We start from the raw sequence: 56626 nt of genomic DNA on the forward strand, positions 1-56626 counted from the left end.
CCGCTTCGCACGCGCCGCCGCCGGCCTTGCCGGCGCGCGGCGCGCGTCGTTCGGGGCGTCGCTCCGGGCGGCCGGTTGCGGGCTTCGATGAGGGCGAACGTGCAGAAGAGCTTCAAGGGAATCCCGTGGTGGGGCTGGGCATCGGCCGGCGTGCTGTACGTGTGCGTGGCGGCCGCGGCCGTCGATTTCGCGTGGGAGCGCGCGATCGACGCGCTCGAGGAAACCGGCGCGCACCGGCTCGACCTGTATGCATCGAGCCTGAAGAGCGAACTCGGCCGCTTCGAGATCCTGCCCGGCCTGGTCGCGCGGCAGGACCGCGTGCGCGCGATGCTGAAAGCCGCGCCGCACGATGCCCCCGAGCTCGTGCACACGGTCGACACGTACCTCGAAGCCGTGAACCGCGACGCGGGCAGCGGCGCGGTCGACGTGATCGACCTGCAGGGCGACGTGATCGCCGCCAGCAACTGGAACGAAACGCTCAGCTTCGTCGGCACCAACGTGTCGTACCGGCCGTATTTCAAGGACGCGCTCGCGCGCGGCAGCGGCCGCTTCTTCGGCATCGGCACCAATACCGGCGTGCCGGGCGTCTACTTCGCGAGCGCGGTGCGCGACGACGGCGTGCCGATCGGCGTCGCCGCCGTGAAGATCAGCGTCGACCCGCTCGAATCGGCGTGGCGCGCGCCGGGCGTCGCCGCGATGGTCGTCGACGGTAACGGCGTGGTCGTGATCTCGACCGAACCCGCGTGGAAATTCACCGCGCTGCGCCCGATCACCGCGCAGCAGCAGCGCGACATCCAGGCGTCGCGACAGTACGCAGGCCGCACGGTCGACGCGCTGCCGTACCGCCGCATCGGCGACCGCAGCGCGGCCGCATGGTTCGGCACCTTCCCCGATCCGCGCCACGCCGGCCGCACCACACGCTATCTCGTAATGTCGCGCCCCGCGCCGCAGGCCGGCGATTCGCTGATGGTGCTGCTCGACATCGCGGGGGCGCGGCGCCAGCAGCAGACGGCCTTCGTGTTCGTCACCGGCGCGTTCCTGATCGCCGCGCTGCTGGCCGGTTACGCGATCCAGCGCCGCCGCGCGATCGTCGCGCGGCTGAACGCGCAGGACGCGCTGCGGCGCGCGAACGACCGGCTCGAGCTGACCGTCGCGCAGCGCACGGCCGCGCTGACGGCCGCGAACGAACGGATGCAGCGCGAGATCGTCGAGCGCGAGCGCACCGAGCAGCGGCTGCGCGCGTCGCAGCAGGAAGTCGTACATGCGGGCAAGCTCGCGGTGCTCGGGCAGATGGCCGCCGGTCTCACGCACGAGCTGAACCAGCCGCTCGTCGCGATCCGCACGCTGTGCGACAACGCACGCACGTTCTTCGAGCGCGGCCAGCCGGCGCCGGCGCTCGCCAATCTCGAACGGATCGGCAAGCTCGTCGACAGCATGGCCGTGCTCACCGGCGAGCTGAAGACCTTCGCGCGCAAGCCCGACGTCGAGCGCGTCGCGGTCTCGTTGAACGAGGCCGTCGCACATGCGCGGCTCATCTACGATGCGCGGATCCGCGACGAAGGCGTGCAACTCGACGTGCACATCGCGCCCGGCACCGCCGTGTCGGCCGAATCGAGCCAGTTGCAGCAAGTGATCGTGAACCTGCTCGGCAACGCGCTCGACGCGGTGCGCGACGCGCCCGTGCGCCGCATCGTCATCGAGGCCACCGGGCCGGACGAAGCCGGCCGTGTGCGCGTCACGGTCGCCGACAGCGGCACGGGCATCGCGCCCGAGGTGCTGCCGCACCTGTTCGAGCCGTTCGTCACGACCAAGCCGCGCGGCCAGGGCCTCGGGCTCGGCCTCGCGATCACGTCGCGCATCGTCGAGGCGTTCGGCGCGAAGATCGCGGCGACGAACCGCGACGAAGGCGGCGCGCAGTTCAGTATCGAATTCGCGGCGGCAACGCTGCAAAGGACAGAGCATGGAAGATGAGATTCGGGTGCTGGTCGTCGAGGACGATGAAAACGTCCGGATCGGCGTCGAGCAGGCGGTGGCGCTTGCCGGCTTCGCGGTCGATGCCTTCGCGTCGGCCGCCGACGCGCTTCATCACGTCGCGCCCGGCGCGCCGGTCGTGATTGTGTCGGACGTGCGGATGCCGGGCATCGACGGGCTGCAGCTGCTCGATCGCGTGATGGCCATCGACGCGCAGATTCCCGTCGTGCTGATCAGCGGCCACGCCGATATCTCGACGGCCGTCGGCGCGATGCAGGTCGGCGCGTACGACTTCATCGAGAAGCCGTTCTCGTCGGACGTGATCGCGGGGCGCGTCGCGCGCGCGGTCGAGAAGCGCCGCCTGACGCTCGAGGTGCAGGGCCTGCGCGCGGCGCTGAACAACTGGCAGGGCATCGAGGCGTTCGTGCTCGGCAAGTCGCCTGCGATGGCCGACGTGCGCAAGAAGATCCTGCGCCTCGCCGATACGTCGGTGTCGGTGCTGATCACCGGCGAAACGGGCACCGGCAAGGAACTGATCGCGCGCAGCCTGCACGACTTCGGCGGCCGGCGCGACGCGCATTTCGTCGCGCTGAACTGCGGCGGCCTGCCCGAGCAGGTCTTCGAAAGCGAACTGTTCGGCCACGAGGCCGGCGCGTTCACGGGTGCAATCAAGAAGCGCATCGGCAAGATCGAATGGGCGGACGGCGGCACGCTGTTCCTCGACGAGATCGAGACGATGCCGGTTCCGCTGCAGGTCAAGATGCTGCGCGTGCTGCAGGAGCGCGTGGTCGAGCGGCTCGGCGCGAACGAGCTGATTCCGGTGGACTGCCGCGTGGTCGCCGCGTCGAAGGCCGATCTTGCCGAATTGGCGGCCGACGGCCGCTTCCGCGCCGACCTTTTGTATCGCCTCAACGTCGCGCAGATCGAGCTGCCGCCGCTGCGCGAGCGGCGCGAAGACGTGCCGCTGCTGTTCGAGCATTTCGTGCTCGCGGCCGCACGGCGCTTCGGGCAGCCGGCACCGGTCGTCACGGCCGCGCAGGTATCCGAACTGATGACGCACGCATGGCCCGGCAACGTGCGCGAGCTGCAAAACGTGGCGGACCGCTTCGTGCTCGGACTGACCGGCGACAGCCTGCTGTCGTCCGGCGGCACGCCGGCCGCGGGCGGCACGCTCGCGGAGCAGCTCGCGTATTTCGAGCGGATGCTGATCGAGGACATGCTGCAGCGTCACAACGGCAACGTCGCGGAGGCCAGCGAAGCGCTCGGCATGCCGAAGAAGACGCTCTATCACAAGCTGCGCAACCTGCGGATTCCCGCGCGCGGCGACGCGGCGGCCGATGGCGGCGAATGACGCGAACGAGGACACGCACGACAGCATGGATCGCATCGACATCACCGAACACGGCCGCGTCGCCGGCCACCTGATCCGCGGCGTCACGCGCGCGCAGAAAACCTTCCGCCCGAGCGACTGGCCCGAGCGCCTCGCGGGCGTCATCACGCTGTTCGTCGGCGAGCGGCGGCCCGGCTATCCGTGCGCGCTGTCGCGGCTCGCGATGCCGGTGGTCGACGGCGGCGTCAAATGCCTGTTCGTGTCTGACGAATTGCGCACCGTATGCGCGGACGCCTTCGACTTCGCGATGCAGTTCGCGGCCGACAACGACCTCCCCGTCGAGCTTCAGACCGCGCCCGCGCTGGCGGTGCGCTGAAACGCGGGCCGCGTTCGCGGCGCGCGTCCTTCCCGATTCCCCGTTTTCCTGGTTGCGGTGCACGGGTGCGCAGGCCGTCGCACGCGCCTTTCCGGGCCTGTCCGGCTTCACGGCCAATCGTTAGACGATTGAAAGCATCGGCACCCATCCCCTTCCGACAAGGGTTTGCGGCCGAGCCATCAAAAAAATTGATCGTCACGATGAAAATTATGCGTTTTCCTTGCAGGTCACCGTGATGCATAGTTGCGTCGTGTTGACGCACCTTTGAGTCTTTCAGTCATGAACATGCGAATCGAGCCGTCCGTGCTCGCGAACCCCGACCTGCAATTTGCGACGCTTTCGTCAGGCATCAGCCTGCCGTATGTCGAGCGGGGCAGCGGCGCGCCGATGGTGTTCGTGCACGGCTCGCTGTGCGACTACCGCTACTGGGATCCGCAGCTCGCGTCGCTGTCGGCCCACTACCGCTGCATCGCGCCGAGCCTCAGCCATTACTGGCCGGCCGTCGAAGCGGGCATCCAGGACGAGTTCAGCTGGCAGAACCACGTCGACGAGCTCGCCGAGTTCATCGACGCGCTCGATCTCGGCCCCGTGCATCTGGTCGGCCACTCGCGCGGCGGCAGCGTCGCGTTCAACGTCGCGCGCCAGCATCCGCAACTCGTCGAATCGCTGACGCTCGCCGATCCGGGCGGCCCGCTGCAACAGCCGGGCGTGCGCGAAGCCGCGCTGCCGGCCGCCGCGATCGCGCTGCGCACGAAGGCCGTAAGCCTGATCGGGCAAGGCGACGTCGAAGCGGGCCTCGAGATGTTCGTCGATTCCGTGAGCCTGCCCGGCGCGTGGAAGAAAAGCACGTCGCGTTTCCGCACGATGGCGATCGACAACGCAAGCACGCTGCCGAAGCAGTTGCGCGACCCGCTGCCCGCGTACTCGCAGCACACGGCCGGCGACATCGCGTGCCGCACGCTGCTGATCGACGGCCAGCGCAGCCCGAAGATGTTCCGCAACAACGTCGATACGCTGACGCAGTGGATCGGCAATGCACAACGGCAGACCGTCGCCGGCGCATCGCACGGGATGAACGCGGCGAGCCCCGCCGTGTTCAACCGTTACGTGCACGAGTTCGTCGCCGCGTAACGCGAGCGGGCGGCATGCGCGCCGCCCGGCCTTCCTCTCTCTTGCAGAAGCGAAACGGCGCGGGCAATCCGCATCGTTTCGCATCCCCCTGCATCACGCAGCCGATGCCGCCTTGCGCGTCACCGCATCCGGCAACCCGAACACGCTGTCGAACGCCCAGTTGTACGTGAACGTGAAGATCGGGAAGAACACGATCAGCACCGCGTCGTACAGGAACGCCTGCCATAACGACACGTCGAGCCACCACGCGATCAACGGAATCAGGAACGTCACGAGCGCGACCTGAAACCCGATCGCATGCACGACACGTCGCCCGACGGTGCGCGTCGTTTCGGTGCGCCGCCGCTCCCACGCCTCGAACCCAAGGTTGTACAGAAAATTGACGGTGACGCCCGTCGTCGAGATCATCACGCCGAGCAGGCCGCTCGTCGCCGCGCTCGCGCCGCTCAGCATGCCGAGCACCGACGACGCAACGAGGATGCCGAGCACCTCGAACATCACGACGTAGACTATGCGTCTCTTCCATCCTTGCATGACCGACCACCTTCGTTTCGAACAAGGTGGCGAGACTACAGCGGACACTTCGTCCGTAAAAGTCAGGTCCTTTCAATTTTTCTGACAGGAGGCGGCCGACCATGCTGACCAGCGATCACATCGACATGCTGCTGACCGTCATCGACGAAGGCTCGTTCTCGGCGGCCGCGCGTGCGCTCGGCCGCACGCCGTCGGCGGTCAGCATGGCGATCGCGAACCTCGAGGCCGAACTCGACCTCGTGCTGTTCGACCGCGGCACGCGCGAGCCGACGCCGACCGCCGCGATGGCCGCGCTGCTGCCCGACGCGCGCGCGATCGCCGAACGGCTGCATGCGCTGCGTGCGCATGCGCAGCACTTGTCGGAGGGTGTCGAGAACACGCTGCGACTCGGGCTCGCGGCCGAAATCGACGGCGCGCCGATTGCGCGCGCGCTGGCCGCCGTCGCCGCGAAATATCCGGCGCTCGCGGTCAGCGTCGTCACCGCACCGCAGGATGCGATCGTCGACGCGCTGCATCGCGGGGCCGTCGATCTTTGCGTCGCGTACGGCGGGCTCGATCTTCATCCGCAGGAACAGATTCACGCGCTGTGGACCGAGACGCTGATCGCGGTCGCCGCGCCCGGCCATCCGGCGATTGCCGAAGCCGCGCATCCGGAGGCGATCGAGCGCTTGTCGGGGTTTCGGCAGATCGTGATCGCCGATCCGGAGCGGCCGCTCACCGACGTGCGGCCGCTTATCGGCAACCGCACGTGGAAGGTGACCGACATGGCGACCGCGATCGCGCTCGTGAAGGCTGGTCATGGCTGGGCGAACTTGCCGGAATCGATCATCGACCGGTATGTGGCGGACGGCGAACTCGCACCGCTCGTGTTCGCAAACATTCGCAACGGGCTGCCGCTGCCTGTGTATTTGCGGCGGCCGAAACATACGGGGCTCGGCAAGGCCGCCGGGGAACTCTTGCGGGCACTGCGGGCTGAAGACGGTCCGCATTGAGCGGTGCGGCGATGGCGTCGCCACACCATCCGTCAACGCCGGACGACTTGACCGTTAGTTGCAGTCACTGGACCACCGCCGCGCGCGTTCGGCGCCGGAAACGCGTTCCCGGTCGGTCATCGCTCGACCTGCCCGACCATGCCGGCCGTGAGGCGGGTCATACGACCGTGATGGCGAGCTCCTCCGCATACGCCTCCAATCGGTCGCCTACCCGCAACTTAAGGACATCGATGAACCGTTTGATCTTCGCGTCGACGAACTGACGGGACGAATACACCGCATAGACGTTGCGCTGGGCGGTGTGGAATTCAGGCAGCACGCGAACGAGCGATCCTTTACGCAAATCGTCGATTGCCGAGAAGGCGGCGATCAGCCCGATCCCCGCGCCCTCGCGCAGTACCGTGGACATCGCATCCATGTCGTTGACGCTGAAGTGCGATCCCGCCGGACGATACACCGCCTCGCCGGCCCTGCCTTGCAGACGCCATTCGTCGGGCGCGTAATCGACCGTGCTCAGGAGCACACATGTGTGGTCGACGAGGTCTTCCACGCACGCGGGAGCCGGACGATGCGCCAGATACTCGGGCGACGCCGCCAGAATGCAATGGCTGACGCCGATCTTCTGGCTCACATACGCCGAGTCCGGCAGCGTGCGCGCAATCACGATCGCCACGTCGAGTTGCTCTTCGAGCAGGTTCGGCATCCGCTGCGACAGCATGAGATCGACCGATACCTCCGGGTATGCATTCCGATAGGCAAGCACGGCTTGCGAAACGAGTTGACGGCCTAATCCCGGCACCGCATGCACGCGCAACACGCCGCGCGGCTCCAGCAGCGCATCGCGCGCTTCCGCTTCTGCCCGTTCGATGTCCGAGAGGATCGCAACGCTGCGCTCGTAAAAACGTCGCCCCGCATCGGTGACGACGAGCCGTCGCGTCGAGCGCTGCAGCAACCGCGTGTTGAGATTGTCCTCGAGTACCGAGACCGCTCGGGAAATGTTGCCGACCGTCGTATCGAGGTGGTTTGCGACAGCCGTGAAACTGCCCATCTCGACCACCTTCGCAAACACCGACATGGTGTGAACCTTGTCCATTACGCACCCTGGTTTTGAATTGATCGCCGAATCGCTGCGTTTCGGCCCGCGCGAGCCTGTTGATCATAGGGCCCGCGCCTGCTTCGTGCAGTCAGCGCGCAATCCCCTGTCGTTTTCGCGCATCCTTTCAATTCGCCTTCATTCTGGCAGGGGATTTTCCCTCCCGAGACAAGATTCATTCTTTCCGGCCCCTCTAAGTTGCCGCCCGCTTCACGCCTAGACTGGGTCCCGAAGTCAGGCAATCAGAACGCGGAAGTATCGAACCCGAGCTCGGCCCGCCACGGCGAATCGTCCAGACACGGCGTGGCGCAGGTTCCCCTGTCCGGCTCGTAGCGAACACACATCGAATCGCAATCCTAACCATAGAGGCTAATACCATGGACATCAGTTACGACGCGCTTCATCTTTTCATCAACGGCGAATGGATCGGTGCGAGCGAACGCGAAACGGCGCCGGTGATCAACCCCGCCACGCAAATCGAGATCGGGCGCGTCCCGCTGGCGACGGCAGCCGATCTGGATCGCGCCCTGCAGGCCACCGCACCGGCTTTTGACGTCTGGCGCAACACCGTGCCTGCCGAACGCGCGCGCATTCTGAAGCGTGCGGCGGAACTGATGCGCGAGCGCGCCGAGCACATCGCGACCGTCATGACGCTCGAGGAAGGCAAACCACTGGCAGAAAGCCGCGACGAAGTCCTGCGTGCCGCCGACTATTTCGAATGGTTCGCCGAAGAGGCTCGCCGCATCGACGGCCGCGTGGTGCCATCCAACCGCCCGGGCGTGCAACAGCTCGTGAAAAAACAGGCAATCGGGCCCGTCGCCGCATTCACGCCATGGAATTTTCCCGCGATCACCCCGGCGCGCAAGCTCTCCGCCGCACTCGCCGCCGGATGCAGCGTCATCATCAAACCCGGCGAGGAAAGCCCCGCAACGGCGCTCGCGCTGGCACGTGCACTGGACGACGCCGGTTTGCCGAAGGGCGTGCTTCAAGTCGTATTCGGCGTGCCCGACCAGGTGTCGAAGCATCTGATCGCTTCCCCGGTCATCCGGAAGGTGACGTTCACGGGCTCGGTACCGATCGGCCGCCTGCTGTCGGCGCGTGCCGCCGAAGGCGTCAAACCCATCACGCTGGAGCTGGGCGGCCACGGGCCCGTCCTCGTATTCGACGACGCGGATGTCGAGAAGGCCGCGGTCGACGGTGCGGCGAACCGCTTTCGCGGTACGGGCCAGGTCTGCATCTCGTCGACGCGCTTCCTGATCCAGCGCGACGTCTACGACGCGTTCGTCGGGCACTTCGTGCGCGCCACCCAGGCCCTCAAGGTCGGGAATGGCATGGATGCCGGCACGCAGGTCGGGCCGCTGGCCAATCCGCGCCAGCTTGCCAAGATGGAAGAACTCATCGCCGATGCGGTGGAACGTGGCGCAAGGGTCCTCGCCGGCGGAAAGCGCATCGAGGGCGAAGGATATTTCTTCGAACCCACGGTCCTCGCCGACGTACCGAAGGACGCGCGCGTGATGCATGAAGAACCGTTCGGCCCGATCGCCGTGCTGATGCGCTTCGATGCCCTCGCCGACGGGCTCGCCGAAGCGAACCGGTTGCCGTACGGGCTCTCCGCCTATGCGTTCACGCGCAGCGCGCGCACGGCCATTGATGTCGCGGACGGTCTCGAAGCCGGGATGATCGGCATCAACCAGTACCGCATCGTGTCGACCGAACTGCCGTTCGGCGGCATGAAGGAAAGCGGCCACGGCTCGGAAGGCGGCACCGAGGGCATCGAGTACTACCTCACGCACAAGTTCATCAGCCAGGCTTGAAGGAGTATCGCCATGTCTCATACGCATTTCGACAGTCCTCGCGAGGCCGCGCGGGCCTTCACGCCGACGCTCTCGGCATTCGTCGACGACACGCTCTATCCGCGCATCTGGAGCGATCCGTCGCTCGCGCCGCGCGACCGCAGCCTCGTGACCGTCGCCGCCCTGATCGCGGGGGGCCATCTCGACGAGTTGCCGGCGCACCTGCGGCGCGCGTTGACGAACGGCGTCACCCGCGAAGAGCTCTCCGCGGCAATCACTCACCTCGCGTTCTACGCCGGGTTTCCCGCAGCGATTTCCGCTTCTGCCGTGGCGCAGGCAACGCTGGGCGCACAACCTCGGTCCGACGATCTCGCCGGCAATTCAGCTCCCGCACAGGAAGGTGTGAAATGAAAGCCATCACGTTCAAGGAATTCGGCGAGGCCGAGGTTCTCCAATTGGCCGAAGTCCCGGCACCCGAGGTTCGCCCCGACGATCTACTGGTACGCGTTCATGCCGCGGGCGTGAATCGCGCGGATCTGACACATCGGCGAGGCGGATACGGCCGGCCCAATTTCGGCGACTCCACCCTCATGGGGCTCGAAATCGCCGGCGAGGTGATCGAGACGGGCAGCGCCGTGCAGGGCTACAAGGTGGGTGATCGTGTAATGGGCGTCGTGGGCGGCGGGGCCTATGCGGAACTGGCGCGCATCGACTGGAGAATGGCGATGCCCATTCCGGCAACGATCGACTACGTGCACGCGGCTGCCATACCGGAAGTTTTCGTCACTGCGCACGAAGCGTTGTTGCATCTGGGCCGCTTGCAACGCGGCGATTCGGTGCTGATTCACGCAGCGGCGGGCGGGGTGGGTTCCGCGGCGGTCCAGCTCGCCTACGCAACCGGCGCGACGATATTCGCGACCGCCGAAGCGTCGAAACTGGAACGGATCGTTCAACTCGGCGTGGACCATGCGATCGACTACAAGGCGCACGATTTTTCGGAAGTCGTCGCAAGCAGGACAGGCAAACGCGGTGTCGACGTCGTCATCGACTTCGTGGGTGCGCCGTATTTTTCGCGGAATGTCGCGTCATTGGCAAACGGCGGCCGGCTGGTGCAGGTCGGCATACTCGGCGGCGGCGGTGACGTGAGCGTTGCGCTCGATCAGATCCTGTACCGTCATCTGCAAATCATCGGCACGGTGATGAAGTCGCGCGACCCGCGCGAGAAACACGCGATGGTTCGGCGATTTCGCGAACATTGGCTGGACCGCTTTGCGGGAGGCGCGGGTCTCGAACCGGTCGTCGACAGCGTGTTTCCTCTCGCCGATGCCGCGGCGGCTCATCGACGGATGGAGTTGGCCGCGAACGTAGGCAAGATCATCCTGACGATGAGCGAAAATGCCTGACGCCATAAAAAACCCCGGCATGCAGACCTGAGCCTGCATGCCGGGTTTCTTCGCTTCACTGCCGGCGAGCGACGAATCGCCCGCCGTTCGCGCTCAACGCGCGGCGACTTCCGCCTTGACGGACGCCGCATCGCCGACCGCCGTCGGCGCGGGCCCCCATCCGCCGCCGAGCGCGCGGATCAGGTTGACGGTCGACACGGCCTGCGCGCCGGTGAGCTGGTTCGCCTGCAGTTGCGACTGCAGCACCGAGCGCTCGCTGTCGATGACGTCGAGATAGGCGACTTCACCTTCCTGATACTGCGTGCGCGACAACGTCGCCGCGCGCCGCGACGCATTGACGGCTGCATCCTGCGCGCGGATCTGGTCGTCGAGCAGGCGCAGGTCGGCGAGATTGTCCTCGACCTCGCGGAACGCGACGAGCACCTGCTGCCGGTAGTTCGCGACCTGCTCGTCGTACTGCGCGCGCGCCTGCTGCACGCCTGCCGCACGGCGTCCGCCGTCGAACAGCGGCAGCGTCAGCGCGGTGCCCGCGAACGGCCCGAGCAGGAACGTGCGGCTCGACCACAGGAACAGGTTGCCGAGCGTCGACGCCTCATAGCCGAACGCCCCCGTGATGTCGAGCTTCGGGAAATACGCCGACTTCGCGAGGCCGATCCGCGCGTTCGCGGCCGCCATCGCGCGCTCGGCCGCCGACACGTCCGGACGGCGTTCGAGCAGCGCGGACGGCAGGCCCGGCGGCACCTTCAACGCGACCGGCACGATCGGCGTTTCCTTGAACGCGAAATCCGCGGGCGCCTTGCCGAGCAGGATCGCGAGCGCATGCTCGGATGCCGCGCGCCGGCGCGCGACACCGACCGCATCGGCCTGCGCGCTGGCCAGCTCGTTCTTCGCGCGCGACACGTCGAGCTCGCTGATGTCGCCTTCGTTGAAGCGGCGCTGCACGAGTTGCAGTGCCTGCTCGCGCAACTCCACCGTGCGGCGGTACAGGTCCTGGTCGGAATCGAGCTGGCGCAGTTCGAAGTAGTTCTGCGCGACGTCCGCCTGCAGCGCGAGCTGCACCGAACGGAACAGCGCTTCGCTCTGCGCCTGGTCGGCACGCGACGCCTCGACGTTGCGGCCGACACGGCCGAACAGGTCGGCTTCGTAGGACACCGTACCCTGCGCGCGCCACAGCGTCGCATTGGTCGGGCCCGTGCCCTGCGGCTGGAACTGCGACGCCGACGACAGCCCTTCGCGTGTCGGCCCGAACCCGGCGCCGACCTGCGGGAACCATTGCGAGCGCGCCGAACGCGTCGCCGCGCGCGCTTCCTCGACCCGCGCCGCCGCGGCTTTCAGGTTCTGGTTCGCGGCGAGCGCCTGGGTCTCGAGCGAGTCGAGCACCGGATCGCCGAACACCTTCCACCATTCGCCGCGATGTTCGCCGTCCGCCGGCTCGGCCGTCTTCCAGGTGCCGGCCTGCTCGCCGGCGGCGAGCGCCGGCGCTTCCTTGAACGCGGCGGGCGCCGCCGCATCCGGGCGCTTGTAGTCGGGGCCCACCGCACACGCGGCGAGCAGCGTCGCGAGCAGGGTGCTCGCGGCCGCCACCTTCGCGAAGCGCATCAGGCCGTTCGTGTTGTGCATGTTGTCCATCTTTTTATCCTCAAGCATCCGAAGCCGGTACGCCCTGGGCCGGCACGCCGTAGCCGGACGAGTCCTTGCCGGCGACGTGGATCTTGCCGCCTGCCAGCGTACGCAACACGACGTAGAACACCGGTGTCAGCATCAGCCCGAACAGCGTCACGCCCAGCATCCCGAAGAACACCGCGACACCCATTGCATGGCGCATTTCCGAACCGGCCCCCGTCGACGTGACGAGCGGCACGACGCCCATGATGAACGCGATCGACGTCATCAGAATCGGGCGCAGCCGCAGCCGGCTCGCCTCGATCGCGGCCTCGAGCGGCGTCCTGCCGTCGTGTTCGAGCTCGCGTGCGAATTCGACGATCAGGATCGCGTTCTTCGCCGACAGCCCCACCAGCACCATCAAGCCGATCTGCGTGAAGATGTTGTTGTCGCCCTGCGTGAGCCACACGCCCGTCAACGCCGACAGAATGCTCATCGGCACGATCAGGATCACCGCGAGCGGCAGCGTCAGGCTTTCATACAGCGCGGCGAGCACGAGGAACACGAGCAGCACGCTGATCGGGAACACATACATCGCCGAATCGCCGGCAAGGATCTGCTGGTACGTGAGGTCGGTCCACTCGAACCGCACGCCGCGCGGCAGTGTTTCATGCGCGATGCGCTCGATCGCGGCCTGCGCCTGACCCGACGAGAAGCCCGGCGCCGGGCCGCCGTTGATGTCGGCCGCCGTGTAGCCGTTGTAGCGCACGACCATTTCGGGGCCGAACGTCGGCGTCACCGTGACGAGCGACGACAGCGGCACCATCTCGCCCTTGTCGTTGCGCGTCTTCAACTGCAGGATGTCGTCCGCACGCTGGCGGAACGGCGCATCGGCCTGCACGCGCACCTGGTACACGCGCCCGAAGCGGTTGAAGTCGTTCACGTACAGCGAGCCGAGATACACCTGCATCGTGTTGAACACGTCGGTCACCGGCACGCCGAGCTGCTTCGCCTTCACGCGGTCGAGATCGACGTTGAGCTGCGGCACGTTGATCTGGTAGCTCGTGAACAACGGGCCGAGTTCCGGCGCCTGCTGCGCGCGCTTGATGAAGTCGTTGGTCGCATCCGCGAGCCGCGCATAGCCGACCGCGCCGCGATCCTCGATCTGCATCTTGAACCCGCCGAGCGTGCCGAGGCCGAGCACCGGCGGCGGCGGGAACACCGCGACGAACGAGTCCTTCATCGCGCTGTACTGCTGGTTCAGCGCACCCGCGATCGCGCCCGCCGACAGCGCCTTGCCATGCCGTTCCGAGAACGGCTTCAGCGTGACGAACACGATGCCCGCGCTCGAGCTGTTCGTGAAGCCGTTCACCGACAGACCCGGGAACGCGACCGCACTCTCGACGCCCGGCTGCTTCAGCGCGATCGAGCCCATGTCGCGGATCACCTTCTCGGTGCGATCCAGCGATGCACCGTTCGGCAATTGCGCGAACGCGATCAGGTATTCCTTGTCCTGCGCGGGCACGAAGCCGCCCGGCACGACCTTCGACACCAGCACGGTCGCGCCCACCAGCACGAGGTACACGCCGAGCATCAGCGTCTTGCGCGACAGCACGCCGCGCACGCCGCGGCCGTAGTTCTCCGCGCTGCGATGGAACACCTTGTTGAAGCCGCGGAAGAAGCCGCCGAGCACGCGATTCATCACGCGCGTCAGCCAGTCTTCCTTGTCGCCATGCCCCTTCAGCAGGATCGCGGACAGCGCCGGCGACAGCGTCAGCGAGTTGAACGCCGAGATCACCGTCGAGATCGCGATGGTCATCGCGAACTGCTTGTAGAACTGGCCGGTCAGGCCCGACATGAACGCGAGCGGCACGAACACGGCGACGAGCGTCAGCGCGATCGCGATGATCGGCCCGCTCACTTCCTGCATCGCCTTGTAGGTCGCCTGCCGCGCGTTCATCCCGCTTTCGATGTTGCGCTCGACGTTCTCGACCACCACGATCGCATCGTCGACCACGATCCCGATCGCGAGCACCATCCCGAACAATGACAGCGCATTGATCGAATATCCGAATGCGAGCAGCAGCGAGAACGTGCCGATGATCGACACCGGCACCGCGATCAGCGGAATCAGCGACGCGCGCCAGGTCTGCAGGAACACGATCACGACGATCACGACCAGCGCGATTGCTTCGAGCAGCGTATGCACGACGGCCTTGATCGACGAACGCACGAACTGCGTCGGGTCATAGACGATCTTGTAGTCGACGCCCGCCGGCATGTCCTGCTTCAGCTCGGCCATCGTCTTGCGCACTTCATCCGAGATCTGCAGCGAGTTCGCGCCCGGCGACTGGTTGATCGCCATCGCGACGGCCGGCTTGTTGTCGAGCAGCGAGCGCAGCCCGTATTCGGATGCGTCGAGCTCGATCCGCGCGATGTCGCGCAGGTGCGTGACGCCGCCGTCCGGCGTGGTCTTCACGACGATGTCGCCGAACTCGTCTTCCGTCTGCAGACGGCCGCGCGCGTTCACCGACAACTGCAGCGGCGTGCCGGGCAGTGACGGCGACGCGCCGATCACGCCGGCCGCGACCTGCACGTTCTGCTCGCGGATCGCCTGCACGACGTCCTCGGCCGACAGCCCGCGCTGCGCGACCTTCTGCGGATCGAGCCACACGCGCATCGCGTAGTCGCCCGAACCCCACAGCTGCACCTGGCCGACGCCCTGGATCCGCGACAGGCGATCCTTCACGTTGATCAGCGCGTAGTTGCGCAGGTAGGTCATGTCGTAGCGGTTGTCCGGCGAGATCAGGTGGACCACCATCGTCAGCGTCGGCGAGCTCTTCACCGTCGTGATGCCGAGCCGCTGCACGTCTTCCGGCAGGCGCGGCAGCGCCTGGTTCACGCGGTTCTGCACGAGCTGCGTGGCCTTGTCCGGATCGGTACCCAGCTTGAACGTGACGGTGATCGTCATGTTGCCGTCGCTGTTCGCCTGCGACTGCATGTAGAGCATGTCCTCGACGCCGTTGATCTGTTCTTCAAGCGGCGACGCGACCGTCTCGGCGATCACTTTCGGGTTCGCGCCCGGATACTGCGCCTTCACGATCACGGAAGGCGGCACGACTTCCGGATATTCCGAGATCGGCAGCAGGAACATCGCGATCACCCCGCCGAGCAGGATGATCACCGATAGGACTCCTGCGAAGATCGGCCGGTCGATAAAGAATTTTGAAATGTTCATGTGTGGCTCTGTCTGGTTGAACGCGGATGCGAAGCGGCGGGCCGCTTACGAATCCGCCTTCGCCGGGGCGGCCGGCTTCGCGTTGTCCGCCAGCGGCGCGGACGGCGCGTCACCGCCCGTCATCGGGACCATGTGCGGCTTCACCTGTTCGCCGGGGCGCACGCGCTGCGTGCCGTTCACGACCACGCGATCGCCTGCCGCGAGGCCGCTCACGATCACGCGCCGGTTGCCGTGCTGCAGCCCCTGCTGCACTTCGCGGTACGACACGCGGCCCTGCTGGTCGACGACGAACACGAACTTCTTGTCCTGGTCGGTGTTGATCGCCGCGTCGTCGACGAGCAATGCCTCGTGCGGCGCGCTGCCGCCCACCTTCACGCGTGCGTACAGGCCCGGGACGAGCGCACCGTCCGCATTGTCGAAGCGTGCGCGCACGCGGATCGTGCCCGACGACGTGTCGAGCCGGTTGTCGACCGAGTCGATCTCGCCGCTGCGCGAGTAGCCGGTTTCGTTCGCGAGGCCGAGCTCGACCGGCACCTTGCGGCCGTTGCGCGCGCCGTTGATGTATTGCAGGTAGGTCTGTTCGTCTGCGTCGAACGATGCGTAGATCGGCGACACCGACACCAGCGTGGTGAGCGGCGCGGCCGACGCACCGGCCGACACGACGTTGCCGAGCGTGATTTCCGCGCGCGACACGCGGCCCGACACCGGCGCGGTGATCCGCGTATAGCCGAGGTTGATGCGCGCCGTTTCGAGCGCGGCTTCGGCGGCCTTCAGGTTCGCGGCCGCTTCGCGCGCCGCGTTCTGCTTCTCGTCGTAATCGCGCTTCGCGATCGCGTTGTCGCCGATCAGCCGCTGTGCGCGCTGCCAGTCGGTCTGCGCGTAACCGTTGCGCGCTTGCGCGGCCGCGAGCTGCGCGGCCGCGCGATCGGTTTCGGCCTGGTACGGGCGCGGGTCGATCACGAACAGCACGTCGCCCTTCTTCACGAGCGCGCCGTCCTTGAAGTTCACCGCGACGATCGTGCCCGACACCTGCGGGCGCACGTCGACTTTCTCGACCGCCTCGAGGCGGCCCGAATAACTCTGCCAGTCGGTGACGGTCTGCGGCACGACGGTCGCGACGTCGACTTCGGGCAGCGGTGCAGCCGCTTTCTCGGGTGCGTTCGCGTTCACGCGCATCGCGCCGAACGTTCCGAGGCCGACGACGGCAAGCGTCACGATCGCCGCTGTCGCGATTCGGGAACGGGAGGTGCGTAGGATGGCCATGTGGATCTCCAGGTAAACGTGGATTGGTTCTGGTTATTCGGAACGGTTGGGCTGGCGCGCCTGGAAGCGGCACTGGAAGAAGCGCACGGCTTCCTCGAAGGCGGCTTCGTGCGTCGCGAGCGCGGCGTGCGTGATGTCCGGATAGCGGATCACCTGCGTGAGCACGCCCGACGAGATCAGACAGCCCGCATATTTCTCCGCCTCGACGTGCAGCACGTCGTTCTGCGCGGTGACGACGAGCGTCGGCGGCAGGCCCGCGAGGCGCACCGATTCGAGCGGCGCCGCATACGGGTGCATGCGTTGCGCGGCCTGCGGCAGATACGCGCGATAACAGGCCGCGCATTCGCGCGCGGTGATGTCGGACGCGAGGCGCTCGGCGTCGCCGATGCGCGTCATGCTCGGGTCGAGCATCGGCCCGAACAGCGCCTGCGCGACGATCGACACTTCGCCGCGATCGCGCGCGATGAACGCGAGGCAGTTCGCGAGCTGGCCGCCCGCGTCGTGACCCGCGACACCGATCTTCTTCGGGTTGCCGCCGAACGCGCGGGCGCGCGTCGCGGCCCACACGGCGGCGCGATACGCATCCTCCGGCGCGGCCGGAAAGGGAAAGGCCGGCGCGAGCGAATAGTCGACCGACACTACGAGAGCTGGTAAGCGTTCTGCTAAAAAACGCGCAGCGAAATCGGCGTCTTCGAGCGAACCGCGGACGAAGCCGCCGCCGTGGAAGTAAAGCACTACTGGCAACCCGGTCTTGTCCGGGCGCCGGTACAGGCGCAGCACGATGTCCTGCGCGTAGCCGGGAATTTCCACTTCGGCGACCGTCAGCGCCGCGCCCGCCGTGGCTTGCGCGGGCAACGCGGCCTTCAGGAATTTGCTGAATTCAGAAGCGTCCATGACGATGCAGCATCCATTTCGAGATGGAACGAATTCTGGGTCCGGCAGACATTGGGATAAATGCCTATAATCCGGCAACACAATTCAACGCCCCCGAACAATCCGAGGCTGCGTTTACCCACGAGGTAGCGCAGCCTTCTTGTTCCGGCGGCAAATTAGATTGCGGAGGTTGTGATGGACCGGCTTCAGGCCATGCAGGTGTTTACTCGCGTCGTCGATACAAGCAGCTTCACCAAGGCAGCAGAAACGCTCAGCTTGCCGCGGGCGTCCGTCACGACGATCATCCAGAATCTCGAAGCATTCCTCGGTGTGCGGCTGATGCACCGGACCACGCGTCGGCTGTCGCTCACGCCGGACGGCGCCGCCTACTACGAACGATGCGTGCGGATCCTCGCGGACGTCGAGGAAACCGAGGCGAGCTTCCAGGCGAACAACCGGAAGCCGCACGGAAAGTTGCGTATCGACATGCCGGGCTCGATCGGGCGGCTGCTCGTGATTCCGTCGCTGTGCGAATTTCATACGCGCTACCCGGACATCGACCTGCAGCTCGGCCTGTCCGACCGGCCGGTCGACCTGCTGCAGGAAGGGGTCGATTGCGTGATCCGCGTTGGTGCATTGCAGGACTCGTCGCTCGTCGCGCGCCGGGTCGGCCTGTTCGAATGCGTGACGGTCGCGTCGCCCGACTATCTCGAACGTCACGGCGAGCCGAAGACGATCGACGACCTGAGCCAGCACAAGGCCGTCAACTACTTCTCGAGCCGCACCGGCCGCACGATCGACTGGACGTTTCTGACCGACGGCCAGGAAGTCGAGATGAAGATGGAGGGTATCGTGTCGGTGAACGATGCCGATGCGTACGTGACCTGCGGGATCGAAGGCTTCGGGCTGATCCAGCCGCCGCTCTTCATGGTGTTGCCGCATCTGCGCGAAGGCCGGCTCAAGGAAGTGCTGCCCGGCGTCAAGCCGCTGCCGATGCCGATCTCCGTCGTGTATCCGCACAGCCGCCATCTGTCGCCGAAAGTGCGCGTATTCGTCGACTGGATCGCCGAGGTGTTCGACCGTTGCCCGCTGCTGAGCGGCAAGGGTAGCCTCGACGCGACGTGCAGCAAGCGTACGTTCGAGGAAGCCGAACGCGCGCCGGTGCTCGACACGCCGGTCATCAACGAATGGGTCGCGTAGGCGCGACGCTCCCGCGCACGCCTGTCACTTCGTTCGCCACGTGCGCATGAACTCCGCGGCCCCCGTGCCTGGCGCGCAACTGCCCGGCCGCCTTGCGCGCGCCATCGCCCGCGCGAGTTCCGCACGCTGCGCGCTTACATGCCGAGCGCAATAGCGGTCGATCACGCCGAGTTGGCCTTTCAGGAACGCGATGGTCTGCTCGATGCCGCCGCGCACGCTCGCGTGCGATCGCGCGAGCACTTGATATTCGGCCATCATCGTGCGCGCGAGCTGCCGGCGGCGCTGCACCAACGCCTGAACATACTGCAGCGGCGGATCCGACAACGGTTCGGCGAGCCGCGCGCACATCGGATACCGGTCGAACTCGCGGGCCAATGACGAGAGCAGACGGGCACGCGCGCCCTTGCCTTCGGGCGGCATCCCGGCCGCCCCCGCGATGAAATCGCGAGCCTGATGCGCGTGGGCGACGGCCACCGGCAGTCGCGCCGCCTGCAACGCGCATGCCGCGTGGGACTCGGCACCGCCGGACGACTCCAGCACGATGCGCGCCGGCGCCCATTCGGCAATCGCATCGGTCAGCGATTCGATGCCGTACGTCTCGTTCCGGTAACCGAGAATCACTCGCAACGACGAGACGTCGACCTCGAGGATCTCGCGCGTCACGCTAATGCCGACGAATACGCGCTCCGGCGTCAGTTCGTCGCCGTGCTGTCGCGCTGCCGCCTCATTGTTCATACGAATCTGCCCGTCGGGCTCGTCTTGCGATCCGGTCGAAGACAAGAAAAATGGGGCGTTATTGTTCGCCACTAGAACTGTCATAATCTAAATGTAATATTCACGGACAGAACCGGTTCCATTCGCGGCGCGGCTCAACCCGAGCCATCGCGGTCGGCCCTCGACGTGTTCCATGCCGACGGTACCCGGCCCTCGCATCGACACCCCCGATACCCGCATGACACGACAACGCCCTTTCATCCGCTCACTAATCAGGAATCCTGACCCTGCGACTGCTCGAACGACGACCTGTCGATCAGAAACCGGTCGCGATCCTGACCACGCAGCCATGCCGGCTCGCGGCCCACGCCGCACCACGTCTGCCCCGTCCGCGGGTCGAAATACTTTGCCCTGCGCTTCCGGGCGCCGGCCGCACCTGCCGGGAATACATCCTTGTACGTGAACCCGAATTCCTCGATGCAGCGCCGGACTTCGAGCAGCACCGTCTCCGATATGGCGAGACGCTCGCGTTCGAGCTGCTCTTCGAGCAGCGCCTTTTTCTCCATGAACGACTTGTATATCAGCATGCGATTTTCCCCTCAATTCGGCTCTTTACAGGACTTCACCGAGACGTTGCCGGCACATCCAAGCGTAATCACGCTGCCGCTTCGTATTGACAACGTTTGTCAACAACAATCGTTGAAAACAGATGATTCATACGTCGTTAAAGGCTGTTTTTGCCTATGATTAGCATGTTTTATGCGTTCAAAATTGTTGACAATTACGAACATGAAACGATGCGAACATGCGCGGCAAACCACCGGCCGCCCGCCCTCGCACCGTTCGTCAGAATCCTCCGACCCACGCTCGATGCAGCACGATCGACCTGCTCGCTAACAAAGGAGTGCGAATCATGAACGTTTTATATCTCGAGGACGACAACGCATATGTCGAAATGATCACTTCAATACTCGAGAAATCCGGACACCGCGTGCATGCGGTCGGCAACGGCTGTCACGCGATCCGTCACCTGGAGAACGCGGTCGTCGACCTGCTGATTCTCGACTGGCAAGTGCCGGGGCTGTCGGGGTTCGAGGTACTGAAATGGACGCGCGAGCGCATCGGCGGACGCTTGCCGATCCTGTTCCTGACGAGTCGCGTTCGGGACGACGAGATTTTCTCCGCGATCAACGCCGGCGCCGACGATTACATGGTCAAGCCGATCAACCAATTCGAACTGCTGGCCCGCGCCAACGCGCTGCTGCGGCGCGCGTATCACAGCGGCGGCGCGCCGCAGGACGCCCTCGATATCGGCGGCTACCGGATCGACACGAAGGCGCGGACCGTGCTGCTCCATGGCGAGCATGTCCGGCTGACGCCGCGCGAATTCGATCTCGCCGTGCTGCTGTTTCGCAACCTCGGCCGCATCATGCCGCGCGACGCGCTGATCCTTTCATTGTGGGGTCGCGACATGACCGGCGTATCGCGTAGCCTCGACACGCACATCTATCGGCTCCGGATGAAGATGGCGCTCCAGCCGTCGAACGGCGTGCGACTCAGCGCGGTCTATACGCTCGGCTATCGGCTCGAAGCGATCTGACGCTCGACGGCGGCCACGCCCGTTCCGCCCTCGGACGGCATCGCCGGGCTGCCGCGTTCGTCGGCCGCCGCATGCAACGGCGCGTCGCGGCGTGAGGCATTGCACCACCGCGTGCAGAAGACTATTGCGTCATTCGGATTGATCGCCGCGCGACGCCCCGCCCGATCGGTCGAATTCCGCTGCCGCCCCCGGCCAGCAAGGCGTCCCGTATCCCCCACTACCTGTGCGGCTTTCGATTGTTCCGCCATCGCGACAATTCAATTCGCGTCTGCCGCATTTATCGCGACGGAACAGATACCTAGAGTAAACCCTGTCGCGCACCTCGTTGCGCATCGAACAGATCCCGCTTGATGGGACCGGGGCAAGCGCTCAAGCGCCAGCTCCGACAGTGCAAAGCATGGGATCTGGGTAAGCGCTGAAACGCTAACTCATATCGACCGCAAAGCATGGGATCTGAGTAAGCGCTGAAGCGCTAACTCATATCGACACAGGAGCTACACCATGAACCGCCGCCACCTTCTCTCCGCCCTGGCCCTCACGCTCGCCGTGTCCGCCCCGGCCTTCGCCGATTCGGGTACGCCGCATGCCGGCGACTACAGCAATACGTCGTGGTACTCGCAGCACTACGGCCCGCGCACGCGCGCCGAAGTCAGCGCGGAAGTCGAGCAGGCCCGCAAGGACGGCACGCTCGCGTACCTGCGCAAGGCAAATTCGTACCCGCAAGGGCTCGAACTCGCGCAAGGCCCGTATCGCTCGATGCCGGAAAGCAACCAGCTCGCCGGCGGGGGCCGGTAAACGTGCAACGCCGCGCAGCGGGGTGCCCCGTGCGCGGCGTCGCGACACACCTATCGACGACTCGCTGAGTCAGTCAGTTGCAGGAGCACATGATGAACGACCAACTCCCTTCGCCGCTCGATCACTGGGACGACACCACGCCGGTCTGGACGCCTTTCCGTTCGGCCCCGCACTCGCATTGACCGCCGACTGAGCCGTCGCCTGGCCCTCAACGGCGCGGCACCCCGTCGCGCCACTCGCCCCAGTGCGTCACGATGTCCTGCACGAGCGGGTTGCCCGCGCGATACAGGTTTTCGGTCGCCGGAGCGAAGCCGCCCTGGTCCGCGTAGTTCAGCAGGTTGTCGGCACTCGTCTGCCCCGCATACGGCCGGTCGAAATCGGACCCGGTACGCAGCACCGCGACGCGCGACAGGTCGACCCGCTTCACGCTCGCCGCACGCTTGAGCGCTTCATACGTCGCGTTGTCTTCCTGTGCGGTCATGCAGTAGGTGCCCTTGCCGTCGGTCAGGATCTTCGTCCACTGGCGCGCGCGCTCGCCGATCAACGTGCCCGAGAACCACGTGTTGCCCGATGACGTATCGCACTGGATCACCGTCGGCGGCCGGTTCGCCGGCGCATACGTGAACTTCGCGCGCGCGGCCTGCGCCTGCGCGCTGTCGGCGAGCACGACGTTGCGCGACAGCGCGACCGCGGCGTCGGTCAACTGCGGATTGAGCTGAAACACCTCGGTGCGATAGTCGAGCGGCGGCTTGTCGTTCGGGCTCTTCGTGTTGATGCCGAGAAAGCCGGTATTCCAGCCGGCCGGAATCTCGCGTGCATCGAGCTCCCACTGCAGGCTGAAATCGACGAGGTACTTCGACCACGCGGCCGAGCCGACCGTGCCTTGCGCGGGGTCGACGCCCGCGATGCCGGAGATCAGGAAATACGTGCGACGCAGATCGAAGCGCTGCGAGAACGTGAGCGCCATGATCGTCGCCGACGCGTTCGCATAGCCCATGCCGGTCGTGACCACGCACACGTCCTGCTTGTTGCAATGAACGTTCGGGTAGTCGGGCGACAGGCCCGGCACGGCGATGTCGCGCCACGGGCCGAGCCGGTCGAGCCATGCCTGGCCTTCCGGACCGAACATCGTGATGATCATGACCTTGACCGGGCGGCCCTGTGCACCGGTCTCGGCGAATGCATTGTTGCCCGCGTTGTTGCCCTGGTTGTCCTGCGCGATCGACGGCGCGGTTGCACAGGCTGCGAGCGAGAATGCAGCGGCGGAAAGAATGGAGCGAGTCAGCATCGGCGTTCCTTGTTTCGATGATGTTGGGTGAGAACGGCTCTCGTAGACTGCGCGACGGAGTATAGAACGGGCGTGCGCGTTGCGGAACCCGACTACGAAACGACGGCCGGTGCGTCGGTTCGGGTGCGGCGCACGCGGGAAGCACAACGGAAATTCGCTCCGTACGTCGACATACCGTCAGGAATACTATCCGGTTGATCGCCACCGACACGTCGATCGCACTTGCGTGCCCGTCGCCCGGCAAACCGCTACAGCCGTGCCAGTCCTGCCACCCCATACCCCAGCACGACAAGCGCCGCGACCACGTGGCTCGCCGCGAGCAGCCCCGGCGACTTCACGATCCGGCCGATCACGCTGCCGCCGAATGCGAACACCAGCTGCCCCGCGAGGCTGCCGGCAAACACGCACGCAGCACCGAGCAGCCAGTGCCGCTGCGCGCCGGCGGCGGCCGTTGCATAGCCGTAGAACAACAGGATCGTCAGCGGGTTCGCCAGCGTGACGAAGAACATCGATGCAAACGGGCGGCTGCCCGGCGGCCGCGCATCGCCGTCGAGCGTGCGGCGGCGATCCCGCAACGCCTGCCACAGCATCCGCGCGCCCATCGCGAGCAGCACGAGCGCCCCCACCAGACGAAACAGCGACAGATGCGCCGCGAGCGTGCTCGCCAGCATCGCGCCGAGCGTGAACGCGACGACCGCGTAGCAGCCGTCGGCCGTCGCGACACCCACCGCCGCGCGCACGCCGCTTGCGGTGCCGGCGCGCATCCCGTAGTTCGCGATCATCAGCGCAACGGGCCCGACCGACAGCGCGATCATCAGCCCGAACAGGAAATCGTTCATCGGTCGTCGATGCCTTCGATCGAAGGCATCGATTCTAGCGAACGCAAAAATCTCCGGTGCGGCGATTCGGCATCACGCGACATCGACGCGCGCAGGCCCGTCCACCATCTCGCCGATCACGCCCGCGCGGTCGAAGCCGTCGGCACGGAAGCACGCGAGCACGTCGTCGACGGCCTCGGGCGCGCACGCGACCAGCAGGCCGCCCGACGTCTGCGGATCGGTCAGCAGCGCCTGCGCGACGGGCGGCAGCGTGTCGGCCAGTTGAACGTCCGCGCCGTACGCGGCCCAGTTGCGGCCCGATGCGCCGGTGAACACGCCGTCGGCCACGAACGCCTCGACGCCCGCGAGCCACGGCAGCGACGCGTAGTGCACGCGCGCGGTGAGGTGCGCGCCACGTGCGAGTTCGAGCGTATGACCGAGCAGCCCGAAGCCCGTGACGTCGGTCAGCGCATGCACGCCCGGCAGCGCAGCGAGGTCGGCGCCCGGACGGTTCAGCTTGGTGGTCGTCGCGACCATCTGCGCGTAACCCGCGGCATCGAGCTGGTTCTTTTTCAGCGCGGCCGACAGCACGCCGACGCCGAGCGGCTTGCCGAGCACGAGCACGTCGCCCGCACGCGCGGCCGCATTGCGCTTCACGCGCGACGGATGCACGACGCCGATCGCCGCGAGCCCGTAGATCGGCTCGACCGAATCGATCGAATGGCCGCCCGCCACCGGAATGCCGGCGTCCGCGCACACCGATTCGCCGCCGCGCAGCACGGCCGCGATCGTCTCGTGCGGCAGCACGTTGATCGGCATCCCGACCAGCGCGAGCGCGAGGATCGGCTTGCCGCCCATCGCGTAGACGTCGGACAGCGCGTTGGTCGCGGCGATGCGGCCGAAGTCGAACGGATCGTCGACGATCGGCATGAAGAAGTCGGTGGTCGCGACGATCGCCTGCTCGTCGTTGAGACGGTAGACGGCCGCGTCGTCGGACGTCTCGGTACCGACCAGCAGATCCGGGAACAGCGCGGGCGGCGTCGCGCGCTTCAGCAGCTCGGACAGCACGCCCGGCGCAATCTTGCAGCCGCAGCCGCCGCCGTGCGACAGGCTCGTGAGGCGCGGAACGGCAGGCTGGGCTTGGGTGGCTTCGGTCATCGTCGGCATCCGGTGAATAACAACACGACATTATCGACAATTCCGTGCGAGTGCGCCCGATGCCCACATAATGGCGGCGCACTCCCCGATCCCGCTGCCGCCCGCACCTTCCGTCCATGGATCACCTCTTCATCGGCCTCGTGCTGTGCTCCGCGTTGCTGCACGCCATCTGGAATGCCTTCCTCCACGTCAGCGAAGACCGGCTCGTACAGCTCGGCACGATGTCACTGCCCTATTTCGGGTTCGGCGTCGCCGGCGCCGCGCTGCTGCCCGCGCCGGCACCCGCCGCGTGGCCGTATATCGCCGCGTCGGCCGCGCTCGAGGTCGCGTACTGCTTCACGCTGGCGCGCGCCTACCGCAGCGGCGAGTTCGGGCAGATCTATCCGATCGCGCGCGGGATCTCGCCGCTGCTCGTGTCGGTGCTCGCGCTCGCTTTCCTCCACGAACAGCCGACCCCGTTCGGCTTCGCGGGCATCGCGCTCGTGTCGTTCGGCATCATGTCGCTCGCCCTGCGGCGCGGCTTCCGGTTCTCCGGTGAAGGCGTGCCGTTTGCGCTGCTCACGGGCGTGTTCATCGCCGCGTATTCGATCTGCGACGGCATCGGCTCGCGGGTGTCCGGCAGTGCGCTCGGCTACATCGCGTGGGTGTACGTGCTGTGGAGCGTGCCGCAGTTCGTGCTGGTCTGCGCGGTACGTGGCGGCCCGCGCGCGGTGCTCGCCTCGCGCACGGCGCTCACGCAGGGCGCGATCGCCGGCACGATCTCCCTCGCCGCTTACGGGATCGTGATCCTCGCGTACCGGTACCTGCCGGTCGGGACGGTGTCAGCGCTGCGCGAAACGAGTTCGATCTTCGCGGTCGCGATCGGCTGGCTCGTGATGCGCGAGCGGCCCGGCGCACAGCGGCTTGCCGCGTGCGCGCTGGTGGTCGTGGGCGCGGCGCTGATCCGCCTGTAGGCGGCGCGCGCGACACGCGTTCGTCTGCAGGTCGTGCCGACCTGCCAGGCGTCAGACCGCGACCGCCGCCCCGCCGAATGCCCGCTCGTCGATCGCCTCGGCGAGCGTCGCGAACGCCGTCGCGATCTCGTCCTCCGGCACGCACGCATAACCGAGCAGCAACCCCGGCGCCGCGCGTTCGCGGTCCGCGTAATAACCCGACAACGGTCGCACGACGATATTGCGTTCGAGCGCGGCCTGCGCGACCGCACGATCGTCGACGCCTTCCGGCAACTGCGTGACCAGATGCAGCCCGGCATCGCTGCCGAGCGCGTGCAGCGTGTCGCCATAGCGTTGCGCGACCGCGTCGAGCAGCACCTCGCGGCGCTGTCCGTACAGCGTGCGCATCTTGCGGATATGCGACACGAAGTGCCCTTCCGCGATGAATTCGGCAAGCACCGCCTGCTGCAGCAACTGCCCTTCGCGGTACAACTCGGCGCTCGCGGTCGCGAAACTTTCCGCGAGCGGCTCGGGCGCGACCAGGTAGCCGACCCGCAGCCCCGGGAACAGCGTCTTGCCGAAACTGCCGACGTAGATCACCTGCCCGGCCGTGTCGAGCCCCTGCAGCGACGCAAGCGGGCGGCTGCCGTAGCGGAATTCGCTGTCGTAGTCGTCCTCGATGATCCAGCAACCGTGCTGGCGTGCGTATTCGAGCAGCATCCGCCGCCGCGCGAGGCTCATCACCATCCCGAGCGGATACTGGTGCGACGGCGTGACGAGCATCAGCTTCGGCGGTTCGGCGAGATCGGCCGCCGACGGGGCGATGCCTTCCTCGTCGACCGGGATCGGCCGCGTCGTCAGCCCCGACACGTTCAGCACGCTGCGCACGCCCCAGTAGCACGGGTCCTCGGTCCAGATCGCGTCGCCCGGGTCGGTCAGCAGCCGTACCGCGAGGTCGATCGACTGGTGGATGCCGGTCGTAATCACGATCTGCTCGGGCGTGCAGCGCACCGAGCGCGACGTGCGCAGGTAATCGGCCAGCGCCTCGCGCAGCAGCGCGAGCCCGCCGCCCGGCGCGTAGGTCAGCAGGTCGGGGCGCAGCCGCCGCCAGTATTTGTTGTGCAGCCGCGTCCACACGCGAGCGGGAAAGCGCGACACATCGGGCACGCCCGGCATGAACGCGCCGCCCTGCCGTTTCGACACGCCGGCCCCTTCGACGAGCCGCGTACCGCGCGCCGACAGCCGCCGCGCGGACGGCTGCACGAGCGCCGGGTGGGTGGCGGTCGCGTCGGGCGGCGCGCCGACGATCTCGTCGGGCGCGCTGTCGGCCACGAACGTGCCGCGGCCGGTCGCCGAGTTCACGTAGCCTTCGAGTGAAAGCTGTTCGTAAACCTGCGTGACCGTGTTGCGCGCGATTCCGAGTTCGGCCGCGAGGAGCCGCGACGACGGCACGCGCGTGCCGGCCGGCAGTTCACGCGACAGGATCGCCTGTTGCAGCAGCCGGTGAAGCTGCCGGTAGATCGGCTGTTCGCCGCCTCGCACGAGGCGCTGCGCCAGCCAGTCCGACAACACGCTCGCGCGCATGATTGGCTCCTGAATATTTATTGAAATGGCTCTGATTGTCAGAGCCAAATGTGATTATAGTCGCCTCCATGGGCTGTCGAAGCGCCCGATTTTCACCTCACCGGAAAGAACATCAAGGAGATGACCGTGAAGAATGCCGACCTGCAGGCCCGCAAGAACGCCGCCACCCCGCGCGGCGTCGGCGTGATGTGCGATTTCTACGCAGCCCGCGCCGAGAACGCGGAACTGTGGGATGTCGAAGGCCGCCGCTTCATCGATTTCGCCGCCGGCATCGCGGTGCTGAACACCGGCCACCGCCACCCGAAGATCGTCAAGGCGATCGCGGATCAACTGAACAACTTCACGCACACCGCTTACCAGATCGTCCCGTACGCGTCGTACGTCGAGCTGGCCGAGAAGATCAACGCACGCGCGCCGGGCGATTTCCCGAAGAAGACCGCGTTCTTCACGACCGGCGCGGAAGCCGTCGAGAACGCGATCAAGATCGCACGCGCGGCCACCGGCCGTCCGGGCGTCATCGCCTTCTCGGGCGGTTTCCACGGCCGCACGATGATGGGCATGGCGCTGACCGGCAAGGTCGCCCCGTACAAGCTGAACTTCGGCCCGTTCCCGGGCGACGTGTTCCACGCGCCGTACCCGAACGCCGTGCACGGCGTGACGACGGCCGACTCGATCAAGGCGATCGAGATGCTGTTCAAGGCCGACATCGATCCGAAGCGCGTTGCCGCGATCATCTTCGAACCGGTCCAGGGCGAAGGCGGCTTCAACCCGGCGCCTGCCGAATTCGTGCGTGCGCTGCGCAAGATCTGTAACGAACACGGCATCCTGCTGATCGCCGACGAAGTGCAGACCGGCTTCGCGCGTACCGGCAAGCTGTTCGCGATGCAGCACTACGACGTGCTGGCCGACCTGATCACGATGGCGAAGAGCCTCGCGGGCGGCATGCCGCTGTCGGGCGTCGTCGGCCGTGCCGACCTGATGGACGCGGCAGCGCCCGGCGGCCTCGGCGGCACGTATGCGGGCAACCCGCTGGCAGTGGCATCGGCGCACGCCGTGCTCGAGATCATCGACGAAGAGAAGCTGTGCGAGCGCGCGACGCAACTCGGCGACGTGCTGAAGGCGAAGCTGAACGCGCTGCAGGCCGACGTGCCGCAGATCGCCGACGTGCGCGGCCCGGGCGCGATGATCGCGGTCGAGTTCCTGAAGCCGGGTTCGGGCGAGCCGGATGCCGAGTTCACGAAGCGCGTGCAGACGCGTGCGCTCGAGCGCGGCCTGCTGCTGCTCGTATGCGGCGTGTACTCGAACGTCGTGCGCTTCCTGTTCCCGCTGACGATCACGCAGGCCGTGTTCGACGAAGCGCTCGTGATCCTCGAGGAAGTGCTGAAGGAAACGGTCGGCGTGCCGGCCTGAGTTCCTGCCTTCCGAATGCGCCGCCGCCGTCGTCACGACGGCGGCGGCCTTTTTATCCGTCATCTTCAAAGCAGGCGATTCATATGAGCACTGTTCAGGAAACCCTGGCACTGAAAGATCCGTCGCTGTTCCGCCAGCAGGCGTACGTCAACGGCGAATGGCAAGGCGCGACGAACGGCGAGACGTTCGAAGTCCGCAACCCGGCGACGGGCGGCCTGCTCGGCACCGTGCCGGCGATGGGCACGGCCGAGACGCGTCACGCGATCGAAGCCGCGAACGCCGCATGGCCGGCATGGCGCAAGAAGACCGCGAAGGAACGCGCGGTCGTCCTGCGCAAGTGGCACGACCTGATGATGGAAAACGCCGACGACCTCGCGCTGATCCTGACGACCGAGCAGGGCAAGTCGCTGGCTGAAGCGAAGGGCGAGATCGGCTATGCCGCATCGTTCCTCGAATGGTTCGCGGAAGAAGGCAAGCGCGTATACGGCGACACGATCCCGACGCCGGCGAGCGACAAGCGCATCGTCGTGACGAAGGAAGCGATCGGCGTGTGCGCGGCGATCACGCCGTGGAACTTCCCGGCGGCGATGATCACGCGCAAGGTCGGCCCGGCGCTCGCCGCGGGCTGCCCGATCGTCGTGAAGCCGGCCGAGGCGACGCCGTTCTCCGCGCTCGCGATGGCCGTGCTGGCCGAGCGTGCGGGCGTGCCGGCCGGCGTGTTCAGCGTCGTCACGGGCGACCCGAAGGCGATCGGCGGCGAGCTGACGTCGAACCCGATCGTGCGCAAGCTGTCATTCACCGGCTCGACGCCGGTCGGCCGCCTGCTGATGTCGCAATGCGCGGCGACGGTCAAGAAGGTGTCGCTGGAGCTCGGCGGCAACGCGCCGTTCATCGTGTTCGACGACGCCGATCTCGACGCGGCCGTGCAGGGCGCGATCGCATCGAAGTACCGCAACAGCGGCCAGACCTGCGTGTGCACGAACCGCTTCTACGTGCATGAAGCCGTGTACGACCAGTTCGCGCAGAAGCTCGCGGCAGCCGTCGGCCAGTTGAAGGTGGGCCGCGGCACCGAGCCGGGCGTCACGCAAGGCCCGCTGATCAACGAAGCAGCGGTGCTGAAGGTCGAGGCGCACATCGAGGACGCGCTCGCGAAGGGCGCGACCGTCGTGACGGGCGGCAAGCGCCACGCGCTGGGCCACGGCTTCTTCGAGCCGACCGTGCTGACGGGCGTCACGCCGGCGATGAAGGTCGCGAAGGAAGAGACGTTCGGGCCGCTCGCGCCGCTGTTCAAGTTCGGCAGCGACGATGAAGTGATCCGCCTCGCGAACGACACCGAATTCGGCCTCGCCGCTTACTTCTACAGCCGCGACATCGGCCGCGTGTGGAAGGTCGCCGAAGCGCTCGAATACGGGATGGTCGGCGTGAACACGGGCCTGATCTCGAACGAAGTCGCACCGTTCGGTGGCGTGAAGCAATCGGGCCTCGGCCGCGAAGGCTCGCACTACGGCATCGACGACTACGTCGTGATCAAGTACCTCTGCCTCGCCGTCTGACGGTTCAGGGCCTGGCACCGCTTCGGTGACAGGCCCTGACCGCCCGGCCGGAACCGGGCGGTCCGACGCGGGCCGGCGTCCCTCTCCGTCGTGCCCGCGTCGTCTCGTTACGCACGAAGTCGCCCCGCTCTGCGTACCCTGTTTCGATCGCTGTATCCGCCGATACGTCGTATCGCGCGCGAATCTCGTTCCAGTCTCATTTCTCACTTCGCTGCACGCCGCCAGATTGAGCGCTCCGCCTCGATCCGGTTTGCACGCGCATGAACACTTCATCCTACGGCCCCCCAGTGTGCAGAGTCAGTGCACGCAGGAACCGCTGCAGCGGGTGGTGCCGTGACATACGTTAATAGTCTCCGACTTGACGGACGGGCAGTTATAACGCTCGGCCGCGTTCTGCTCGATACCCCTTCGCGTCGACCTCGATGATCGCTTTTGATCATCAATCTCCGTCGGACTCCAAAATAAGAATCGTACTCGTTCTATAGACAGAGAAAGTCTTACCGGCCACTGTCTATGGCTCGTCCATACACAAGGTATCCGAGTCCATGGAAGAAGAACATGCCGCCTACCCGTACTTTATTCGCTCATCGATCCGGCTTTACGCGATGGTGCAGCAGCGACACACCTCGCAGGCCGATGCGGAAACAGAAGCACTCGCGCGCACGCCTACGACCATTGCCTTCGCAAAATTTCACGATCGACCAATACGCGATTTATGACCCGGAGTCAGCCGATTGGGTCTTTACCAACTTCGATTGAGGACATAGCCATGAGCCGACGAGCGATCAGGAACGGCGACGCAACGACGACAGGTGGAATCGTTATCGCAGGCACTGCAAGCATATTCGTGGACGACAAGCACATTGCCTTGGATGGCGACAAAGCGACGTGTGGAAATTGCGAGGGAAGGTTCCCGATAGCGGGAAGCGCGGTATCCGTCGTCGGTGACGGACGTGCCGTAGCCGTCGAGGGCGACGCGGTACTTTGTCCATGCGGTCAAAACTTTTTAGTCGCGAGCAATGACTGCATGTTTTTCATTGAAGACAGCGGCGGCCATGGCTCGGCTACCCCCTTCATCGGATATTCGGCATTCCCACCCACGCGGTACGCGCCGGCATCGGACATTTACAGCGGTCAATTTGTGATCCGCGACGTGAGGACGAAGCAACCGTTAAGCAACGTGCGCTACTGGATCAAGGATCGATCCGGAAACGTGCATGCATCCGGCGTGAGTGATCGGCACGGCTGTACCGTGCGCGTACGAACCGAACATGCGGAAGCATTGAAGCTTGTAATCGAGGACTGAAACGATGGGAAACCAAACTACCGTCGCCGAGACAACAACAAACACCACCGCAGAATCGCAGACATTTGCCGATGTTGACTTGCGACCGATCTGCGAAAACATGACCAATTCGGAATTCCGCAAGGTTTTTTCCGTAGCGCAAGGACGAGCGATTGACCGGTTGACGATCCGCATTGCTGATTTACAAAAGTGGTCGAAGGTCGATAAGGGCCGGGTATTCAAATGGTTCGGTCGAAACGACGAGCGCACGCGTATGCACCTACTCACCGGCCTGACGAAAGTGCTTGCCGTGGTTCGAGCATTCAACGAGAACAATGTGGTTCGAAGCGGCAGCGCTGGCGATCTTGCGACGGGTTGCACGCCTCACCCACGAGGAACGACAAACGAGGCCGCCCACGTATGCGCGCCGGACACGGCAACACACACGATCGCCATCAGTGGGCGATTCTGCACGATGCGCCCGTGGACAGCGAACGCTGATTCGCACGTGTCAACTATCATTCACGAAGCCACCCATTTCCAAGACACCATGTCGTCGACCGATGACCAATACACGATTACGCCCTTGCTCCCCGGTTGGGGACGGTCAAACCCAGACTTGGCAATCAACAATGCCGACAGCATCGCGGGGTACGTTGTTGACATTGAATAAGGTCGTCACTGCCGCCGCGCTCGTGTTGAGCTGCGCACATACGGCGTTCGCATGCGATGGTCCGTCGAACATGCCCGGTTGGGATTTTGATGTTCGATTCGACAACAATTCAAGCGACCTATCTACCTCCGAACTGGCGAAGCTCTCCGTATGGTCGAACAACATGCGCAATCGCTTCCCCATCGTCGATGTGGTGTCGGTTGTCGGATTGGCCGAGCCGACGGAACGAAGCGCGCAAGAGCTTGCGCACCGACGCGCAGCGAACGTCAAAAGCGCGCTAGATCAATTCTTGATTCGGGGCGAACGAAATTCGATGATCGCGCGAATCTACAAGCTGCCGTTTCCTGCGAGCGAGTTTGATGACAACGGGCGGCGCGTCGAGATCACATTCGGCCCGGGATGCCCTAACCACTGCTGCCCGAACCTGAATCCCACACCCAGGGCGCAATGAGGTAACACGACGCACCCACGCCGGCCCGCGCGATGCGGGCTGTCTTCCTCCTGCCTCGCAGGTTCCCGCGATTAGCGGAACAGGTTGAGCGCCTCCACCAGCCGCGTCGCCTGCTGCTTCAGACTCTCCGACAACAGGAATCCAATTGTGCAAGCCTGCCGGACAGCGGCCAAAATCACGCCGTCGTATGCGAACCCAGCCCGCACAAGCGAGGCATTGCCGGCTATTCGAAATTCTGCAGTGACTCGTTCGGCTAGCAGTATCACGAATCAAAGATAAAGGTAGCTGCGCATGGATGTGCGACGACCCACGAGTAGCGCCACACAGCAAACTCATCAATCGCTGACCATGGAACGCATCCCGGATGCGGGTGTCCTCATTCAAAAATGCCAACAGCGCTGCGGGTACGATATCAATGGCGACTAAACTCCTGACCGCCGCCGCGCTCGCGTTGAGTTGCGCACAGGCAGCGTTCGCCTGTGACGGTGCGTCGAACATGCCCGCCCATTACATCGATATTGTTTTCGATGCGGATTCGAGTGCGATTTCTCCGACCGAACTCTCGAGGTTGTCGGCATGGTCGAGCGACATGCACAAGCGCTTTCCGATCATTGATACGGTATGGCTTATCGGACTGGCCGAACGAACCGAGAACAACGCGCAACAGCTCGCAACGCAACGAGCGGAAAACGTGATGGCTGTTCTGGATCGGCATTCGATCCGTGGCGAGAAAAGCGCCCTGGCGGGGAAGATTTTCAAGCCGGACGAATTCGGTCAATCCGGGCGACGCGTTGAAGTGAACGTCAGTCCGGGATGCCCCAACCACTGCTGCCCGAACCTGAATCCCATACCCAGGGCGCAATGACGTAGCAGGACACGCCCAAACCGGCCCGCACAACGCGGGCCGCCTTCCTCCTGCTTCACGCGTTCCCGCCATCACCGAAACACGTTCACCGCCTCCACCAGCCGCGTCGCCTGCTGCTTCAGGCTCTCCGATGCCGCCGTGCTCTGCTCGACCAGTGCCGCGTTCTGCTGCGTGATGTTGTCCAGGTGCACCACCGCCTGGTCGACCTGCGCGACGCCCGTGCTCTGCTCGGCCGTCGACGAGCTGATCTCCGCGATCAGATCCGACACGCGCTTCACCTGCGTGACGATGTCCTCCATCGTCTTGCCCGCGCCGTCGACGATCCGCGCACCCGATTCGACGCGCTCGACGCTCGCGCCGATCAGCGTCTTGATCTCCTTCGCCGCATTCGCGCTGCGCTGCGCGAGTGCCCGCACCTCACCGGCCACCACCGCGAAACCGCGCCCCTGATCTCCGGCCCGCGCCGCTTCAACGGCCGCATTCAGCGCAAGAATGTTGGTCTGGAACGCGATGCCGTCGATCACGCCGATGATGTCCGAGATCTTTCGCGAGCTGGCGGTGATGTCGTTCATCGTCGCCACCACCTCGCTCACCGCCTGCCCGCCGCGCCCGGCGGCTTCGCTCGCCGACACCGACAACTGGTTCGCCTGCAGCGCCGTCTCCGCATTGCTCGACACGGTCGCCGTCATCTCGGCCATCGATGCGGCCGTCTGCTGCACGCTTGTCGAAGCCTGCTCGGTGCGCGCGCTCAGGTCGTTGTTGCCCTGCGCGATCTCGTTGCTCGCGCGCTGCACGTTCAGCACCTGTTCGCTGACATCGTCAACCAGCCAGCGGAACATCAGCCCGAGCTGGTTGATCGTGCGCAGCGTCATGCCGATCTCGTCGACACGGTTCATCCGCACGCCGCTGCGGCTCTCGCCGGTCGCGACGCGCAGCGCCTCGTCGCGCAACTGCACGAGCGGGCGCGCAATCTGCGCATCGAGCCACAGGCCGGCCGCCGCCGCCACGCCGGCCGTCACCGCCGCGAACGCGGCGAGCCCGCCACCGGCCAGCCCGCACGCCCAGCCGCCGGCCACCACGACCGGCGCAAACACGCACAGCGCCGCATGGAGCCGCGCCCGCACCGACATCGTCTGGAACAGCGACATGAAACCGGCCACGCCCTTGCGGACGATCAGCCCCTTGTGAAAATGCCGGTTGCCGGCCCGCCCTTCGCGGAAGTCCTTGTAGAGCGCCTCCGCCGCCGCGATCTCGTCGCGCGTCGCCTTCGTGCGCACCGACATGTAGCCCTTCGGCTCGCCGTTGCGCATCACGGGTATCGCGTTCGCACGCACCCAGTAGTGATCGCCGTTCTTGCGGCGGTTCTTCACGAGCGCGGTCCACGGCTCGCCGCCCTTGAGCGTCGCCCACATGTCGGCGAACGCCTCCTTCGGCATGTCCGGATGCCGCACGACGTTGTGCGGCTGGCCCTCGATCTCTTCGGGAGAAAATCCGCTGACCTGGATGAATGCCGCGTTCGCGTAGGTAATGTAGCTGTTCGCGTCGGTGGTCGACATCAGCGTCGCGTCGTCGGGAAAATCGAATTCGCGTTGCGTGACGGGCTGGTTGTTGCGCATGGTGTGGAGCTCCGGGTAACGGATCTTGCGTCCGCTTGTCGATTGATTCGCGACCCTGCACATTGCGGTCAATCCGCATGCGCATTGGTCATGCTCCTGCACTTTCGGCAATTTTTACGAAAACATTATGCCTTGCCCGGGTAAATATGCATTAAAAATGCATCACCTTGCCTTTACCGAACAATCCGTTTACTGATGAAACTAAACACCAGGCCAGGCAACGGTTTGACGGATATTCGTCTGATTAATCCGCGTAATTCGCCCGATTCGATTCAATGCATAAGTGCAAAATCCTGAATACGAATATTTCTCGTTTCGCGTATTTTGATTGAATCGGAAAACCTGAACGCGCATTACGCGCGTCAATCACGATGTCACGATGCATCGATCGGGCGCGCACATGGCGTGCGCGCCCCGACGATCACCGGAACACGTTCACCGCATCCACGAGACGCGTTGCCTGTTGCTTCAGGCTCTCCGACGCCGCCGTGCTCTGCTCGACCAGTGCCGCGTTCTGTTGCGTGATGTTGTCCAGGTGCACCACCGCCTGGTCGACCTGCGACACCCCGGTGCTCTGCTCGGCCGTCGACGAGCTGATCTCCGCGATCAGATCCGACACGCGCTTCACCTGCGCGACGATGTCCTCCATCGTCTTGCCGGCCTCGTCCACGCGCCGCGCGCCCGACTCGACGCGCTCGACGCTCGCGCCGATCAGCGTCTTGATCTCCTTCGCCGCGTTCGCGCTGCGCTGCGCGAGCGCCCGTACCTCGCCGGCGACCACCGCGAAGCCGCGCCCCTGTTCGCCGGCGCGGGCCGCTTCCACGGCCGCGTTCAACGCAAGGATGTTGGTCTGGAACGCGATGCCGTCGATCACGCCGATGATGTCCGAGATCTTTCGCGAGCTGGCGGTGATGTCGCTCATCGTCGCGACGACCTCGCCCACCGCCTGCCCGCCGCGGCCGGCCACTTCGCTCGCCGACATCGCGAGCCGGTTCGCCTGCAGTGCGGTCTCCGCGTTGCTGTCGACGGTCGCCGTCATCTCGGCCATCGACGCAGCCGTCTCCTGCACGCTCGACGCCGCCTGCTCGGTACGCGCGCTCAGGTCGTTGTTACCCTGCGCGATCTCGTTGCTCGCGCGCTGCACGTTGTGCACCTGCTCGCTGACGTCGTCGACGAGCCAGCGGAACATCAGCCCGAGCTGATTGATCGTGCGCAGCGTCATGCCGATCTCGTCGACGCGGTTCATCCGCACGCCGCGCCGGCTTTCGCCGGTCGCGACGTTCAGCGCCTGGTCGTGCAGCCGCTTCAGCGGACGCACGATCTGCGCATCGAGCCACAGGCCGGCCGCCGCCGCCACGCCGACCGTCACGCCGGCAAATGCCGCGAGGCCGCCACCGGCGAGCCCACACGCCCAGCCCGCGCCGACGACCGCCGGCGCAAGCACGCACAGCGCCGAATGCACGCGCGCGCGCACCGACATCGTCTGCGACAGCGACGCGATACGCAGCAGCCCCGTGCGGATCACCAGCCCCTTGTGGAACCGGCGCTGGCCGGCCTTGCCGTCGCGGAACGCGCGATACAGCGCGTCGGCGGCCGCGCTCTCGTCGTGCGGCGCCCTCGTGCGCACCGACATGTAGCCCTGCGGCTCGCCGTTGCGCATCACGGGTATCGCGTTCGCACGCACCCAGTAGTGATCGCCGTTCTTGCGGCGGTTCTTCACGAGCGCGGTCCACGGCTCGCCACGCTGGAGCGTCGCCCACATGTCGGCAAACGCCTCGCGCGGCATGTCCGGGTGGCGCACCACGTTGTGCGGCTGGCCGACGAGTTCCTCGTTCGTGAAGCCGCTCACCTGCGCGAACGTCGTGTTGGCGTAGGTGATGATGCTGTCTGCATCGGTCGTCGACATCAGCGTGACGTCGTCGGGAAAATCGAATTCCTGTTGGGTAACGGGCTGGTTATTGCGCATGCAAGGCTCCGAAAGGCGGATCTGTCGTCCGCGCCGCGCTGAAATCACGCTCAGTAGCCGAAAAACGGTTTATCGCTTAACGACGGTCTTCATCTTACTGTCGGCATATTGGGGAAAAACCTTACCCTTTCATCGAATAAAATATCCAATTCGTCCGCCGCCATGATTTCGATCAAATAATCCGGCAATAATCGCCGCGAGCGTTCATCCCAATGTCACGCCACGCTGCGCAACGACGTCGCGCGGCAGACCCACGCCATCGACCGTTGCGCGCGGCGAAACGATTCCGTTTATCCTGCTCCATTCAACCGGCATTCGAATTCGATGAAAAAGGCATTACACGAACTGAATCGGCTGTCCTGGAATACCGCGACAGTCGCGCATAACAGCCACAAAGGCGATCAGGCCGCGTTTTTCCGCGCGGGCGGCTCGACGCTCTATCCGGAAGAACGCGAACTGCTCGGCGACGTCGGCGGGCTGCGGCTCCTGCACCTGCAGTGCAACGCGGGGCAGGACACGCTGAGCCTCGTGCGCGAGGGCGCGGATGCGACGGGCGTCGACATCTCCGACGAAGCAATCGCCTTCGCACGGCGACTGTCGGCCGACGCGGGCCTGCCCGCGCGTTTCGAGCGCGCCGACGTGCTCGACTGGATGCCCGAGGCCGCCGCGCGCGGCGAGCGCTTCGATCGCGTGTTCACGTCGTATGGCGCGATCTGCTGGCTGTCCGACCTGAACGCGTGGGCGCGCGGGATCGCCGCGCTGCTCGCGCCGGGCGGCCGTTTCGCGATGGTCGAGTTCCATCCGTTCGCGATGTATTTCGACGAACAGTGGAAGCCGCACTACGACTATTTCAAAAGCGACGCGACCGAGGAGCCGACAGGCGTCGGCGATTACGTCGCCGTATCCGGCACGGGGCTCGGCGCGCAGCACGACCATCCTGGCGTCGTCGATTTCGCGAACCCGCATCCGAGCTACGAGTTCATGTGGGGCATCGGCGAGGTCGTGAACGCACTCGTGTCGGCGGGGCTCGCGATCGACCGCCTGACCGAATATCCGTATTCGAACGGCTGGAAGGGCTTCGACGGCATGCGCGAGCTGGACGGCCGCCGGATGGTGCCGCCCGGTCACATGCCGAGCCTGCCGCTGATGTATGCGATCGCCGCGCATCGGGAGGCCGCATGACGCGCCGCACCGCCGCCGAACGCGACGCGCTTTGCGCACGCCCGCTCACGCGCGACGAAGTGCCGCTCGTGTGGACCATCGACCGGCGCGAGATCATCGAGCACCTGTACGTGCTGCGCGACGGCGCGCTGCATCTCGTTCCGGAGTTCTACGACGTCGGCGGCTGGCCGGAAGGTGAAGCCGACCACTACACGCCGATCCTGATCGACTGCCACGATCGCGGCGGCTGGTGCCTCGGCATGTTCGACGGCGAACGGCTCGTCGCGGCGGTCGTCGTCGACAGCCGGCCGCTCGGCCCGCATCGCGACATGCTGCAATTGAAGTTCCTGCACGTGAGCCGCGACTGGCGCGGCTGCGGGCTCGGCGAGCAGCTCTACCGCGCGGCCCGCGAGCAGGCGCGCGCGATGGGCGCCGCACGCCTGTATGTGTCCGCGACGCCGTCGCAGCGCACGATCGACTTCTACCTGCGGCTCGGCTTCACGGTCAGCGCAGCGCCCGACCCGGCGCTTTACGCGCTCGAGCCGGACGACATTCATCTTGAAGGGCCGGCGGCCTGACGCGCCGGCACGCGTATGAAGCGCGGGATGTCCCGCCTGACCTCGGCTGCCATCGGCCATCGCGCAATCACGGAGAGCAAAATTGCAGGACGAAGCACAGTCGCCAACCATGCCGAAGATCCTCGTCAGCATGTGCGTGGTCGGCCATCCGGTGCGTTACAACGGCTCGGCCAAGACCGCCGCGCACGCGGCACTCGAACGGTGGCAGCGCGAAGGGCGTCTCGTGCCCGTCTGCCCCGAACTGGCCGGCGGCTTCAGCGTGCCGCGCCCGCCCGCCGAAATCGCCGGCGGCGCATCGGGTCAGCAGGTGCTGTCGGGCGCCGCGCGCATCGTCGACGTGAACGGCACCGACGTGACAGCGCCGTTCGTCTCCGGCGCGCAAACCGCGCTGGCCCTCGCGCGCACGCACGGTTGCCGCTTCGCTATCCTGGCCGACGGCAGTCCGTCGTGCGGCAGCACGTTCATATATGACGGGAGTTTCGGGAACCGGCGGCACGCGGGCGCCGGTGTCACGGCGGCGTTGCTGCGCGAGCACGGGATCGAGGTGTTCGCGGACACCGAGATCGACGCGCTCGAGGCGCGTCTCAGGGAGCTGTCGCAGGCCAGTTAACGACGATGCGCGGCACGAGCATCCTCGTGCCGCGCATCGTTTCCAAAGCGGCGAAGCGGTCGAGCGGCAAAGCGGCTCATGGCCGCCGCTTCGCCGCGAGACATGAGACGCGGGTCAGACGCGTTCGATCGCGATCGCGATGCCCTGACCGACGCCGATGCACATCGTGCACAGTGCGAAGCGGCCGTTCGTGCGATGCAGCTGGTACATCGCGGTCGTCACGAGACGCGCGCCCGATGCGCCGAGCGGATGGCCCAGTGCGATCGCGCCGCCGTTCGGGTTCACGCGCGGATCGTCATCGGCGACGCCGAGCATGCGCAGCACCGCGAGACCTTGCGATGCGAACGCCTCGTTCAGCTCGATCACGTCGAACTGGTCGATCGTCATCCCGAGCCGGGCGAGCAGCTTCTGCGTGGCCGGTGCGGGCCCGATGCCCATCACGCGCGGCGCGACGCCGGCCGTCGCGATGCCCAGCACGCGGGCGCGCGGCGTCAGGCCGAAGCGCTTTGCGGTTTCCTCGTTCGCGAGCAGCAGCGCGGCGGCACCGTCGTTGACGCCCGACGCGTTACCGGCCGTCACCGAGCCGTCCGGACGCACGACGCCCTTCAGCTTCGCAAGCGTTTCGAGCGACGTCTCACGCGGATGCTCGTCGCGCGACACGACCACCGGATCGCCCTTTTTCTGCGGAATCGTGACCGACACGATTTCCTCGGCGAGCGTGCCGTCCTGCTGCGCACGCGCAGCCTTCTGCTGGCTGCGCAGCGCGAACAGGTCCTGGTCGGCGCGGCTGACGTGGTAGTCGACCGCGACGTTCTCGGCCGTCTCCGGCATCGAATCGACGCCGTACAGCTGTTTCATCAACGGATTGACGAAGCGCCAGCCGATCGTCGTGTCGTAGATGTCGGCCTGGCGCGCGAATGCGCTCGCGGCCTTGCCCATCACGAACGGCGCGCGCGTCATGCTCTCGACGCCGCCCGCGACCATCAGCGCGGCCTCGCCGGACTTGATCGCACGGGCGGCCACGCCGACCGCGTCCATCCCGGAGCCGCACAGGCGGTTGATCGTCGAACCCGGCACGCCCTGCGGCAGCCCCGCGAGCAGCGCGGACATGCGCGCGACGTTGCGGTTGTCCTCGCCGGCCTGGTTCGCGCAGCCGTAGATCACGTCGTCGATCGCCGTCCAGTCGACGTCGCGGTTGCGCTCCACGAGCGCCTTGAGCGGCACGGCGCCCAGATCGTCGGCGCGCACGCCGGACAGTGCACCGCCGTAACGCCCGATCGGCGTACGGATCGCATCACACAGAAAAGCTTCGGTCATCAGTCTCTCCGCTCCCAGGACAGGCTGGGGAATGAACAGGGCGCGCCCCTTGCATTGCCCGCCGGGATGCGCTTAAATGTTCTATATACGAACATAAGATCGTGTATCGAACGTTCAACGCATCATAGGGAGTGCGGGGACGACCTGTCAAGCGCCCGGTCCGCCGTGCGGTTGGCGTGTCGGGCCCCGTGCGCTATCTTCTCGGCTGCACGATATTCCAGGCGCTCATGACAACCGAAGACACTCAGACGAAACCCGGCGACTCCTACGTACAGTCGTTCGCACGCGGCCTCGCGGTGATCCGCGCGTTCGACGCGGCCCGTCCGGAGCAGACGCTCACCGAGGTCGCCTCGGCCACCGGGCTCACGCGCGCGGGCGCGCGCCGGATCCTGCTCACGCTGCAGACGCTCGGCTACGTCGAGGCCGATGGCCGGCTGTTCCGGCTCACGCCGAAAATCCTCGAGCTCGGCTTCGCGTACCTCACGTCGATGCCGTTCTGGAATCTCGCCGATCCCGTGATGGAGCAACTGTCCGAGCAGATCCACGAAAGCTGCTCGGCCGCCGTGCTCGACCGCACCGAGATCGTCTACGTGCTGCGCGTGCCGACCCGCAAGATCATGACGATCAACCTGTCGATCGGCAGTCGTCTGCCCGCGTACTGCACGTCGATGGGCCGCGTGCTGCTGTCCGCGCTCGACGACGCCGCGCTCGACGAAACGCTCGCGCAAAGCGGCATCCGCGCGCATACGGCGCGCACGATCACCGACCTCGGCGAACTGAAGGCGGCGATCGCACAGGTGCGCCAGCAGGGCTGGGCCGTGGTCGACCAGGAGCTCGAAGTGGGCCTGATGTCGCTGTCCGCGCCAATTCGCAACCGGCGCGGGCAGATCATCGCGGCGATGAACATCAGCGGCAACGCGCAGCGGCATACCGCGAAGCAGATGGTGAAGGAGTTTCTCGAGCCGTTGCAGCAGGCCGCGCAGACTGTGTCGGAGCTGGTGGCGCGGCGCGGGTGAGCGCCGATCCGCGCGCGGGTACGGATACAAGCACGCCGCGCGGCGTGAAACGACGCGCGGCGCCCTGTGTCGGCCGGCGCGACGGCGTTGTCCAGGACAGCCGCCCGCTCGCAGGCGTACCGGCGCGCCGGTGGCGGGCCGTGCTTCAGCCGTTGCCGGCGAATGCGTCGCCCATCGGCTTCGTCCGGATGCCCGGGGCCAGCCGGGTCCAGGGCAACTCGGCCGGATCGGCCGTCATCGGGCCCGGCGCCGTGGCAACGAGCACCGCCTCGGCGATCCCCTGGAAGTCGGCGCGAAAATGCACCGAGCTCTTGTTGACGAGGATGCGCATCGCTTCCGGCTCGACGCCGCCCACGCGATAGAGATTGCGGTCGAGCATCTGCGCCTTGCCGCTGCTCACCACGATCAGCACACCATCGATCCGCAGGCAGGCGACGGGGCCGATATCCGCGCGCATGCCGTTCATCATCGGGCCGTCGTACCGGCATACGCCGTCCGACAACTTCACGACCTCGAAACGCGCGTGGACCGGCTCGTCGCCGGGCACGCCGGAAACGCCGCCGAGCGCCAGCTCGACGAACGCCCCGACCCCGGCGCGATGAGCCGCCGCGGCGGCAGCCGGGTCCCAGATCAGGCCGATCGCCGCCTCTCTCGCGCCATTGCGCAGCAACGCCCGCAGCATGCCCGTCGTATTCGAGTCGCCGCCCGCGCCGGGGTTGTCCTGCGTATCGGCGATGACGACCGGCTTGCCGGCCCCGTCGGCAAGCCGCATCGCTTCGCGCACGGCGGCATCGGGCGACAGGAACGGCACCTGCCACGCGGCCTCGTCCGCCAGCATCCTGTCGTAGAGCGCCTGCACGGCGGCCTCGGCCGACGCGGCGTCATCGCCGTAACCCCAGATGACCGGGCCGCATTCGGGAAAATCGGCCGCCGGAAAACCCGGCGCGAACGACAGCGATACCACGGCCCCGGTTTCCAGCGCCGCGAGCTGCGCATACATGCCGCGCGAAGGCTCGAGCAGCGTGCACATGCCGTTGATCGGGATCAGGAATGGCAGCCGCCGTGCCGCGCGATGCAGCGGGCGGCCACCCGCCGCCCGCGAGACGAGCAGGCGCTCGAGCAGCACGGCCGCGCGTTCGCCGGTCTCGGCCATGTCGACATGCGGATAGGTGCGGAAGGCGACCAGCGCGTCGGCCTCGTGCAGCATCTTCGCGGTGACGTTGGCATGCAGGTCGAGCGACGCGACCACCGGCACGGCCGGGCCGACCGCGGCGCGCACGCGCTCCAGCAACGTGCCTTCGCCGTCGTCGGTATGCTCGGCGACCATCGCGCCGTGCAGGTCGAGGTACACCGCGTCGTAGCCTCCGCTGCGAACCGCCGCGAGAATTTCGCCGGCAATGCGCTCGAACGCATCCTCGGTCACGTGGGCCGACGGGCTCGCGCCCGCCCAGATGACCGGCAGCAGGGTCCAGCCGCGTCGCTCCGCCGCGACGATGAATCCGCCCGCGGGAATGTTGACGTCGCGCAGCGCAAGCACGTCGTCGCCCCGCACCATGGCCGGGAAGCCCTCGCCGCGCTCGAAGTTCGCGTAAGCGGCTTTCGACGGCGCAAACGTATTGGTTTCATGCTGAAAGCCGGCAATCAAGATCCGCGTGTTCAAAAACGTGTCTCCGGAAATAGGTAGTCAAGGCACGGGCCGTGCTGCGCCGCGACGGAGGTCGCGAGCGCTTGCGCGCCCGCGATATCACGCCGTCGCCAATGCGTCCTGCGGCGCGGGCAGCCGGTTCGCCACGAGCACCGCGGCGCCCGCGACCAGCAGCGCGACCATGACCAGCAGGCCGGCTGCCATGCTGCCCGTCGCCGAGTGGATCGCACCGATGATGGTCGGGCTCAGGAAGCCGCCGATCAGGCCGATCGTATTGATCAGCGCGATGCCGCCCGCAGCCGCGTCGCCCTTCAGGTATTGCGACGGAATCGCCCAGAACACCGTGTACGCGGCCCAGATCATCGACGTGGCGATCGTCATGCCGACCAGTGAAATGACGAGATTGCCGTTGGCCGTCGTCGCCACGGCCAGCGCGATCGCGCCGATCAGGGCCGGCACGGCGCTGTGGAAACGGCGTTCGCCGCGGCGGTCCGACCGGCGTCCGATGACGATCATCGCGATCGCGGCGCAGACGTACGGGATCATCGAGTACAGCCCGATCTGCATCGTGTCGGTCACGCCGTCGGCCTTGAGGATCGACGGCAGCCAGAAACTCACCGCGTAGATCCCGCAGATGATCGTGAAGTACGCGAACGCCAGCAGGTACACGCGCGGGTCGCGCAACACCTGTCCGAACGAGTGATGACCGGCGCCGGGTGCGTGCAGCTCGGCGGCGAGCAACCGCTTCTCGTCGTCGGTCAGCCAGGCTGCGTCGGCCGGCCGGTCGGACAGGACCTTGAGTGCGAGCGCGCCGAGCAGCACGCACGGCAGGCCTTCGACGATGAACATCCACTGCCAGCCGGCCAGGCCGTGGACACCGGACAGCCCGGTCATCAGCCACGCCGACAGCGGCGAGCCGAAGGCGCCGCCGATCGGGCCCGCGAGCATCACGACCGCCATCACGCCGGCCATGCGGCGCTGGCCATACCAGTAGGTCAGGTAAAAGATCATCCCCGGCGCGAAGCCGGCCTCGAACACGCCGAGCAGGAAACGCATCCCGTAGAAGGTGGTCTCGTTGTGGACGAACATCATGCCCGCCGAGGTCAGGCCCCACAGCACCATGATCCGGCTGATGGTCTTGCGTGCGCCGATCCGCGGCAGCAGCAGGTTGCTCGGGATCTCGAACAGCACGTAGCCGAGAAAGAAGATGCCCGCGCCCAGCCCGTACACCGCATCGGAGATGCCCAGGTCGCTCTGCATCGAGAGCTTGGCGAACCCGATATTCACGCGATCGAGATAGGCGAACGTGTAGCAGAGCAGCAGAAAAGGCAGCAGGCGCCAGTTCAGCTTGCGATACAGGGCCTGATGCGCCGGGCTGTCGGGCGCGACCGGGTCTTGAGGGGATGGAATGGCGGACATGCGCTCTCCTTTAGGGCGTATTGCTTCGAATCCCGCATCGATGATCGACTCCGTTCGAATCGTCGAGGAGCCGAAAAAGCAGCGCAATAGCAACCTAAGCGAGTTATCGTTGCTCAACGAGCAACACTTCAACGGCAAACGGACCGACACCATGCGCGAACTGAACCAGCGCCGCCTGCGCTATTTCCATGAAGTCCTGACGCACGGCTCGATCCGCGGCGCGGCCGACAGCATCAACACGTCGCCGTCCGTCATCACGCGGCAGATCCGGCTGCTCGAGGAAGAAATCGGGGCGCCGCTGTTCGAGCGCCAGCCGCGCGGCGTCCGGCCGACCGAAGCCGCGGCGCACCTGCTCGAATACTGGCGCGGCTGCCGCTCCCAGCAGGAACTGTTCGAAGACCGTCTGCAGGCGCTGCACGGCCTGCAACACGGCCAGATTCGCCTCGCCACCAGCGAAGGCTATATCGACTGCCTGATGGACGAGGTGCTCACCGATTTTTGCGCGCGCTATCCGAAGCTCGACGTCACCGTCGATATCCTTCCGGTCAGCACATTGCTGCAGGAAGTCGCCGAGAGCCGCGCGCATATCGGCCTCGCCTACAATCCCCCGGCGCATCCGGATATCGAGTACGTCGCCACCGCGCCGCAGCCGGTGGTGGCGCTCGTGCATCCCGGGCACCCGCTCGCCGTGCGGGGCCGGCCCGTCGCGGTACACGAACTCGCCGGGTATCCGCTCGCGCTGATGCCGCCGGCGTTCGGTCTCGGGCAGGCCGTGCAGATGCTCGCCTATGCGGAGAACATCCAGCTCCACCCGACGCTGACCACCAACTCGCTGGCCGTGCTGCGCCACTTCGTCAGGCGCAACGACGGCGTCACGCTGCTCGCGGCGTTCGCGGCCTATCAGGAACTGGAGGCGGGAGAACTCGTCGCCGTTCCCGTCGCCCATCCGCTGCTCGAGGCAGCCAACGCGCGGCTGCTGGTCAAGGCCGGACGCACGCTCGGGGTGGCAGCCGATACGCTGCTGCGCGGCATCCTTCGGGACATGAAGATGTTTTCGGACGCGGACGGCCGCAACGGCGGGACGACGGCGCGCGGCAAGCGTGCTGCCGTGCGTCGCGGCGGGCCATGAACGTCCCTGCTGACGATGCAGCCTGCGTCCGCCGGCCGTCTCCAGGCGGCCGACCCGGTGCAAGCCGGGGTCGAGCGGCGAGCGATTATCTGAGGAAACCGAAATTTCTCGACGATTTCGTAAAGGTCGGGTTCGTTGGACGCGACGCGCGCCGCTCGTCACGCGCCGAGCAACATCCCCTTGCGCACCGGCACTGCGCCCGTCACGCGGCCGAGCGGCGCGCCGGCCGTGACGAAACGGATCGCGCGGCGCATGTAGAACACGCCGTCGGTCCCGCTCGAGATCGTCGTGATCGCATCGGTCAGCGGATCGACGATGTCGAACAGCGGATCGCCGGCGCGGATCGTCGCGCCGATCGCCGCGCGGTGCACGAGGATCCCGCTCACCGGTGCGTAGAACTGCTCGCTGCCCGCGAGCGGCGTGGCCGGCGCGGCGAGCGGCGGCAGCGGCACGCGTTCGCCGCGTATCGCGCCGCGCCACACGAGATAGGCGACGAGCGCATCGGCATCGCGCTCCGCATGGTCGTACGTGACGTCGCGCTGCCCCCGGCACTCGACCGTCACGGCCACGGCGCCGGCCGCCATCGGCGTGCCGGCCGGCAAGTGCTGCCGCAACTGCGACCACAGCAGATGATGCGCATCGTCGAACGCGTGCCCGCCCGAATCCTCCGCGAGCAGCGACACCTGCGCGCCGAGATAGCGCGCAAGCGGCTCGACTTGCGGCCACGCGGTATCGCTCGTGTACACGTGCATCACCGCTTCGAGCGAGCAATGCAGGTCGATCACGACCTCGGCGTCGAACGACAGCTTCAGCAGCGCCAGCTGAAGCGCATCGAATTCCGTACGCGGTGCGATATCGTCGAGCGCCGCACCGACACATTCGCGCACGATCGCGCGATTGCGTTCGCCGTCGTCGCCGAGCCGGTCGCGCGCACGCGCGGCGATGTCCGCGAGCGGCAGGAAGCCGCGATTGAAGTTGCGGCCGCTCGCAAGGTCGAAACGGCCGATGAACTGCCCGAGCAGATGATGATTGAGGCCGACCGGGTTCGCGACCGGCACGAGCACGATCTCGGCCGCGAGCCGGCCTTCGGCCTCGAGCTGCGCGAGACGCTGCTTCAGCACGAACGCCGCGAGCATCGCGGGCGTCTCGTCCGCGTGCAGCGCGGCCTGCAGGTAGATCTTGCGGCCGGTGCCGGCCGGCCCGAAATGAAAGCTCGTCAGCGTGCGCTGCGTGCCGATCGACGGCGACAGGAGTGGCGTGGTGCGAATCTGCATCGAGGGTCTCGAACGGATGAAAACGGGGCCGCGGGTACAACGGCGCGGTGGCTCGGCGCTCAGTCGCCGTACGGGTTGAAGTCGAAATACTTCTTCGCGATCCGGTCGTACATGCCGTCCTTCAGCATCGACGCGATCGCGCCGTCGATCGACGCCTTGAGCGCCGTATCCGACTGCCGCATGCCGATGCCGACGCCGCGATCGCCCATGTCGAGCGGCGCGCCGACGAACGCGAAACCGTTGCCCTTCGGCGTGCGCAGGAAGCCGTAGTCGGCTTCCACGGTGCCGAGCAGCGCCGCGTCGAGGCGGCCGTTGACGAGATCGGCGAACACGTCGTCCTGGCTCTTGTACGGCACCACGCTCACGCCGGCGGTCGCCCAGTGCGCGAGCGCCCACGATTCGAACTGCGTGCCCGACTGCACGCCGACACGCTTGCCGGCCAGCGACGCGGTCGTGCTGCCGAGGCCGCTCCCGGGCCGCGCGACGAGCCGCGACTTGAAGCGGAACAGCTTCGACGAGAACAGGATCTGCTTCTCGCGCTTGTCGGTGATCGCCATCGACGACAGGATCGCGTCGATCTTGCGCGCCTGCAGCGCGGGAATCATCCCGGAGAATTCGAGCTCGACCCACTGGCAGCGCAACTGCGCGCGGCGGCAGATCTCGTTGCCGAGATCGACGTCGAAGCCCTTCAGGCTGCCGTCCGGCGCTTTCGAATCCATCGGCGGATAGGTCGGATCGATGCCGAGGCGCACGACGTGCGCGTCGAGTGCAAACGCGGACGTGGCAGCCCAGCCAAGGCACAGGGAAACGAGCGGGACGAGGATACGTTTCATGGTCGACGGAGGACAGGAAGGAAGGCAAACGGCATCAGCCGGACTGCCTGCGATCGTAGGCGGCACGGGCCGCCGCCGGAACCATCGACTGCCTTATCATGATCGGTATTTCCGATCACCGGCCCCGCGCGTGCCCATGGCGTTCACGCTCTCCCAGCTCCGCATCTTCCAGGCCGTCGTCGAGCACGGCAGCCTGCGCGCCGCCGCACGCGCGCTCGATCTCGCGCAGAGCGGCGTCACGCAGCAGCTGCAGAGCCTCGAGGCGACGCTCGGCGCGACGCTGTTCACACGCACCAATCGCGGGATCGTGCCGACGGCCGTCGGCCAGCGGCTGCTCGCGCGCTCCGGTTCGATCCTCGGCGAATGCGAGCAGGTCGAGCGGGAGATCCGGCAGTTGAGCGGCGCGTACGAAGGCACCGTCGCGCTCGGCCTCGTGGCCGAACCGCTGATCGACGCGTTCGCGCCCGTGCTGGGCGCGTTCCGCGCGCGCTTCGACAAGGTCGACGTGCACCTGCGCACCGGCACGTCGCGGATGATGATCGGCTGGCTGCGCGAAAGCGCGGTGGATTTCGCGATCGCACTCGTCGCGAAGCAGACCGACACGACCGATCTCGCGGTCACGCCGTTGCGTGCGTCAGCGCCGGTGGTCGTGTGCCGCAACGGGCATCCGGCGATGCACGCAAAATCGCTCGCCGAACTGGCCGGCTACGCGTGGGTGTCGACGCGCTCGCCGAACCTGAGCGCCGACCCGGTCGTGAACCGGCTGCTCGCGTACTTCGACGCGCACGGCCAGCCGCCGCCGAGGATTCTCGCGACCGTCGAAGGGATGTTCGAGACGCTGCAGATCGTCACGCAAACCGATTCCCTCGCGCTCGAAACCGAAGCCATCACGCGGCACGGGCCGTTCGCCGGCGCGCTCGCGAAGGTGCCCGTGCGCGAACAGGCCGAATCGCAGGACATCTGCCTGCTGCAGCGCGCGGCCGTGCCGCTGACGCCTGTCGCGCAGGAACTCGCGACGATGCTCGCGTCGTACCTGCGGATGGTGCGCGGGCGGTAAGCGCGTACTGCAGCCCGCCGCCCGCCGTGCTGTGCCGCGCGTCAGTCGATCGACTCCCGCGCCGTCTCGCGCAGCATCGCGACCGCGATCAGCGACAGCACCACGCACGCGGCCACGTAGCCGGCCGGCGCGAGCTTGCTGCCGGTCGTCTTCACGAGCCAGGTCGCGATCAGCTGCGCGGTGCCGCCGAAGATCGTCACCGCGAGCGCATACGCGATCGAGATGCCGGTCGCCCGCACGTGGCGCGGCAGCGACTCGCACATCAGCGCCATTTCCGACGCCGAGCCGAGCGAATAGAACAGCAGCATCAGCGCGGTCAGCGGCAGGATCACCGACAGCGTCGGGTGATGGTTCATCAGCCAGAATGCCGGGAACAGCAACAGGACCAGCACGCCGCGGCCGACGAAGATCGGCAGGCGGCGGCTGCCGAGCCGGTCCGACAGCCACCCGAACAGCGGGCACGTGACCAGCATCACGCAGCCCGACGCGACGCCGACGAACATCGACAGCTTCATCGGCAGGCCGAGCGTGTGGATCGCGTAGGTCGGCATGTAGAACGTCAGGATGTAGGTCGACACCGTGCCGCCCATCACCGTGAGCATCAGCAGCAGCACCGTGCGCGTGTGCTTCGAGAACAGCTCGTGCAGCACGCCGCGTTCGATCCCGTGATGGCTGTCGCCGGGCGCATCGTCCGCGAGCCGGCGGCGCAGGTACATGCCGACCGGCGCGATCAGCACGCCGACGAGGAACGGCAGCCGCCAGCCCCAGCTTTCGAGCGCGTCCTTCGTCATCGTGTTCGACAGCAGCGCCGCGAAACCCGAGCCCATCAGCGCGGCGCCGCCCTGCGTCGCGAGCTGCCAGCTCGCGCGGAACGCGCGACGCGACGTGCCGCCCTGCTCGAGCAGCGTCGACGTCGCCGCGCCGAATTCGCCGCCCTGCGAGAAGCCCTGCATCAGCCGCGCGAACACGACGAGCAGCGGCGCGGCCACGCCGACCTGCGCATACGTCGGCGCGATCGCGATCAGGCCCGTGCCGAGCGCCATCAGCATGATCGTCAGGTTCAGCGCGGCCTTACGCCCCTTGCGGTCCGCGTAGACGCCGAGCACGACGCTGCCGAGCGGCCGCGTGAAGAAGCCGGCGGCGAACGTCGCGACCGACAGCAGCAGCGACGTGGTCGGGTCGCTCGACGGGAAGAACAGCTTGCCGATCAGCACCGCGAAGAAGCCGTACACGGTGAAATCGAAGAATTCCAGCCAGTTGCCGATCACGGCCGCCGCGATCGCACCGCGCCGCGTGACGGCCGGTGCGCGCGGCGCGCCGACTTCGGCACCCCCCGTCGACGCGGGGTGCAGCGCGAGATGGTCTTTCTGCATCGTTGTCCTCTCCTCTCAATGCGGCCGGAAGCGCCGGCCGCGCGCCCCGCCGCCGGAATCACCGCCCGAGGTAACGCTCCACGAGACGCGTCCAGAACGCCGCACCGATCGGCAGGTTGCGATCGTTGAAGTCGTATTTCGGGTTGTGCACCATGCAGCCGTCCTCGCCTTCGCCGTTGCCGAGCCGCACGAACGAGCCCGGCCGCTGTTGCAGCATGAACGCGAAATCCTCGCTGCCCATCAGCAGGTCGGTCTGCTCGACCACGTGCGCGTCGCCGACCAGTTCGCGCGCGACCTGTGCGGCGAAATCCGTTTCGGCATCCGTATTGACGACGACCGGATAACCTTCGATGTACTCGACGCTGGCCGTCGCGCCGTAGCTCGCGGCCTGCGATTCGGCCAGCTCGGTGATGCGGCGCTTGAGCAGCGCGCGCACGTCGGGGCTGAACGAGCGCACGCTGAGTTCGAGGCGCGCGCCGTTCGGGATCACGTTGTTCGCGGTGCCCGCGTGCATCGAGCCGACCGTGACGACCGCCGGCTGCGCGGGGTCGACGTTGCGCGCGACGATCGTCTGCAGCGCCATCACGATGCTGGCCGCGACGACGACCGGGTCGACCGTCAGATGCGGCCGTGCCGCGTGGCCGCCGACGCCTTCGATCGTGATGATCGCCTTGTCGCCGGCCGACATGAACGGGCCGCGCCGCGTGAGGAACACGCCCGGTGCCGCGCCCGGATGGTTGTGCATGCCGAACACGGCGTCGCACGGGAAGCGTTCGAACAGGCCGTCGTCGATCATCTTCTTCGCGCCGCTGTCGACACCGTGCTCTTCCGCCGGCTGGAAATACAGGTGCACGGTGCCGGAGAAATTGCGTGTCTTCGCGAGCTGCTGCGCGGCGCCGAGCAGCATCGTCGTGTGGCCGTCGTGGCCGCAGGCGTGCATCTTGCCGTGCGTGCCGCTCGCATAGGGCAGCCCCGTCGCCTCGACGATCGGCAACGCGTCCATGTCGGCGCGAATGCCGATGCTGCGCGTGCCGTCGCCCACCCGCAGCGTGCCGACCACGCCCGTCCTGCCGACCCCGCGCGTCACCTGCCAGCCCCACTGTTCGAGCTTCTCGGCGACGAGCGCGGCCGTGTCGTGCTCTTCGTAGGCAAGCTCGGGATGGTGGTGGATGTGGTGACGGATCTCGCGCAACCCGCCGGCGGCGGGCATCAGATCCTCGATTTCGGTGAATCGGGTATCGGTGGTCATGAAGAGGCTCCTGCTGTTTGTCTGCACACGCAACCGGTGCGTGCGGGAAAGCGAGCCACTATATCGAGCCGATATCGGTTCAATAAGATGCGGAATTTTTCACCGCGATAAGGTTTGTTAATCAGGGTTAATACGGTCGTTGCTCGCCGTCCGTGCCTCATCGGATGCGATCGACACGCGCCCGTTGATTTTTGAGACAAACGGTCTATTATTCGCGCATGGACGTTCGAACTGATCCGCCTCGCCGTCGCGGCAGGCCACCGAAGCAGCATGAAGACCTCGTCGCCACGCGGGACATGCTGTTGCGCACCGGGCTGGAAGTGCTCACCGAGAAGGGGTTTTCGGCCACCGGGCTCGACGAGATCCTCGGGCGCGCCGGGGTGCCCAAGGGCTCCTTCTATCACTACTTCGACAGCAAGGAAGCGTTCGGCCTCGAACTGATCGACCGTTATGCCGACTTCTTCGCGCGCAAGCTGGACCGCCATTTCAGCGACGCGGCGCGCTCGCCGTTGCAGCGCGTGCGCGCGTTCGTCGACGATGCCCGGGACGGCATGGCCCGCTACGAATACAGCCGGGGCTGCCTGATCGGCAACCTCGGGCAGGAAATGGGCGCGCTGCCCGAAAGTTTCCGCGCGCGCCTGCGCACCACCTTCGAGGACTGGCAACGCCGCCTCGCCGATTGCCTGGCCGCCGCGCAGCAAGCCGGCGAACTGGCCGGCTCGGCCGACCCTGCCGAACTCGCCGCATTCTTCTGGATCGGCTGGGAAGGCGCCGTGCTGCGCGCGAAGCTGGAGCGCAGCGATACGCCGCTGGCCCTGTTCGCGCAGTTCTTCTTCAACGGGCTGCCCCGCCGCTGAATTTTTTTGCCATTAACTAGACGATCGGTCTAGAAAGGAGGACACATGTTTCAAGGCATCGTGATCGACAGGCATGAAACCGGCCAGCAAGCGCGGCTCGAGACGCTGGACGACGCGCAGTTGCCGGCCGGCAACGTGACGGTACGCGTGGGCTATTCGACGCTGAACTACAAGGACGGGCTGGCGATCACCGGCAAGAGCCCGGTGGTCCGCAAGTTCCCGATGGTGCCCGGCATCGATCTGGTCGGGGAAGTCGAGGACAGCACGCACCCGGACTATCGCCCCGGCGATCAGGTCGTGCTCAACGGCTGGGGCGTCGGCGAAACGCACTGGGGCGGCCTGGCGCAGAAAGCCCGCGTCGATGGCGACTGGCTGGTGCCGCTGCCGTCCGCCTTTTCGCCGCAACAGGCGATGGCCATCGGCACGGCGGGCTACACCGCGATGCTGTGCGTGATGGCACTGGAGCGGCATGGCGTGCGCCCGGACGACGGCGAGATCGTGGTGACCGGCGCGGCAGGCGGGGTAGGCAGCGTCGCCACGGCCCTCCTCGCGCGGCTGGGATACCGCGTCGTCGCCGTCACCGGCCGCCCCGCCGATGCCGACTACCTGCGGCAGCTCGGCGCGGCGGAGATCCTGGAGCGGGCGCAATTCAGCGAGCCCGGCAAGCCGCTGGGCAAGGAACGATGGGCGGGCGCGGTCGACGTGGCGGGCAGCCATGTGCTCGCCAACGTGTGCGCGACCACGCGGTACCGCGGCGTCGTGACGGCCTGCGGCCTGGCCGCCGGCATGGATTTCCCCGCGACCGTCATGCCGTTCATCCTGCGCGGCGTCACGCTCGTCGGGATCGACAGCGTCATGTGCCCGCGCGCCGACCGCCTGGAGGCGTGGCGCCGGCTCGCGTCCGATCTCGACGTCGGGAAGCTGGGCGCGATCAGCCACCAGGTCGGCCTGGGCGACGTCATCCCGCTTGCCGGGGAGTTGATCGCCGGCAAGGTTCGCGGCCGTATCGTCGTCGACGTCAACGCGTAACGTCGCCGCCGGCCACCGGCGCTTCGTTTTTCGGACGGCCGCGCCCGCGCATCGAGCGCGCCCGTGCCGTCTTATCCAGGAGACCTCATGACCGCCGCAAGCACCGCCCCCATCAGCCGCTTTCCCGTGCCCGCGCTCGAAGACCTGCCCGAGGACATTCGCGAACGCATCGCGGCCGTCCAGGAGAAGTCGGGCTTCATCCCGAACGTCTTCCTGACCCTCGCGCATCGCCCGGACGAGTTTCGCGCGTTCATGGCTTACCACGACGCGCTGATGGACAAGCCGGGCAACCTGAGCAAGGCCGAACGGGAAATGATCGTCGTGGCCACCAGCAGCGTGAACCAGTGCCAGTACTGCGTGATCGCGCACGGTGCGATCCTGCGCATTCGCGCGAAGGATCCGCTGATTGCCGACCAGGTCGCCACCAACTATCGCAAGGCCGACATCACCGCCCGGCAGAAGGCGATGCTCGACTTCGCGATGAAGGTGTCGCAGGCCGCGCACCAGGTCGGCGAAGCGGATTTCGACACGCTCAAGTCGCAGGGCTTCGTCGAAGAAGACATCTGGGACATCGCGGCGATCTCGGCTTTCTTCGGCATGTCCAATCGCATCGCGAACGTGACGAACATGCGGCCGAACGCGGAGTTTTACGCGCTGGGGCGCTGAGCGCTCGGCGGGCAGTCGTGCGCTCACGCGGGCGGGACGGCCACCGGGCTGCCGAGCTTCGCAGCGTTCTTTCATGTGCCGAGCCTGACGCTCACGCGGCATGACCCGATTCCGGCCGACGGTTTCGCGATCGTCTGTGCGCTCGCGATCCAGGCCGTGTCGCTGTACCGGATGCGTATGCCGGGCACCGTACCGATCGAGTGAGGCGACGCGGCTCGCAGGCCGGCGGCGCCACACCCTGCCGGCGAGCCGCCCCCTGATGGCCGTCCATGCCGCTCGCCCGCTCCGGCAGCGGCCCGGCTCCTTCAGCGCCCGCACCGCCTGCAACCCGCCTGCGATCCATCCGCCAGCTGCGCGACAGGAAACGGACACACACGCGATCCATCAAATGCGTGCACTATTAGGGTTTTGCCGTACCGGCGCCCGGCGCCTTCGACGTTCGTTCCACGCTCACCGTTTCAGACGCGAACCTCCCATGACGAATCAGCCTACCCAGACCGCGGCCGACCGGCCCGTTGACATGATCATCTTCGGCGGCGGCGGCGACCTGGCCGCCCGCAAGCTGTTGCCCGCGCTGTACATGGCGCACCTGCACTGCAACCTGCCGCCCGAGACGCGCATCATCGCGGTCGGCCGCCGCGACTGGGGCATCGACGGCTATCGCAAGTTCATGGACGAGCAGTCGCGCCCGTTCATCGACGAAAAGGCGTTCGATCCCGCCGCCTGGAGCCGTTTCCTCGACCTGTTCAAGTACGTGCTGATCGACGTGAACGCGCCGGACGACTACCTGCGGCTCGCGGAAGCGGCGCGCGGCGACGCGATCCGCGTGTTCTACCTGTCGACGTCGCCGGAGCTGTTCACGACGATCTGCGACAACCTGTCGGCCGCGCATCTCGTCGACAGGCACTCGCGCGTCGTCCTCGAAAAGCCGCTCGGTCACGACCTCGCGTCCGCGAAGGCGATCAACAATGCGGTCGGCAAGCACTTCGAGGAATCGCAGATCTACCGGATCGACCACTATCTCGGCAAGGAAACCGTGCAGAACCTGATGGTGCTGCGCTTCGGCAACCCGATCTTCGGGCCGCTGTGGCAGGCGCCGAGCATCCGCAGCGTGCAGATCACGGTGGCGGAGACGGTGGGTGTCGGCAGCCGCGCGGGCTTCTACGACCATACCGGCGCGCTGCGCGACATGGTGCAGAACCACCTGCTGCAGCTGCTGTGCATCGTCGCGATGGAGCCGCCGGTGTCGCTCGACCCGGACGCGGTGCGCGACGAGAAGCTGAAGGTGCTGCGCTCGCTGCGGCCGATGGCGCTCTCCGACGTCGCGCGCGACACGGTGCGCGGCCAGTACACGGCCGGTGCGGTCGACGGCCAGCCGGTGAAGGGCTACCTCGAGGAAGACAACGTGCCGGCCGACAGCCGCGCGGAAACCTTCGTCGCGCTACGCGCACACATCAACAACTGGCGCTGGGCGAACGTGCCGTTCTTCCTGCGCACCGGCAAGCGGCTGCAGCGCCGCCAGTCGGAAATCGTGATCGAGTTCGCGGACATGCCGTTCTCGATCATCCCGACCGGCCCGCGCCACTATAGCAACCGCCTCGTGATCCAGCTTCAGCCGGAAGAGTCGATCCAGCTGCAGATGCTCGCGAAGGAACCGGGCAGCGGGATGAACATGGTGCCCGTGAGCCTGAACCTCGACCTGCAGCAGGCGATTCCGGAGCGGCGCGCGGAAGCATACGAACGGCTGCTGATCGACGTGATCCGCGGCCGCCTCACGCACTTCATGCGGCGCGACGAGCTCGAAGCCGCCTGGTCGTGGGTCGAGCCGATCCTCGACGGCTGGAAGCAGCTCGGCGACCGGCCGCGCCTGTACACGGCCGGCACGTTCGGGCCCGCGGCTTCGTCG

The 56626-nt window shown here is 66.5% G+C and carries 51 protein-coding genes (1 of these 51 cut by a window edge); 30 read left to right on the forward strand and 21 right to left on the reverse strand.

Features of this window, described 5'->3' with window-relative positions; translation table 11 throughout:
- The first annotated feature begins 87 nt into the window (after nt 1-87).
- From DPV74_RS07405 to DPV74_RS07420, 4 genes are all read left to right on the forward strand, one after another.
- The gene (locus DPV74_RS07405) at nt 88-1971 is read left to right on the forward strand and encodes an ATP-binding protein (RefSeq protein WP_059695381.1); all 1884 of its coding nucleotides are present in this window, start codon (nt 88-90) and stop codon (nt 1969-1971) included.
- Nucleotides 1961-3322 (forward strand): sigma-54 dependent transcriptional regulator, encoded by a 1362-nt coding sequence (locus DPV74_RS07410; protein ID WP_027790480.1) that lies wholly within the window; start codon nt 1961-1963, stop codon nt 3320-3322. Before DPV74_RS07405 ends, DPV74_RS07410 begins: the two co-directional genes overlap by 11 nt.
- Nucleotides 3323-3347: 25 nt before the next feature.
- Nucleotides 3348-3677 (forward strand): DUF3579 domain-containing protein, encoded by a 330-nt coding sequence (locus DPV74_RS07415; RefSeq protein WP_060194183.1) that lies wholly within the window; start codon nt 3348-3350, stop codon nt 3675-3677.
- Between the two features lie 279 nt (nt 3678-3956).
- Complete coding sequence (locus DPV74_RS07420; protein WP_027790478.1) at nt 3957-4808, forward strand: alpha/beta fold hydrolase; 852 nt, start codon at nt 3957-3959, stop codon at nt 4806-4808.
- Between the two features lie 93 nt (nt 4809-4901).
- Here the strand turns inward: DPV74_RS07420 and DPV74_RS07425 are convergent, their stop codons facing one another.
- Nucleotides 4902-5342, reverse strand: a complete 441-nt coding sequence (locus DPV74_RS07425; RefSeq protein WP_027790477.1) for a PACE efflux transporter — start codon at nt 5340-5342, stop codon at nt 4902-4904.
- A gap of 101 nt (nt 5343-5443) precedes the next feature.
- On the opposite strand from DPV74_RS07425, the gene DPV74_RS07430 reads away from it, so the two are divergent.
- Nucleotides 5444-6334, forward strand: a complete 891-nt coding sequence (locus tag DPV74_RS07430) for a LysR family transcriptional regulator (protein ID WP_119336888.1) — start codon at nt 5444-5446, stop codon at nt 6332-6334.
- 157 nt (nt 6335-6491) lie between these two features.
- On the opposite strand, the gene DPV74_RS07435 is transcribed toward DPV74_RS07430, so the two are convergent.
- Nucleotides 6492-7427 (reverse strand): LysR family transcriptional regulator, encoded by a 936-nt coding sequence (locus tag DPV74_RS07435; protein WP_119336889.1) that lies wholly within the window; start codon nt 7425-7427, stop codon nt 6492-6494.
- A gap of 377 nt (nt 7428-7804) precedes the next feature.
- Here DPV74_RS07435 and DPV74_RS07440 point away from each other — a divergent pair, with 377 nt between their 5' ends.
- The 3 genes from DPV74_RS07440 to DPV74_RS07450 are packed head-to-tail and all read left to right on the forward strand — an operon-like array spanning nt 7805 to nt 10623.
- Nucleotides 7805-9241 carry an NAD-dependent succinate-semialdehyde dehydrogenase gene (locus DPV74_RS07440; protein ID WP_119336890.1) on the forward strand — a complete coding sequence of 479 codons (1437 nt, stop codon included), beginning with the start codon at nt 7805-7807 and terminating at the stop codon, nt 9239-9241.
- Between the two features lie 12 nt (nt 9242-9253).
- Nucleotides 9254-9631 (forward strand): carboxymuconolactone decarboxylase family protein, encoded by a 378-nt coding sequence (locus tag DPV74_RS07445; protein WP_060315603.1) that lies wholly within the window; start codon nt 9254-9256, stop codon nt 9629-9631.
- Nucleotides 9628-10623 (forward strand): NAD(P)H-quinone oxidoreductase, encoded by a 996-nt coding sequence (locus tag DPV74_RS07450; RefSeq protein ID WP_119336891.1) that lies wholly within the window; start codon nt 9628-9630, stop codon nt 10621-10623. The genes DPV74_RS07445 and DPV74_RS07450 overlap by 4 nt, the downstream gene beginning before the upstream one ends.
- A gap of 93 nt (nt 10624-10716) precedes the next feature.
- On the opposite strand, the gene opcM is transcribed toward DPV74_RS07450, so the two are convergent.
- Genes opcM through DPV74_RS07470 form a run of 4 tightly spaced genes read right to left on the reverse strand, consistent with a single transcriptional unit; the run spans nt 10717 to nt 17620 of the window.
- Nucleotides 10717-12252, reverse strand: a complete 1536-nt coding sequence (opcM, locus tag DPV74_RS07455) for a multidrug efflux transporter outer membrane subunit OpcM (RefSeq protein WP_119336892.1) — start codon at nt 12250-12252, stop codon at nt 10717-10719.
- A gap of 10 nt (nt 12253-12262) precedes the next feature.
- Nucleotides 12263-15463 carry a multidrug efflux RND transporter permease subunit CeoB gene (ceoB, locus tag DPV74_RS07460; RefSeq protein WP_119336893.1) on the reverse strand — a complete coding sequence of 1067 codons (3201 nt, stop codon included), beginning with the start codon at nt 15461-15463 and terminating at the stop codon, nt 12263-12265.
- A gap of 45 nt (nt 15464-15508) precedes the next feature.
- Nucleotides 15509-16726, reverse strand: a complete 1218-nt coding sequence (ceoA, locus tag DPV74_RS07465) for a multidrug efflux RND transporter periplasmic adaptor subunit CeoA (protein WP_027790469.1) — start codon at nt 16724-16726, stop codon at nt 15509-15511.
- Nucleotides 16727-16759: 33 nt separating this feature from the next.
- Nucleotides 16760-17620 carry an alpha/beta hydrolase gene (locus DPV74_RS07470; RefSeq protein WP_027790468.1) on the reverse strand — a complete coding sequence of 287 codons (861 nt, stop codon included), beginning with the start codon at nt 17618-17620 and terminating at the stop codon, nt 16760-16762.
- A gap of 174 nt (nt 17621-17794) precedes the next feature.
- On the opposite strand from DPV74_RS07470, the gene ceoR reads away from it, so the two are divergent.
- Nucleotides 17795-18799, forward strand: coding sequence for a putative multidrug efflux transcriptional regulator CeoR (ceoR, locus tag DPV74_RS07475; protein WP_021156406.1), 1005 nt, complete (start codon nt 17795-17797; stop codon nt 18797-18799).
- 24 nt (nt 18800-18823) lie between these two features.
- Here the strand turns inward: ceoR and DPV74_RS07480 are convergent, their stop codons facing one another.
- Both DPV74_RS07480 and DPV74_RS07485 read right to left on the reverse strand, forming a co-directional pair.
- Nucleotides 18824-19534 (reverse strand): hypothetical protein, encoded by a 711-nt coding sequence (locus DPV74_RS07480; RefSeq protein ID WP_049097873.1) that lies wholly within the window; start codon nt 19532-19534, stop codon nt 18824-18826.
- Nucleotides 19535-19785: 251 nt separating this feature from the next.
- Nucleotides 19786-20100, reverse strand: coding sequence for an H-NS family nucleoid-associated regulatory protein (locus DPV74_RS07485; protein WP_027790467.1), 315 nt, complete (start codon nt 20098-20100; stop codon nt 19786-19788).
- A 326-nt stretch (nt 20101-20426) separates the two neighbouring features.
- Between DPV74_RS07485 and DPV74_RS07490 the strand changes: the two genes are divergently transcribed.
- Complete coding sequence (locus DPV74_RS07490) at nt 20427-21113, forward strand: response regulator transcription factor (protein WP_027790466.1); 687 nt, start codon at nt 20427-20429, stop codon at nt 21111-21113.
- A gap of 501 nt (nt 21114-21614) precedes the next feature.
- Complete coding sequence (locus DPV74_RS07495) at nt 21615-21908, forward strand: DUF4148 domain-containing protein (protein ID WP_060083769.1); 294 nt, start codon at nt 21615-21617, stop codon at nt 21906-21908.
- Between the two features lie 208 nt (nt 21909-22116).
- On the opposite strand, the gene DPV74_RS07500 is transcribed toward DPV74_RS07495, so the two are convergent.
- The 3 genes from DPV74_RS07500 to selD form a co-directional block, all read right to left on the reverse strand.
- A complete protein-coding gene (locus DPV74_RS07500) occupies nt 22117-23196 on the reverse strand; it encodes a purine nucleoside permease (RefSeq protein ID WP_021156407.1) in 1080 nt (359 codons plus the stop codon).
- 248 nt (nt 23197-23444) lie between these two features.
- Nucleotides 23445-24035, reverse strand: a complete 591-nt coding sequence (locus DPV74_RS07505; protein WP_027790464.1) for a LysE family translocator — start codon at nt 24033-24035, stop codon at nt 23445-23447.
- A gap of 72 nt (nt 24036-24107) precedes the next feature.
- Nucleotides 24108-25172, reverse strand: a complete 1065-nt coding sequence (gene selD, locus DPV74_RS07510; protein WP_027790463.1) for a selenide, water dikinase SelD — start codon at nt 25170-25172, stop codon at nt 24108-24110.
- 116 nt (nt 25173-25288) lie between these two features.
- Between selD and DPV74_RS07515 the strand changes: the two genes are divergently transcribed.
- On the forward strand, nt 25289-26125 hold the full coding sequence (locus DPV74_RS07515; protein WP_059695397.1) for a DMT family transporter: 837 nt from the start codon (nt 25289-25291) through the stop codon (nt 26123-26125).
- Between the two features lie 51 nt (nt 26126-26176).
- On the opposite strand, the gene DPV74_RS07520 is transcribed toward DPV74_RS07515, so the two are convergent.
- Nucleotides 26177-27688 carry a PLP-dependent aminotransferase family protein gene (locus DPV74_RS07520; RefSeq protein WP_059695399.1) on the reverse strand — a complete coding sequence of 504 codons (1512 nt, stop codon included), beginning with the start codon at nt 27686-27688 and terminating at the stop codon, nt 26177-26179.
- A gap of 126 nt (nt 27689-27814) precedes the next feature.
- On the opposite strand from DPV74_RS07520, the gene DPV74_RS07525 reads away from it, so the two are divergent.
- From DPV74_RS07525 to DPV74_RS07555, 7 genes are all read left to right on the forward strand, one after another.
- A complete protein-coding gene (locus DPV74_RS07525) occupies nt 27815-29098 on the forward strand; it encodes a 4-aminobutyrate--2-oxoglutarate transaminase (protein ID WP_059684213.1) in 1284 nt (427 codons plus the stop codon).
- Between the two features lie 83 nt (nt 29099-29181).
- Nucleotides 29182-30651 (forward strand): NADP-dependent succinate-semialdehyde dehydrogenase, encoded by a 1470-nt coding sequence (gabD, locus tag DPV74_RS07530; protein ID WP_021156413.1) that lies wholly within the window; start codon nt 29182-29184, stop codon nt 30649-30651.
- 545 nt (nt 30652-31196) lie between these two features.
- A complete protein-coding gene (locus DPV74_RS07535; protein ID WP_155635659.1) occupies nt 31197-31370 on the forward strand; it encodes a hypothetical protein in 174 nt (57 codons plus the stop codon).
- A gap of 50 nt (nt 31371-31420) precedes the next feature.
- Nucleotides 31421-31957, forward strand: coding sequence for a PAAR domain-containing protein (locus tag DPV74_RS07540; RefSeq protein WP_091920582.1), 537 nt, complete (start codon nt 31421-31423; stop codon nt 31955-31957).
- 4 nt (nt 31958-31961) lie between these two features.
- Nucleotides 31962-32609, forward strand: coding sequence for a M35 family metallo-endopeptidase (locus DPV74_RS07545; protein ID WP_081058181.1), 648 nt, complete (start codon nt 31962-31964; stop codon nt 32607-32609).
- Complete coding sequence (locus DPV74_RS07550) at nt 32602-33060, forward strand: hypothetical protein (protein ID WP_230963162.1); 459 nt, start codon at nt 32602-32604, stop codon at nt 33058-33060. Before DPV74_RS07545 ends, DPV74_RS07550 begins: the two co-directional genes overlap by 8 nt.
- 415 nt (nt 33061-33475) lie before the next feature.
- The gene (locus DPV74_RS07555) at nt 33476-33925 is read left to right on the forward strand and encodes an OmpA family protein (protein ID WP_059554101.1); all 450 of its coding nucleotides are present in this window, start codon (nt 33476-33478) and stop codon (nt 33923-33925) included.
- A gap of 71 nt (nt 33926-33996) precedes the next feature.
- On the opposite strand, the gene DPV74_RS07560 is transcribed toward DPV74_RS07555, so the two are convergent.
- Both DPV74_RS07560 and DPV74_RS07565 read right to left on the reverse strand, forming a co-directional pair.
- Nucleotides 33997-35541 (reverse strand): PAS domain-containing methyl-accepting chemotaxis protein, encoded by a 1545-nt coding sequence (locus DPV74_RS07560; RefSeq protein WP_119336894.1) that lies wholly within the window; start codon nt 35539-35541, stop codon nt 33997-33999.
- Between the two features lie 421 nt (nt 35542-35962).
- Nucleotides 35963-37507: a PAS domain-containing methyl-accepting chemotaxis protein gene (locus tag DPV74_RS07565; RefSeq protein WP_027790458.1), complete on the reverse strand. Its 1545-nt coding sequence runs from the start codon at nt 37505-37507 to the stop codon at nt 35963-35965.
- Nucleotides 37508-37831: 324 nt separating this feature from the next.
- Between DPV74_RS07565 and DPV74_RS07570 the strand changes: the two genes are divergently transcribed.
- The 3 genes from DPV74_RS07570 to DPV74_RS07580 all read left to right on the forward strand — a co-directional run bounded on the left by DPV74_RS07570 (nt 37832) and on the right by DPV74_RS07580 (nt 39856).
- Nucleotides 37832-38689, forward strand: a complete 858-nt coding sequence (locus DPV74_RS07570) for a class I SAM-dependent methyltransferase (RefSeq protein WP_119336895.1) — start codon at nt 37832-37834, stop codon at nt 38687-38689.
- On the forward strand, nt 38686-39246 hold the full coding sequence (locus DPV74_RS07575) for a GNAT family N-acetyltransferase (protein WP_119336896.1): 561 nt from the start codon (nt 38686-38688) through the stop codon (nt 39244-39246). Before DPV74_RS07570 ends, DPV74_RS07575 begins: the two co-directional genes overlap by 4 nt.
- 109 nt (nt 39247-39355) lie before the next feature.
- Nucleotides 39356-39856: a DUF523 domain-containing protein gene (locus DPV74_RS07580; RefSeq protein ID WP_119336897.1), complete on the forward strand. Its 501-nt coding sequence runs from the start codon at nt 39356-39358 to the stop codon at nt 39854-39856.
- Between the two features lie 114 nt (nt 39857-39970).
- Here DPV74_RS07580 and pcaF read toward each other — a convergent pair whose 3' ends face one another.
- The gene (pcaF, locus tag DPV74_RS07585; protein WP_060285908.1) at nt 39971-41173 is read right to left on the reverse strand and encodes a 3-oxoadipyl-CoA thiolase; all 1203 of its coding nucleotides are present in this window, start codon (nt 41171-41173) and stop codon (nt 39971-39973) included.
- A gap of 227 nt (nt 41174-41400) precedes the next feature.
- Between pcaF and DPV74_RS07590 the strand changes: the two genes are divergently transcribed.
- Entirely contained in the window at nt 41401-42189 is a 789-nt protein-coding gene (locus DPV74_RS07590; RefSeq protein WP_027790453.1) for an IclR family transcriptional regulator, read from the forward strand.
- Between the two features lie 145 nt (nt 42190-42334).
- Here DPV74_RS07590 and DPV74_RS07595 read toward each other — a convergent pair whose 3' ends face one another.
- Together DPV74_RS07595 and DPV74_RS07600 are read right to left on the reverse strand one after the other, a co-directional pair.
- The gene (locus tag DPV74_RS07595; protein WP_060173970.1) at nt 42335-43849 is read right to left on the reverse strand and encodes a M81 family metallopeptidase; all 1515 of its coding nucleotides are present in this window, start codon (nt 43847-43849) and stop codon (nt 42335-42337) included.
- An 84-nt stretch (nt 43850-43933) separates the two neighbouring features.
- Entirely contained in the window at nt 43934-45253 is a 1320-nt protein-coding gene (locus tag DPV74_RS07600) for an MFS transporter (protein ID WP_119336898.1), read from the reverse strand.
- Nucleotides 45254-45404: 151 nt separating this feature from the next.
- Between DPV74_RS07600 and DPV74_RS07605 the strand changes: the two genes are divergently transcribed.
- Entirely contained in the window at nt 45405-46382 is a 978-nt protein-coding gene (locus DPV74_RS07605) for a LysR family transcriptional regulator (protein ID WP_060194184.1), read from the forward strand.
- Nucleotides 46383-46540: 158 nt separating this feature from the next.
- Here the strand turns inward: DPV74_RS07605 and DPV74_RS07610 are convergent, their stop codons facing one another.
- Nucleotides 46541-47656: a succinylglutamate desuccinylase/aspartoacylase family protein gene (locus DPV74_RS07610; RefSeq protein ID WP_119336899.1), complete on the reverse strand. Its 1116-nt coding sequence runs from the start codon at nt 47654-47656 to the stop codon at nt 46541-46543.
- A gap of 59 nt (nt 47657-47715) precedes the next feature.
- The gene (locus DPV74_RS07615) at nt 47716-48489 is read right to left on the reverse strand and encodes a transporter substrate-binding domain-containing protein (protein WP_119336900.1); all 774 of its coding nucleotides are present in this window, start codon (nt 48487-48489) and stop codon (nt 47716-47718) included.
- A gap of 136 nt (nt 48490-48625) precedes the next feature.
- Here DPV74_RS07615 and DPV74_RS07620 point away from each other — a divergent pair, with 136 nt between their 5' ends.
- Complete coding sequence (locus DPV74_RS07620; RefSeq protein WP_119336901.1) at nt 48626-49546, forward strand: LysR family transcriptional regulator; 921 nt, start codon at nt 48626-48628, stop codon at nt 49544-49546.
- A gap of 41 nt (nt 49547-49587) precedes the next feature.
- Here the strand turns inward: DPV74_RS07620 and DPV74_RS07625 are convergent, their stop codons facing one another.
- Together DPV74_RS07625 and DPV74_RS07630 are read right to left on the reverse strand one after the other, a co-directional pair.
- Entirely contained in the window at nt 49588-50919 is a 1332-nt protein-coding gene (locus DPV74_RS07625) for an MFS transporter (protein WP_119336902.1), read from the reverse strand.
- A gap of 58 nt (nt 50920-50977) precedes the next feature.
- Complete coding sequence (locus DPV74_RS07630; RefSeq protein WP_059699757.1) at nt 50978-52168, reverse strand: M20 aminoacylase family protein; 1191 nt, start codon at nt 52166-52168, stop codon at nt 50978-50980.
- A 218-nt stretch (nt 52169-52386) separates the two neighbouring features.
- Here DPV74_RS07630 and DPV74_RS07635 point away from each other — a divergent pair, with 218 nt between their 5' ends.
- The 5 genes from DPV74_RS07635 to zwf form a co-directional block, all read left to right on the forward strand.
- Nucleotides 52387-53025: a TetR/AcrR family transcriptional regulator gene (locus tag DPV74_RS07635; protein WP_059684112.1), complete on the forward strand. Its 639-nt coding sequence runs from the start codon at nt 52387-52389 to the stop codon at nt 53023-53025.
- 45 nt (nt 53026-53070) lie between these two features.
- Nucleotides 53071-54054 carry an MDR family oxidoreductase gene (locus DPV74_RS07640; protein ID WP_048023465.1) on the forward strand — a complete coding sequence of 328 codons (984 nt, stop codon included), beginning with the start codon at nt 53071-53073 and terminating at the stop codon, nt 54052-54054.
- Between the two features lie 87 nt (nt 54055-54141).
- Complete coding sequence (locus DPV74_RS07645; RefSeq protein WP_048023467.1) at nt 54142-54720, forward strand: peroxidase-related enzyme; 579 nt, start codon at nt 54142-54144, stop codon at nt 54718-54720.
- 75 nt (nt 54721-54795) lie between these two features.
- Entirely contained in the window at nt 54796-54924 is a 129-nt protein-coding gene (locus DPV74_RS07650) for a hypothetical protein (protein WP_257942992.1), read from the forward strand.
- A gap of 271 nt (nt 54925-55195) precedes the next feature.
- Nucleotides 55196-56626: the 5' portion of a glucose-6-phosphate dehydrogenase gene (gene zwf / locus DPV74_RS07655; protein WP_060083781.1), read on the forward strand. It continues 45 nt past the right edge of the window; the window shows 1431 of its 1476 coding nt (coding positions 1-1431); the start codon lies at nt 55196-55198; the stop codon falls past the right edge of the window.

Origin of the sequence: Burkholderia sp. HAN2018 (assembly GCF_024704855.1) — a bacterium.
Lineage (GTDB): Bacteria > Pseudomonadota > Gammaproteobacteria > Burkholderiales > Burkholderiaceae > Burkholderia > Burkholderia cepacia.

Bases quoted from the DNA above. Each gene is read 5' to 3' on its own strand.
- DPV74_RS07405 (WP_059695381.1), top strand. From the start codon at position 88: ATGAGGGCGAACGTGCAGAAGAGCTTCAAGGGAATCCCGTGGTGGGGC.
- DPV74_RS07410 (WP_027790480.1), top strand. From the start codon at position 1,961: ATGGAAGATGAGATTCGGGTGCTGGTCGTCGAGGACGATGAAAACGTC.
- DPV74_RS07415 (WP_060194183.1), top strand. From the start codon at position 3,348: ATGGATCGCATCGACATCACCGAACACGGCCGCGTCGCCGGCCACCTG.
- DPV74_RS07420 (WP_027790478.1), top strand. From the start codon at position 3,957: ATGAACATGCGAATCGAGCCGTCCGTGCTCGCGAACCCCGACCTGCAA.
- DPV74_RS07425 (WP_027790477.1), bottom strand. From the start codon at position 5,342: ATGCAAGGATGGAAGAGACGCATAGTCTACGTCGTGATGTTCGAGGTG.
- DPV74_RS07430 (WP_119336888.1), top strand. From the start codon at position 5,444: ATGCTGACCAGCGATCACATCGACATGCTGCTGACCGTCATCGACGAA.
- DPV74_RS07435 (WP_119336889.1), bottom strand. From the start codon at position 7,427: ATGGACAAGGTTCACACCATGTCGGTGTTTGCGAAGGTGGTCGAGATG.
- DPV74_RS07440 (WP_119336890.1), top strand. From the start codon at position 7,805: ATGGACATCAGTTACGACGCGCTTCATCTTTTCATCAACGGCGAATGG.
- DPV74_RS07445 (WP_060315603.1), top strand. From the start codon at position 9,254: ATGTCTCATACGCATTTCGACAGTCCTCGCGAGGCCGCGCGGGCCTTC.
- DPV74_RS07450 (WP_119336891.1), top strand. From the start codon at position 9,628: ATGAAAGCCATCACGTTCAAGGAATTCGGCGAGGCCGAGGTTCTCCAA.
- opcM (WP_119336892.1), bottom strand. From the start codon at position 12,252: ATGGACAACATGCACAACACGAACGGCCTGATGCGCTTCGCGAAGGTG.
- ceoB (WP_119336893.1), bottom strand. From the start codon at position 15,463: ATGAACATTTCAAAATTCTTTATCGACCGGCCGATCTTCGCAGGAGTC.
- ceoA (WP_027790469.1), bottom strand. From the start codon at position 16,726: ATGGCCATCCTACGCACCTCCCGTTCCCGAATCGCGACAGCGGCGATC.
- DPV74_RS07470 (WP_027790468.1), bottom strand. From the start codon at position 17,620: ATGGACGCTTCTGAATTCAGCAAATTCCTGAAGGCCGCGTTGCCCGCG.
- ceoR (WP_021156406.1), top strand. From the start codon at position 17,795: ATGGACCGGCTTCAGGCCATGCAGGTGTTTACTCGCGTCGTCGATACA.
- DPV74_RS07480 (WP_049097873.1), bottom strand. From the start codon at position 19,534: ATGAACAATGAGGCGGCAGCGCGACAGCACGGCGACGAACTGACGCCG.
- DPV74_RS07485 (WP_027790467.1), bottom strand. From the start codon at position 20,100: ATGCTGATATACAAGTCGTTCATGGAGAAAAAGGCGCTGCTCGAAGAG.
- DPV74_RS07490 (WP_027790466.1), top strand. From the start codon at position 20,427: ATGAACGTTTTATATCTCGAGGACGACAACGCATATGTCGAAATGATC.
- DPV74_RS07495 (WP_060083769.1), top strand. From the start codon at position 21,615: ATGAACCGCCGCCACCTTCTCTCCGCCCTGGCCCTCACGCTCGCCGTG.
- DPV74_RS07500 (WP_021156407.1), bottom strand. From the start codon at position 23,196: ATGCTGACTCGCTCCATTCTTTCCGCCGCTGCATTCTCGCTCGCAGCC.
- DPV74_RS07505 (WP_027790464.1), bottom strand. From the start codon at position 24,035: ATGAACGATTTCCTGTTCGGGCTGATGATCGCGCTGTCGGTCGGGCCC.
- selD (WP_027790463.1), bottom strand. From the start codon at position 25,172: ATGACCGAAGCCACCCAAGCCCAGCCTGCCGTTCCGCGCCTCACGAGC.
- DPV74_RS07515 (WP_059695397.1), top strand. From the start codon at position 25,289: ATGGATCACCTCTTCATCGGCCTCGTGCTGTGCTCCGCGTTGCTGCAC.
- DPV74_RS07520 (WP_059695399.1), bottom strand. From the start codon at position 27,688: ATGCGCGCGAGCGTGTTGTCGGACTGGCTGGCGCAGCGCCTCGTGCGA.
- gabD (WP_021156413.1), top strand. From the start codon at position 29,182: ATGAGCACTGTTCAGGAAACCCTGGCACTGAAAGATCCGTCGCTGTTC.
- DPV74_RS07535 (WP_155635659.1), top strand. From the start codon at position 31,197: ATGGAAGAAGAACATGCCGCCTACCCGTACTTTATTCGCTCATCGATC.
- DPV74_RS07540 (WP_091920582.1), top strand. From the start codon at position 31,421: ATGAGCCGACGAGCGATCAGGAACGGCGACGCAACGACGACAGGTGGA.
- DPV74_RS07545 (WP_081058181.1), top strand. From the start codon at position 31,962: ATGGGAAACCAAACTACCGTCGCCGAGACAACAACAAACACCACCGCA.
- DPV74_RS07555 (WP_059554101.1), top strand. From the start codon at position 33,476: ATGGCGACTAAACTCCTGACCGCCGCCGCGCTCGCGTTGAGTTGCGCA.
- DPV74_RS07560 (WP_119336894.1), bottom strand. From the start codon at position 35,541: ATGCGCAACAACCAGCCCGTCACGCAACGCGAATTCGATTTTCCCGAC.
- DPV74_RS07565 (WP_027790458.1), bottom strand. From the start codon at position 37,507: ATGCGCAATAACCAGCCCGTTACCCAACAGGAATTCGATTTTCCCGAC.
- DPV74_RS07570 (WP_119336895.1), top strand. From the start codon at position 37,832: ATGAAAAAGGCATTACACGAACTGAATCGGCTGTCCTGGAATACCGCG.
- DPV74_RS07575 (WP_119336896.1), top strand. From the start codon at position 38,686: ATGACGCGCCGCACCGCCGCCGAACGCGACGCGCTTTGCGCACGCCCG.
- DPV74_RS07580 (WP_119336897.1), top strand. From the start codon at position 39,356: ATGCCGAAGATCCTCGTCAGCATGTGCGTGGTCGGCCATCCGGTGCGT.
- pcaF (WP_060285908.1), bottom strand. From the start codon at position 41,173: ATGACCGAAGCTTTTCTGTGTGATGCGATCCGTACGCCGATCGGGCGT.
- DPV74_RS07590 (WP_027790453.1), top strand. From the start codon at position 41,401: ATGACAACCGAAGACACTCAGACGAAACCCGGCGACTCCTACGTACAG.
- DPV74_RS07600 (WP_119336898.1), bottom strand. From the start codon at position 45,253: ATGTCCGCCATTCCATCCCCTCAAGACCCGGTCGCGCCCGACAGCCCG.
- DPV74_RS07605 (WP_060194184.1), top strand. From the start codon at position 45,405: ATGCGCGAACTGAACCAGCGCCGCCTGCGCTATTTCCATGAAGTCCTG.
- DPV74_RS07610 (WP_119336899.1), bottom strand. From the start codon at position 47,656: ATGCAGATTCGCACCACGCCACTCCTGTCGCCGTCGATCGGCACGCAG.
- DPV74_RS07615 (WP_119336900.1), bottom strand. From the start codon at position 48,489: ATGAAACGTATCCTCGTCCCGCTCGTTTCCCTGTGCCTTGGCTGGGCT.
- DPV74_RS07620 (WP_119336901.1), top strand. From the start codon at position 48,626: ATGGCGTTCACGCTCTCCCAGCTCCGCATCTTCCAGGCCGTCGTCGAG.
- DPV74_RS07625 (WP_119336902.1), bottom strand. From the start codon at position 50,919: ATGCAGAAAGACCATCTCGCGCTGCACCCCGCGTCGACGGGGGGTGCC.
- DPV74_RS07630 (WP_059699757.1), bottom strand. From the start codon at position 52,168: ATGACCACCGATACCCGATTCACCGAAATCGAGGATCTGATGCCCGCC.
- DPV74_RS07635 (WP_059684112.1), top strand. From the start codon at position 52,387: ATGGACGTTCGAACTGATCCGCCTCGCCGTCGCGGCAGGCCACCGAAG.
- DPV74_RS07640 (WP_048023465.1), top strand. From the start codon at position 53,071: ATGTTTCAAGGCATCGTGATCGACAGGCATGAAACCGGCCAGCAAGCG.
- DPV74_RS07645 (WP_048023467.1), top strand. From the start codon at position 54,142: ATGACCGCCGCAAGCACCGCCCCCATCAGCCGCTTTCCCGTGCCCGCG.